The sequence below is a fragment of the Streptomyces sp. TOM-9 genome (genome assembly GCF_056858595.1).
This window is the reverse complement of sequence record NZ_JBXEQB010000001.1, coordinates 7976827-8033072: the sequence shown is the minus strand read 5'-3', so window position 1 is coordinate 8033072 and position 56246 is coordinate 7976827. Positions and strand designations below refer to the sequence as shown.

Here is a 56246-nt window from a genome sequence, read left to right as displayed (position 1 = left end):
CTGCGCGTCCTGCTCGGCAGCGCCCTGGCGGGGTGGGGATCGATGGCCCTGGGCGTGGACCGGCCGTACTGGGCCGTGGTGACCGCCGCGGCCGTCTTCGCCGCCAACACCACCCTGTCGTGGCACCGCGCGCTGCAGCGGGTGCTCGGCAACCTCCTGGGCGTGCTGCTGTTCACCGTCCTGGTGCCGTTCACGGCCACCGGGGCCGTGGCCCTCATCGTGACCGCGCTGGCCTGCAATTTCGCGGCCGAGGCGACCATCGCGCGCAACTACTGGATCGCCAGCGCCTTCGTGACGCCCATGGCCATGATCATGACCGAGTTCGCGGGCGCACAGCCCGCCGGCCGGCTGGTGGCCGACCGCTGGCTGGACACCCTCGTCGGCGCCGCCGCCGGGCTGCTCGCCTGCTTCGCCGTGCCGAACCGCCGGGCGGGCCACCGGGTGGGCGCCGCGCTGCGGCGCCTGGAGCACGAACTCGCCGCGCCCGTCGCCCGCGAGGCCCGGCTCGTGGCCGCCCTCCTGGAACTGCGCGAAGCCGCCGACACCGCCTCCGGCGAATGGTGGAGCCGGGCCCTGCCCGAGCGTCGGATCGCCGCCGCGGAGGACCGCGGCCACCTGATGCTGGCAGGTCGGCGCGGGGACGGCCGGTCCGTCACCGTGCCGTGACGACGCGTACGATCATGCGCACGCCGCCGGAGCCGCCGGCGTACGGAGGAAGGACAACCCGCGTGGAGGACGCCGTCGCGACGGTGCTGCGCCAGTGGCAGGACGTCTACCCGGACCTGGACTTCGGGCCGGTCGCCGTGATCGGCAGGCTGAACCGCTGCACCGCACTGCTGCAGCAGGTCACCGAGACGCCCCTGGGTCGCGAAGGCCTCACCCGCCCCGAGTACGACATCCTCATCGCCCTGCGCCGCGTCGGCGGGGAGCTGACCCCGGGCCGGCTGGCCCGGGAGACCTTCGCCTCGGGCGCCGCGGTCACCAAGCGGATCAAGCTGCTGGAGGAGCGCACCCTGGTCGCCCGCCGCCCGGACAGCCGCGACCGCCGGGTCTCCCACCTGCGGCTGACCGAGGAGGGCCGCGCGCTCGTCGACCGCGTCCTGCCCGAGCAGCTCGCCTACGAGACGGGGCTGCTGTCCGGGCTCCCGGAGGGCCGCCGCGAGGAGCTGGCGGGCATCCTCGGCGAGCTCCTGCTGCTGCTCGAAGGCCGCTTGGGAGCGCTTTCCGGGTGAAGCGGGCGGCCCGCGGACCCACGGCACCGGCACTTCAGCGAGCGCACATCTGCGCGCTCCGTCAAGGACACGCCAAGGCAAGGCCGCGACGGGACAGATAAGGGTGTCCCCGTCCCCCTGACCAGGGAATCGCGCCATGACCGCTTCGTACGAACTCGCTCCCGTCGTCGACACCCCGACCGACCGCCCCCGCTATTCGGTGAGCCTCGCCCAGGACGAGGCGGAGGTGCGGGCCGCACAGCGTCTGCGGCACCAGGTGTTCGCCGGGGAGATGGGGGCCCTGCTGGACACGCCCGAGCCGGGCCTGGACGTCGACGCCCTCGACGCCTTCTGCGACCACCTGCTGGTGAAGGACGACCGCACCGGCGAGGTCGTCGGCACCTACCGGCTGCTCACCCCCGCCAACGCCCGCCGCGCGGGCCGCAACTACTCCGAGTCCGAGTTCGACCTGACCCGGCTCGCGCCGATCCAGCACGACATGGTCGAGGTGGGCCGCTCGTGCGTGCACCCCGACCACCGTGACGGGGCCGTCGTCGCGCTGATGTGGGGCGGCATCACCCGCTACATGGCGACCACCGGCCACAACTGGGTCGCCGGCTGCTGCTCGGTGCCCCTCACCGACGGCGGCGCGCTGGCCGCGGGCGTGTGGGACCGGGTCTCCGCCAAGAACATGGCCCCCGAGGAGTACCTGGTCTCCCCGCACCGCCCCTGGGACCCGGCGGGCATCGTCCGCCCGGCCCGGACCACGCTGCCCGCGCTGCTCCGCGGCTACCTGCGGCTGGGCGCCTGGGTGTGCGGCGAGCCCGCCTACGACCCGGACTTCGGCGTCGCCGACCTGTTCATCCTGCTCTCGCTGGAGCGCACCGACGAGCGCTACCTGCGCCACTTCGGCGCCATCGGCTCGCTCGGATCGGTCTGAGATGGCCGCGGCGTGGTGGTCGCCGGTCGCCCCCTGCACCCCGCAGGCGTGCGTGACCGGCGACGGTCAGGTGGTGGGCCGGGTCCGGCGGCTGCTGCGGTACGCCGCCGCTCTGGTGGTGCTGTTCACCGGCGCCGTGCTCTCGGTACCGCTCGGCGCGCTGTGCGGCCCGGCCGGGCGCGAGCGGCTGATCCGGCACTGGACCCGCTCACTGGCGGCGGCCTTCGGCGTCCGGGTGCGGCTGCCCGAGCCTGCGCCACGGGAGCCGGGCCGCGGCCTGCTGGTGGTCTCCAACCACGTGTCGTGGCTGGACATCCCGCTGATCGCCGCGGTCTTCCCGGGCCGCAACGTCGCCAAGCGGGAGATCCGCGACTGGCCGGTGATCGGGCGGCTGTGCGTGCGCGGCCGCACGATCTTCATCGACCGGGAACGGATCCGCGCGCTGCCGGACACGGTGGCGGAGGTCGCGGCGGCGCTGCGCTCGGGCGCGACGGTGGTGGCCTTCCCGGAGGGCAGCACCTGGTGCGGCCGTGAGGAAGGCCGGTACCGCCGGGCGCTGTTCCAGGCCGCGCTGGACGCCGGCGCAGACGTGCAGCCGCTGCTCATCCGCTACCGGCACGCCGACGGGAGGCCCAGCACCGAGGCGGCGTTCCTCGGCGAGGACACCCTGATGGACTCGGTGCGCCGGGTGGTGGCGGCCCGCGGACTCACCGCGGAAGTGGCGGCGTTCCCCCGCATCGCGGCGGGCTCGCTCCCGGACCGGCGTGCGCTCGCGGCCGCCGCCCGCCACGCCTTGGTCGCCCCCGCGCCGCGCGCGGCCGTACCGGTCCAGGCCGGTCCCCACGAGCGCGGGACGGACGTCCGGATCGGCGCGCCCGCCCGCCGGGCGGGCGACCGGGTCGTGGGGCTCCCGGGCTGACGCCCCGTCACCGGACCGTGCCCGCCGGCAGCCGCCTCCGGCGCGCCGTCGGGCGCGGTCCGGCCGCATGGGGCCCTCTTGTGACCACCCTCTCGAGTTCACAACAATGTCCATGCCAAAACCGAAAGAACTTCGGTCTCGAGAGGACCCCCCACATGAAACGACCTCTCAGAGGAGTCTTCGCGGCTGCCCTTGCGGCCCTCGCCGCGGTCGCGTCCCTCGGGCTGTCCGCAGCCCCCGCCTCGGCGGCCGGCCGGGACACCGCGGCCGCACCGGACGCCAGGGCCGCCGTCACCGTCGACTTCGCCGGCACGGTGTCGCTCAGCAACTGCTCCGGGTCGCTCATCCGCTTCCCGGGCTCCGCGTCCACCGACCCCGCCCTGGTGCTCTCCAACGGGCACTGCCTGACCAGCGGCTTCCTCGACCCCGGCGAGGTGCTGGTCAACCAGACGTCGACACGCACCTTCGGCCTGCTCAACTCCTCGGGCCGCTCGGTCGCCACGCTGCGCGCCACCAAGCTGGCGTACGCGACCATGACCGACACCGACATCTCGGTGTACCAGCTGAACCGCACCTACGCGCAGATCCAGTCCTCCTACGGGATCTCCGCGCTGGAGGTCTCCGGTACGCACCCGGTGCAGGGCACGGCCATCAAGGTCGTCTCCGGCTACTGGAAGACCATCTACAGCTGCAGCATCGACGGCTTCGTCCACCTCCTCAAGGAGGGCGACTGGACCTGGAAGGACTCGGTCCGCTACACCTCCTCGTGCAACACCATCGGCGGCACCTCGGGTTCGCCCGTCATCGACACCGCGACCGGCAAGGTCGTCGCCATCAACAACACGGGGAACGAGGACGGCGGCCGCTGCACCCTCAACAACCCCTGCGAGGTGGCCGAGAACGGCACCGTCACCGTCCGCCAGGGCATCAACTACGCCGAGCAGACCTACGGGATCGGCACGTGCGTGACCACGGGCAACCGGTTCGACCTCACCCTGCCCGGATGCCTGCTCCCCAAGCCGTGACCACGGTTCAGCGCCGGTACATCGCGTCGATCTCGGCGGCGTAGGCCTCCTCGACCGCCCGGCGCCTGAGCTTGCGGGAGGGGGTGACCAGCCCCCGCTCCTCGGTGAACGAGGCGGCCAGCACGCGGAACGAACGGATCGACTCCGCCTTCGACACCCGCGTGTTGGCCGCCGACACCGCCCGCCGCACCTCGGTCTCCAGTTCCGGGTCGCGCACCAGCTCCTGCAGCCCGGCCTCGGCCTTGCCGCGCAACCGCAGCCACTGGGCCGTCGCCTCGGCGTCCAGGGTCACCAGGGCCGTCACGTAGGGCCGGTCGTTGCCGATGACCAGGCAGTGCTCGACCAGCGGATGCTCGCGGACGCGTTCCTCCAGGACGGCCGGGGAGAGGTTCTTGCCGCTGGTGGTGACGATGATCTCCTTCTTGCGGCCGGTGATCGTCAGGTAGCCGTGCTCGTCGAGGAAGCCGAGGTCGCCGGTGTGCAGCCAGCCGTCGCGCAGGGCCTGCGCCGTGGCCCCCGGGTCGCCGAGGTAACCGGAGAAGACGGCCGGGCCGCGGAGCAGGATCTCGCCCTCGTCCGAGATCCGCACGTCCGTGCCGGGCACGGGGAGGCCGACCGTGCCGTAGCGCACCCGCCCGGGCGGGTTGGCGGTGGCGGCCGAGGTGGACTCGGTGAGTCCGTAGCCCTCGTACACCGTGACCCCCGCGCCCTCCAGGAACAGCCCGAGCCGCCGCCCCATGGTGGAGCCGCCGCTCACCGCGTTGCGGACCCGGCCGCCCAGCGCCTCGCGGACCCTGGCGTACACCATCCGGTCGTAGACGCGGTGCAGCACGCGCAGCGCCGCGCTCGGTCCGGGGCCGGTGCCCAGCGCACGGCGCTCGCGGGCCTCGGCGAAGCGCACGGCCACGTCGACGGCCTTGTCGAACACACCGAGGTGGCCGGCCTCCTCCGCCTTGTCGCGCGCGGCGTTGAAGACCTTCTCGAAGACGTACGGCACGGCGAGCACGAACGTCGGCCGGAACAGCGCCAGGTCGGGCAGGAGCTCGGCGGCCGTCATCCCGGGCTGGTGGCCCAGGCGCACCCTCGCCCGTACGGCCGCCACCTGGATCATGCGGCCGAAGACGTGGGCCAGCGGCAGGAAGAGCAGCACGGACGGCTGCGCGGAGGTGCCGCTGTCGAAGACCGGCCGCCAGCCGGCGATGAGGTTGTCGGTCTGGCACATGAAGTTGCCGTGGGTCAGGACGCAGCCCCGGGGGCGTCCGGTGGTGCCCGAGGTGTAGATCACGGTGGCGACGGCGTCGGGCGTCACGGCGAGCCGGTGCCGGTGGACCACGTCCTCGGAGATCCGCTCCCCGTCGGCCACCAGCTGCTTCACCGCCCCGGAGTCCAGCTGCCAGACGCGGGTCACGGCGGGCAGCCGGTCGATCACCGAGCCCAGCGTCATGGCGTGGTCCTCGTGCTCCAGGACGCAGCCGACGGCGCCGGTGTCGTGGAGGATCCAGCGCAGCTGCTCGGCGGAGGAGGTCGGGTAGACGGGCACCGGCTGCGCCCCGATGGTCCACAGCGCGAAGTCGAAGAGCGTCCACTCGTACCGGGTGCGCGACATGATCCCCACCCGGTCCCCGAACCGCACCCCGTGCGCGAGCAGCCCCTTGGCCAGGGCCGTCACCTCGTCGCGGAACTCGGCCGTGGTCACGTCCCGCCAGCGGCCGTCCTCCTTGCGGCCCAGCCGCACCTCGTCCGGGGCCTGCGCCGCGGTCTCGAACACCACGTCGGCCAGGCCGCCGGCGAGGGTGGCCGGGACCAGCGCGGGCAGACTGAATTCGCGCACGCGGGCACCTCGTGGGGGGTTGGAGCGGGCGGAGAAGCGTAACGTAACGGATCTCTCACGCACTGTCGGCCCACGGCCGGGTCGCTGTCCGGGTTCTTCACCAAACCTCCCCCGGCGAGAGATCATGGATGCAGGAGGTGACCTCCATGACCACCAGGATCCGACTCCACGGCGGCCCCGGGGACGGTCTCACCCTCGGCATCGCACTGGGAGCCGGGGGGCAGCCCCCCGATGGCATCCTGTACGACCCGCTGGCCATCAGCGTGCAGGACGCGGGGGCGCACCAGGCGTGGCCGGACAGCGCCGCGTACTACAAGCGCCTCGAGCACATGGCCGACGAGCCGTGGGACTACGCGTACGAGAGCGAGGCCACCGCCCCCCTGGAGTGACCCGCCGGCACGCCGCGGACCGTACCGGGGCCGCCCCCGGGCCGCCGGCTGCGGCCGCCGGGGACGCACGGGCGAAAGCCGCCGTTTTGGCCGGGCGCCCCGGCCTCCGTAGAGTTCCGCAGGACACCAGTGGGAACACACGATCCAGGGAACGACGGCGGGCATGACGGCGACCGAGAACGAGCAGAGCACGGCAACGGCCTGGGAGGGCGTCCCCGGCATCGACCCGGCGCGCCTGGAGCTGTGCCTCAGCGTGCTCAGGGAGCTCGACGAGCTGCCGATCGACCACCCCGACGCGGTCACCGTGCGCAAGGCCACGGCCGGCATCTACCGGATGGTGAAGCAGCGCCGCCGGCAGGACCGGCGGGCCGCCAAGACCGCCCACGACAAGATGGTCACCGAGTCCACCGCGACCGGCTCCGCCGAGCGGATCGACGACGAGACCCAGGGGCTGCTGCCCTCCTCGTCGACGACCGGTGCGATCGCGGGCGTCCTGCGGCGACCGCGCTCCTGCTACGTGTGCAAGGGGCGCTACGTCGAGGTCGACGCCTTCTACCACCAGCTGTGCCGGGAGTGCGCGGCCGCCAACCGTGCCCGGCGCGACGCGCGCACCGACCTGACCGGCCGCCGCGCGCTGCTCACCGGCGGCCGGGCCAAGATCGGCATGTACATCGCGCACCGGCTGCTGCGCGACGGCGCCCACACCACCGTCACCACGCGCTTCCCCGCGGACGCCATCCGGCGCTTCAAGGCGATGCCGGACAGCGAGGAGTGGATCCACCGCCTCAAGATCGTCGGGATCGACCTCCGCGACCCCGCCCAGGTCGTCGCGCTCGCCGACTCGGTGGCCGCCGAGGGCCCCCTGGACATCCTGATCAACAACGCGGCGCAGACCGTGCGCCGCTCCCCCGCCGCCTACGCGGAACTGGTGGCCGCCGAGTCCGCCCCGCTCCCGGCCGGGGCGCTGCCCGTCTCGGAGGTCTTCGGGGCCTTCGGCAGCGGTGCCCAGCCCGCGCTGCCCGCCCCGCGCGCGGAGCTGTCGGCCCGGGCCCAGGAGGTCACGGACCTGGCGCTGGTGAGCGGTTCGGCCTCGCTCGCCCGGATCGAGGCCGGCACGGCGATCGACGCCGGCGGGCTGGTCCCCGACCTCGACGCGGCGAACAGCTGGAGCCGGGCCGTGGGCGAGGTCGACCCGGTCGAGATGCTCGAAGTGCAGCTGTGCAACGAGACCGCGCCGTTCATCCTGGTCAGCAGGTTGCGCCCGGCGATGGCGGCCGCCGCCGCCCGCCGCAAGTACGTGGTGAACGTCTCCGCGATGGAGGGCAAGTTCACCCGCGGCTACAAGGGCGCGGGCCATCCGCACACCAACATGGCGAAGGCCGCGCTCAACATGCTGACCCGTACCAGCGCGCGGGAGATGCTGGAGACCGACGGCATCCTGATGACCAGCGTCGACACCGGCTGGATCACCGACGAGCGGCCCCACCCGGACAAGATGCGCCTCGCCGAAGAGGGATTCCACGCCCCGCTGGACCTCATCGACGGCGCGGCCCGGGTGTACGACCCGATCGTCCGCGGCGAGCAGGGCGAGGACCTGCACGGGGTGTTCCTCAAGGACTACGCGCCGACCGAGTGGTGAGGGCCCCGGCACCGTCCCTCAGGGCCATGTGACGGCCCGTTGCGGGACAGGTGGGACAGGCGGGGCGGCCGGTCCGCGGCTACGATCGAAGCGTGGCCGAGCGAGGTTTCGCGCCCACCGCGCCCAAGCTCGTGCTCGAGACCGACGGGGACACCCGGATCCTGGTCCCGGGTCGGGAGTACCACGTCGGTCGCGACCCCGACGGTGACGTCGTCCTCGACGACCCCCGGGTGTCGTGGCACCACGCGGTGATCCGGCCCGCGGGCGACAGCTGGATGCTGCACGACCTGGGCAGCACCAACGGCACCTTCGTCAACGGCCGGCAGGTCCGGCAGTGGGGCGTCGGCCCGGGCAGCGTCATCCGCTTCGGGCACGCCGAGCAGGGGCCGTGCGCCCGGCTGAGCAGCGCCGAGGCGCCCACCGGGGTCTACCGGGCGCCGCCGATGGCCTCCCCCGCGGCGACCGGCACCTTCCGCCGCCCGACGTCGGTGCGGTCGCTGCCCGACCGCACGATCCACATCGGGCGCGCCTCCGACAACGACCTGGTCGTCTCGGACCTGCTGGTCTCACGGCACCACGCCGAACTGCGGTCGCTGCCGGACGGCGGCTACGAGATCGTCGACCTGCACAGCCACAACGGCACCTATCTGGACGGCCAGCGCGTCGAACGGGCGGTCGTGCACCAGGGCGACATCATCGACGTCGGCCACGCGGTCTTCCGGCTGGTCGGGGACAAGCTGCAGCAGTTCACCGACACCGGCGAGGTCTCGCTCAACGTCCGCGACCTGTCGGTGCGCGTGGACGACAGCGGCAAGGTGCTGCTGGACGACATCAGCTTCCCCGTCGGCGAGAAGTGCCTGCTGGCGGTGGTCGGGCCGAGCGGCTCCGGCAAGTCGACGCTGCTGAACGCCCTGACCGGCCTGCGCCCCGCAAACCACGGCACGGTGCTCTACGACGGGCGCGACCTGTACCGCGAGTACGCGGACCTGCGCCAGCGCATCGGCCTGGTCCCGCAGGACGACATCCTGCACCAGCAGCTCCCCGTCGGGCGCGCCCTGTCGTACGCCGCCGAACTCCGCTTCCCCGGCGACACCGCCAAGGAGGAACGGCAGGCCCGGGTGGACGAGGTGATCGCCGAACTCGGCCTGGAGGCCCGGGTGAAGCAGCCGGTCCACACCCTCTCCGGCGGCCAGCGCAAGCGCGTGAGCGTCGCCCTGGAACTGCTGACCAAGCCCTCGCTGCTCTTCCTGGACGAACCGACCTCCGGCCTGGACCCGGGGATGGACCGTTCGGTGATGACGATGCTGCGCGAGCTCGCCGACGACGGCCGCACGGTCATCGTGGTGACGCACAGCGTGCTCAGCCTGGAGGTCTGCGACCGGTTGCTGGTGATGGCCCCCGGCGGGCGCATGGCCTACTACGGGCCGCCCAGCAAGACCCTCCCCTTCTTCGGCTTCCGGCAGTGGCCGGAAGCCTTCGAGGCCTTCGAGAACGAGGAGAACCGCGACTGGGCGGGCCAGTACGAGGCCTCCCCGCTCTACGACGAGTACGTCGCGGCGGCGCTGGAACCCGCAGGACCGCAGCCCCCGGCGGAGCTCGAACCCCTGGAGCCGCCCAAGCCGCAGGGCTGGGGCGACCAGTTGTGGACGCTGGTGCGCCGCTACACGGCGTCGCTGGCCGCCGACCGCACCTTCCTGGCGATCATGGTGGCCCTGCCCTTCGTGATGGGCGGGATGGCGCGCGCACTGGCCGGCGGTGCGCTGGGCCGGAACAACGCGCTCAACGTGCTGCTGATCCTGTGCGTCGGCTCGGTGCTCACCGGGGCCGCCAACGCGGTCCGCGAACTCGTCAAGGAACGGGTCATCTACCAGCGGGAGCGGGCCGTGGGCCTGTCCCGCTCGGCCTACCTGGCGTCCAAGGTCGTGGTCCTGGGAGTGATCACCGTCGCGCAGGCGGTGGTCCTGACGATGGTCGCCCTCGTCGGCGTGCGTCTGAGACCCCAGGGCGGCAGCGGGGTCCTGATGCCACCGCTGCCGGAGATCACGCTGGCGGTGGCACTGCTGGCGTTCACCTCCATGATGCTCGGGCTGCTGATCTCGGCCCTGGTGCGCAAGGAGGAGGTGACCATGCCGCTGCTGGTACTGATCGCCATCGTGCAGGTCGTCTTCTGCGGCGCCCTGCTGCCCCTGCACGGGGTGCCGGGTCTGGAGCAGTTGTCCTGGCTGGTGCCCTCGCGCTGGGCGCTGGGGGCGATGGCCGCGACGCTGGACCTGCATGCCTTCACACCCAGCAACGTGACGTCGGACCCGCTCTTCCGGCCCGTGCCCTCGATGTGGCTGCTGAACATGGGCATGCTCGTGGTGCTGTCGGTGGCCTTCGGTCTCGTCGTGGTCAGGCTGCTGCGGCAGCACGAGCCGGCCGTCATGCGGAGGTAGGCCTGATGTACGAGCCGGAGTTCGTCCCCACCCATGTCGCCCCGGCGGGCGGACTGCCCACCTGGCGGGCGCCGGACGACTCCAGCCCCTCCGCGGGGCTGGACCCCCTGCTGCCGGTGCGGGTGACCGAGCACCGGGGCGACTGGGCGCGGGTCGTGTGCTCCAACGGCTGGTCCGCGTGGGTGGACGGACGGCTGCTGATCACGGTGCCGCAGGGCCCTCCGGCGGTGGGCGGCTCCCCGGCGCGCACGGCGGACGCCCGTCCGCTGCTGGACCGGCTGGTGGAGGCGCTCGGCTCCTACCGGACCATGGTGCAGGACCTCGCGGCCGGGACGATCGACCTGGAGACCTTCGACCGGGGAACGAGCGGGATGCGGATCGGCGCCGTCGTGGACGGCGACGCCGTCTGGCTCTTCGACGCCGAGCACGACCGCTGGTGCTACTGCGACGGCGCCCGCATGGCGACCTACGCCGCCGCCGACCCGCCCGCGATGCGGCCCGGCGAACCCCCGCCCCCGGCGGAGCCGCCGCTGCGCGACGACGCGTCCCCGACCGAGACCCACCCGATCACATGGGCGAGCGAATCCTGAGGCGGATACCAGGGCCGACGGCCGGTACTGCCCGGGCCACGCGCCGATGCCGATCGTCTGCCGCAGGCCCCAGGACACAGCCGTCGCCGCCGCGGCCCCCCGCACGACGGCGCCCGGACGGATCGCCACCCACAGAGCCCGGACCGGCCCCGGCCCGGCAGACCTCGCACCGGGCGACCCCGGGCACGGAGCCGCCCCATCACCCGGACGGGCAAACCTCCGCCTTGGGCGGGGCCGCCGCCGGGTCAGCCGTCAGCAGGACGGGCCGGTGTCAGGATGCGGGCGGCCATGCCGCCGAGCAGGTCTGCCGCCACGCCCGACAGCCCGGAATGCCGGCCCGCACGCGACGGCGCCGAGCTGCCACCGGCAGACCGGCCCCGGCCCGGCGGACCAGCCGCCGGGCGAACCTCGGCACGGACCCGCCCCATCACCCGGACGGACTAACCCCGAGGGCCGCCCGGCACGGCCTCAGGTGGCCCTGCGACCACGCGTTGACCGCGGTCCGCCGAGCAACCGTGCGCAGCCGCCGCGACGGCGCCCGGATCGCCACCCACAGAGCCCGAACCGGCCCCGGCCCGGCAGACCTCGCACCGGGCGACCCCGGGCACGGAGCCGTCCGATCACCCGGACGGGCAAACCTCCGCTCTGGTCGGGGCACCCGGTCAGCGGGCCGCAGCGTCCCGGCGGGCGGTGCGCCCGCGGGCGAGCAGGTGGACGGCCATGCTGCCGAGCAGGCCTGCCGCCACGCCCCACAGCGCGGCGATGCCGATCGCGGGGAGCAGGTTGGGGAGCAGCACGATCGAACCGCCGAGGCCGCCGGTGTCGGACGGGTCGCCGATGCCGAACAGCGACAGGCCGTAGTGCGCGTCGATCCGGGTGAGCACGCCGATCAGCAGCATGGCCGCCGCGGACGCCACCCCCAGGTGGACGGCGTTGCGCACGTGCCCCGTGCCGGGTCGCGCGCGCCAAGCGGTGGCCCAGCCGGCGCCCAGCATGGCGACGGCGGCCGCGACCACCAGCCACCACGCCCTGCCGTCGTGCTCGGAGAGCGACGCGAGGTCGAGGGTGGCCTCCCCGTCCCCGCTGCGCAGCACCGCGGCCAGCGCCTCCGGCATCGGCACACCCAGCGCCCCCTGCACGCTGCCGTGCCACGAGGCGCCCATGCCGAGACCGAGGGCGAGCCATGCCACGTTCGGCAGGCCGAGGAAGACGACGGCGAAGCTGTCCGCGGGCTCCGCGCGCGTGGAGGCGGTGACCACCGCGATCACGGCGCCGGCGACCACGTAGGCGAGCAGGACGCCCACCATGGCCCGGGCGGCCGGCCGGACGACGGTGTGCACGGGCACCAGCCGGGAGGGCAGGGGCGCCCGTCGTGACACGGCGAAGGCCAGGAGGAGGACGACGGCCAGCCAGAGCAGCCCGGCGACGACCGTGACCGGGACGTCGGCGCGGAAACCGACCGTGGGGGTGATGCCGAACAGGTCGCCGAGTTCGTTGAGGAACTCCTCGCCCGTGGAGATGGTGAAGGTGTGGCGTGCGCCGAGGGCGATCAGCAGCGTGACGAGGGCCCACAGCACACCCGTCCGGACGAAGAGCCACAGCAGCCGGTCCCCGGAGACCACCGCGTGCCGGCGCAGCGGCCGTACGACCACGTAGGCGGTGACGAGGGCTCCGGCCAGGGCGACGGAGAGCGGGAAGACGGTCACCGCCGCGTCCGACCGGGCGATGGTGCCCGCACCGCCCTCCAGGCCGACGCGGCCCCCGACGGCCATGACCACCGTAGCCGCGATGACGGGTAGGAAGGCGCCCTGCGGCAGCTCGGAGGCTCCGGCGAGCCACAGGCCCAGGGCCGCCACGACCACCATGACGGCGTACCCGGCCAGGACCGCGGCGAGTGCGTGCAGCCAGCCGTGGGTGGGCCCCGGGGCCGGGTGCGGGGCGGAGGGCGGATGCCGGGTCACGGTGTCAGGCTAAGCAGCCCGGCGGCAGCCCGCCCGTCCGGAATGTCCCGGCTTGCGGCCCGGCCGGAGGGTGGACGGAGAATGCGGGGTGACCTCACCCCCGCCCCAGGAGCCACCCGGCACCCCCGGCCCCGGCCACGACCCGCCAGCGCACGCACGCCGGCCGTGGTGGACGTCGAGCGCCGGGCTGTCGGCGCTCGCGGCACTGGGGGCCGCGGCGCTCGTCCTGGCGGTCTTCCTGGCCACACGGGGCGGCGACGGAGGCACGGCCGCACCCGGGCGGAGCCCGTCACCGACCCGGCCGCAGGTCGTGCTCCAGCCGGCGCGGGTGGCGGGCCTCGACTCCTTCACCGCGAGCACGGCCAAGGAGTCCCCGCCCCCGGACCCCCCCGCGCCCACCCTGACCCCGAAGCCCGCCGCCACGTACGGGGCGCCGAGCGTCTCCGGCGGTACGCGCGCCCTGTACGGCGGCACCAAGGGCGAGGCCGCCTGCGACGTCGCCGAGCAGACCGCGTCCCTGACCGCGGACCCCGGCAAGGCGGCCGCCTTCGCCCGGGTGGCGGGCATCGACGCCGACGGGATCGGGCGGTACCTGAAGTCGCTCACCCCCGCGCTGCTGCGCGCCGACACCAGGGTCACCGACCACGGCTTCGCGGACGGCTCCGCGACCTCCTTCGCGGCGGTCCTGGAGGCGGGCACGGCGGTGCTCGTCGACGACCGCGGTGTGCCCCGGGTGCGCTGCGCGGGCGGCAATCCGCTGGCGGCGCCGAAGGCGGTCAAGGGTGCCGGCCACACCGGGCAGGCGTGGCCCGGCTTCCGGGAGGCGGAGGTGGTCGCGGTGCGCCCCGCCCCGCAGGCGCACCGTTCGTTCGTCCTGTACGACGCGGGACGCGACGAGCTGTTCCGCCGCCCGGTCGGCACGAGGGGCGCCGACGACACCTGGGTGCGCTGACCCGGGCCACCGGGGCCCTTGGACTACGCCGCCGTGAACGCCGCCGTCAACGGCGGTGACCCGTCGCGGACTTCGCGGACGGGGAACGCTACCGGCAGTTGCCCCGCGTGCCGGCACGCGGCCGGATTCCGTCGGTCAGGAGTGCTCCTGGAGGCGCGGGCCGTACATGTCGAGCATCCTGGCCCGGGCCGAACCCAGCCGCTGGGCGATGGTCTGGGCGGCGGCCAGCACGATGGCCTGGCCCAGCACCGGGTTGTCCCGGCACAGGTCGCGGATCTCCGCCGCGCCGAACTCGTACGCGCCCACCGAGCCCAGCGCGTGGGCGCCGACCTGCCAGCGGTAGGGAGGGAACAGCCAGGACCAGCCGACGAGTTCGCCCGGACCCAGGGTCTCGACGGAGACGGCACCTCGGCCGGGCACGTCCATGTCGATGGAGACGGCACCCGATTCGACCACCCAGAACCGGTCGGCGAATCTGCCCTCGTCGCAGATGCGCCAGCTCTGCGGGAAGCTGACCTTCCTGGCGTGCTCCAGGAAGGCTCGGCGGTGGGCCGGCGGGAGTGAGTCCAGCATGGTCACCGTGCTGCTCATCGGCGCATCCTCCTGCTCCCTTCCACACCCCCTGACCTCAGGGTACGGTCACTCACCTGCCGTCGCAGGGAGGTGACCGGCCAACCAGTCACGGGCCAGGTGCGCCACCTCGTCGAGCGCTCCCGGCTCCTCGAACAGGTGGGTCGCGCCGGGCACCACGTGGAGCAGGCTGGGGCACTCGAGCGCCTCCTGGGCACGCTGGTTCAGCTCCAGGACCGTGACGTCCCGGCCGCCGACGATGAGCAGGGTGGGCGCCCTGACCTCGCCGAGCCGGGGCATGGCCAGATCAGGACGGCCGCCCCGGGACACCACCGAGGAGACATACGGGGCGGCCCGGGGGTCGGCCGCGGCCCACAGCGCGGCGGCCGCGCCGGTACTGGCACCGAAGTAGGCGAGCGGCAGGTTCTCCCCGCGGGCCCACGCGGTGACCTCGACCAGGCGGCCGGCGAGCAGTTCGACGTCGAAGACGTTGGCCCGGTCCGCCTCCTCGGCGGAGGTGAGCAGGTCGAACAGCAGGGTGCCGAGGCGGGCCTGGTTGAGGGCGGCGGCCACGGCCCGGTTGCGCGGGCTGTGCCGGCTGCTGCCGGTGCCGTGGGCGAAGAGCACCAGGGCCCGTGCGTCGGCGGGCATGGTCAGCGTCCCGGCGAGCCGCACCCCGGCCTCGCCACCTACGGCCAGGTCCGCCTCGGTGGTCCGCGGTCCCCGGGCGGCGGCCTGCTTGAGCAGCCCGGACACCTCGTCGTCAGCGGTCTGGGAGAAGTCGTGGTACCACTCCCCCACCGCGAAGAAGGCGCTCGGCGCCGCCAGGCACACCACGTCGTCGGCGGCGTGCCGCAGGGCGGGCAGCGACTGGGGCGAGGCCACGGGCACGGCGAGCACGACCCGGGCGGCGCCCTGGGAGCGGGCCACCTCGCAGGCGGCGAGGGCGGTGGCGCCGGTGGCGACGCCGTCGTCGACGAGGAGCACCGTGCGGCCGGCCAGCGGGGTGCGCGGGCGTCCCTCGCGGAAGCGGTGCGCCTGCCGGGCCAGCTCGGCCTCTTCCCGGTGCTCGACGGTGTCGATGTCGGCGCGGGAGACGTGGCTCATGCGGACGATGTCGTCGCTGAGCACCTTGGCGCCGCCCTCGCCGATGGCGCCGAAGCCCAGCTCCCGGTGGTACGGGACGCCGAGCTTGCGGACGACGATCACGTCCAGGGGTGCGTGCAGGGCCTGCGCCACCTCGTAGGCGACGACCACGCCGCCGCGCGGCAGGCCGAGCACGATGGGGTTGTCGAATTCCAGATGCCGCAGCCGCTCGGCGAGCTGCCGTCCGGCATCCGCGCGGTCTGTGAAGTGCATGGTTCCACCCCCGCGAGCGGGGAGATGCGGGACTCCTTACGACCTACCCTGAATAGGGAGCAGCAAGCAACCGGCAGGGACCGCGCGATGTCCGTGCTCGTGGGAACCTCGGGATGGCAGTACCGGGACTGGCGCGGCGTGCTGTACCCGCCCCAGGTGCCGCAGCGGCTGTGGCTGGAGGAGTACGCGCGCCGTTTCGGCACGGTCGAGAGCAACAACGCGTTCTACCGCCTGCCGTCCCGGGAGCTCTTCGCGAGCTGGCGCGAGCACACGCCCGAGGGCTTCGTGATGGCGGTCAAGGCCAGCCGCTACCTGACCCACATGAAGCGGCTGCGCGACCCGGAGGAGCCGGTGCGGCGGCTGCTGACGCACGCCGAGGGACTCGGCGACCGGCTGGGGCCGGTGCTGCTGCAGCTGCCGCCGAACCTGAGGGCCGACGCCCGGGTCCTGGAGGAGTGCCTGCACTGCTTCCCCGAGGGCGTGCGGGTGGCCGTCGAGCCGCGGCACGCCTCCTGGTGGACCCCCGAGATCCGGGCCCTGCTGAAGCGCCGCGGCGCCGCGCTGTGCTGGGCCGACCGGCGGGCGCGCCCTGCGACGCCGTTGTGGCGCACCGCGGACTGGGGGTACGTGCGCTTCCATGAGGGCATCGCCCGGCCGTGGCCCCGCTACGGCGCCCGGGCGCTGACCACCTGGGCACACCGCATCGCGGACACCTGGCCGGAGGGCTCCGACGTGTTTGTGTACTTCAACAACGACCCCGGCGGGGCGGCCGTCCTGGACGCCGACGCCTTCCGCGAGGCGGTCCGCCAGGTGCGGCCGTCGTGATCCGGCGGCGGGTCGTCGTGACGGGCGACGTCCAGGGGGTGTACTTCCGGGACACCTGCCGTATGACGGCGGACGAGAGCGGGGCCGCCGGCTGGGTCCGCAACCGGCCGGACGGCACGGTCGAGGCGGTCTTCGAGGGTCCGCCGGAGGCGGTGGAACGGATGGTGGCCTGGTCGCACGAGGGCTCGCCGCTGTCCATCGTGGACCGCGTGGAGGTCGTCGAGGAGGAGCCGGAGGGGCTCACCGGCTTCGAGATCCGTCCCACCCCCTGGCGCGGCTGAGGGCCCGCGCGAGGGCTTGAGGGGCGGGGTGCGCGACCGTCACCGGCCCTCGCGCCGCAGGGTTTCACGGTCGATCGGCGGCAGGTACTCGCGCACCAGGCTCCGCTCCCACCAGGCCCCGGTGGCCCGCAGGGTGCGCCGGTCGGTGAAGCGGTAGTGGTACAGGCGGGCCCGGACGTAGGTGGGCGGGGCGTGCGGGAAGGGGTTGCTGCGCAGCAGGCGCAGGGTGCGGGGGTCGTTCTCCAGGAGCTTGCCGACGAACGGGATGAACCAGCTCCACGCGTAGGCCGGGGAGATCCCGGCGAACCACATCAGCCAGTCCAGCCGCAGGTGGTACGGGGCGAACTGGCGGGGCAGCCGGTGCCGGTCGGTGGGCTTGCCCTTGAAGCCGTACTCCTTCCACACGGTGCCGGGGCCGGGTTCGGCGGCGTCGGTGCCCTCGACGACGACCTCCAGGCGCATCCGGTTGATGCTGCCGAAGGCGCCGTAGGAGTTGACCAGGTGCAGCCGGTTGAAGGAGACGTTCATCATCTGGCCGCGGGAGAGCAGGTTGCGGGCGGGCCAGTAGCTGAGGACGGCGACGAGGACGGTGGCGGCGATCACCAGGGCCGCGTACCAGGCGGGCGGGGGGACGGACGCCGCGGGCGGCGGCGCGGCCACGTACGAGCCGTCGAGCGCGGCGACGGCGAGGACGATGGTCAGCCAGTTCAGCCACGCGAAGTTGCCCGAGAGCACGAGCCACAGCTGGGTGGCGATGACGACGCAGGCGGCGATGCCCGCCACCGGTTGCGGGGTGAACAGGGCGACGGGCACGACCAGCTGGGCGAAGTGGTTGGCGGCGGTCTCGGCCCGGTGCACCCCGCGCGGCAGGTGGTGGAAGAACCAGCTGAGCGGGCCGGGCATGGGCTGCGTCTCGTGGTGGTAGTACAGGCAGGTCAGGTCGCGCCAGCAGGCGTCGCCCCGCATCTTGATCAGTCCGGCGCCGAACTCGACGCGGAAGAGCAGCCAGCGCATCAGCCACAGGATCAGCACGGGCGGCCCGGTCTCGTCGTTGCCGAGGAACACCGCCAGGAAGCCGGCCTCCAGCAGCAGGGACTCCCAGCCGAACGCGTACCAGGTCTGGCCGACGTTGACGATCGACAGGTAGAGCAGCCACAGCGCCGCCCAGACCAGCAGGGCGCCCCACAGCGGCACGAGGTCCGTCACGCCCGCGACGACGGCCGCGGACAGCGCGACGCCGCCCCACGCGACGGCGGCGAAGAGGCGGTCGGAGTAGCGGAGGTGGAACAGGCTCGGCGCATGGCGGAACGGCACGCGCCGCAGGAAGTCCGGGACGGGCAGCAGACCGTGCTCGCCGATGAGGGCGCGGAACTGGTTCGCGGCGGTGAGGAAGGCAACCAGGTAGAGCACGCCGAGGCCGCGCTGGACGACGACGCGGCTCAGCCAGTAGTCGGGTGCCGTGAACCACTCCATGGCCGCTTCTCCCGGCGGGCGGGCGGCGTGCTACTCGTGGTCGGCGACGAGGGAGAGCAGTCCGCCCTCCGGGTCGCGGATGCCCGCGACCCTGCCGTAGGCGCTGTCGAGGGGTTCGCCGGTCACCTCGCCGCCGAGGTCCTTGGCGCGCCGGACGGCCTCGTCGACGTCGGCGACGGTGAAGAAGACGTGCCACCGCGGCCGGACCTTGGGGTCGGCCGCGGCCTCGACGCCGCCGCCGCGGATGCCCGCGACGCTGTGCCCGTCGACGTAGAGGACGACGCGGTCGTTCTCCCACTCCACGACGTAGCGGGGCCCGCGCCGGTCCCAGTGGAAGACCTCGCCGTAGAACAGGGCCGCGGCGAAGGCGTCGCGGGTGCGCAGCTCGATCCAGGAGGGGGCGCCGTGCATCCGCAGCTTGCGGGCGGGTCCGTGCTCGCCCTCCCAGATGCCGAAGGAGGCGCCCATGGAGTCGGCCACCAGGGCCAGCCGCCCGGCGTCGAAGTCGAGCGGGCCCACGGCCACCGTGCCGCCGCGGTCGCGGATGTCGGAGGCGGTGGCGTCGGCGCTCTCCACCCCGAAGTACGTGGTCCAGGACACCGAGGTCTCCCAGTCCCGGGCGATGGCCCCGATGCCGGCGACCTCCGTGCCGTTCACCAGCGCGCGTTCGTACGGGCCCCAGCGGGAGGGACCGGGTTCGAACTCCCAGCCGAGCAGTGGTCCGTAGAACGCCTTCGCCACGTCCAGGTCGCGTGCCATCAGGCTGACCCAGCACGGGGCGCCCGCCACACAGCAGATCTTCGCGGTGGACACGTACCGGCCTCCTTGTCCTGCCCCGTTCCCAGAATGGCGGCAGCAGGTCCGGGAGGCATCTTCGGCGGTCCGTCGTACGTACCGGTGGGCGGGCGCCGCATGCGCCGGGTGGTGCGCTTCTGCTCCGGCGTACGTCTCAGTGGCCGAACAGGTGCATGCCCCGGCGGCGGGCGGACGCCGTGGGGGTCTTCGTGGTCGTGACCGTGTCGTCGGCGGTCCCGGTGGCGACGGTCGGGGTGGTGGGGGCGGTGGCGTCGGGCGCCGTCTCGGCGGCGCGGGCCCGGCGGCGCAGCCGGCGCAGCTCCGCGCGGCGGCTGCGCTCGCGTCCCGCGCCGGCCAGGGCGATGACCGAGGCCAGGCAGAACACCAGGGCGAGCGCGAGACCGGCGAGGAACGCGCCGAGGGTGTTGACGGTGGCGATGTCCGAGCCGAACAGCGTCACGGTGTAGTCGGGTCCTCCGCCGAGGTTCTCCGCGATCAGGAGTCCGGTGAAGGCGGCGGTGGCGCCCATGAGCACGAATCCCAGCAGCAGCATCGTGTCCTCCTCGATGTCGGGCGTGGTAGGGGCCCTCGCGCTGCGCCTACCCCGGGTACGGTCACGGATGCGTACGGCCGCCCTTGCGCAGGAAGCGCCGCAGCCGGGTGAGCGGCCAGGCGTTGACGACGTCGTCCTCGGTGAGCCAGCCCCGCTGGGCCGTGCCGACGCCGTAGCGCATGAAGTCCAGGTGGACGGTGGCGTGCGCGTCGCTGTCGACGGCGAACTTCACGCCGTGCCGGCGGGCCCGCAGGATCAGTTCGTCGCCGAGGTCGAGCCGGTCGGGCTGGGCGTTGACCTCCAGCGCCGTGCCGGTGCGGGCGCAGGCGGCGAAGACCTCGTCGAGGTCGGCGTCGACACCCGGGCGCCTGCCCAGCAGCCGGGTGGTGGGGTGGCCGATGATGTTGACGTACGGGTTCTCGGCCGCGCGCACCAGGCGCCGGGTGAGGGCGTCGCGGTCCTGGTGGAAGTGGGAGTGGATCGAGGCCACGCACAGGTCGAAGCCGGCCAGGAACGCGTCCGGCCAGTCCAGGCCCCCGTCGGGGCCGATGTTGAGTTCGGTGCCGTGCAGGACGCGCATGCCCGTGTGGGTCCGGTCCAGGCGGCGGACCTCCTCGCGCTGGGCGAGGATCTTCTCGTCCGTCATGCGCTGCATGGACAGGTCGGGCGCGTGGTCGGTGACCGCGTAGTAGGCGTAGCCGCGCGCGGACGCCGCTGCCACCATCTCCTCCAGGCCGGCGAGGCCGTCGGTGAGGTCGGTGTGGGTGTGCAGGTCACCGCGGACGGCGCGCAGCGCGAGCGGCTCGGGGAGCTCCCCGGCCAGCCCGGCCTGGATCTCGCCCCGGTCCTCGCGCAGGGTGGGCGGTATCCAGGGCAGCCCGAGCCGGGCGTAGACCTCCTCCTCGGTGCGGGAGACGACGCGCTCGCCGGTCGCGGTGTCGAAGAGCCCGTACTCGGAGAGCTTGAGGCCGTGGTGGACGGCCAGCTCGCGGGTGCGGATGTTGTGGGCCTTGGAGCCGGTGAAGTACTGCAGCGCCGCGCCCCAGGAGTCGGGCGGCACGACTCGCAGGTCGACCTGGAGGCCCTTGGTGGTCCGGATCGACGTCTTCTTCGCGCCCCGCACGATGACCTCGGCGGTGCCCGGCATCCGGGTGAACGCCTCCATGAAGGGCCCGGACCGCTCGGCGGCGACGAGGACGTCGACGTCGCCGACCGTTTCCCGCATTCGGCGCAGCGAGCCGGCGTACGTGCAGCGCTCGCAGCCGGGGAACGCGGAGAGCTCGGCGACGACCTCCTCGGCGACCGCCGTGGCGACGTTCAGCGGGACCCGGCCGGCCGAGGACCGCGTCAGGCCGATGCCGTGCAGGATGGTCTCCTCGGTGCGGGCGCCGAAGCCGGGCAGGTCGCGCAGGCGTTCGGCGCGGATGGCGTCGGCGAGTTCCTGCACCGAGGCGATGTGCAGCTCCTGGTAGAGCATCATGGCCCGCTTGGGGCCGAGCATCGGGATCGCGGTCATCTCCCGTACGCCGGCGGGGATGCGGGCGCGCAGTTCCTCGACGGCGGGGACGGTGCCGGTGCGCAGGTACTCGGTGACCTTCTCGGCCACGGACTTCCCCACGTCGGGTATCTTCCGCAGCCCCTTGTCGTCGAGCCGGGAGACGTCCTCGTGGTGGCCGCCGATGGCGCGGGCGGCCTTCTCGTAGGCGCGCGCCTTGAACGCGTCGCCGCCGGTGATCCGGATGAGGTCGGCGTACTCGCGGAGCAGGGCTTCGACCTCCTCGTTGGCCCTGGCCATGTGGAGCCCCTTCCCGGGCACGCCGTGGGCTAACGCCCGAGGCCGTGCTTCCCCTCGCGGCCCGCGGGGCGATGAGGCACCGTGGAGGGGCGGCGGAACCGCCCGTTCCCACCGATCAGGGAGGACCCATGACCGACCACACGTACCGGGTGACCGAGATCGTCGGCTCGTCCAGCGAGGGCCTGGACGCCGCCATCCGCAACGGGCTGAGCCGTGCCTCGGAGACCCTGCGCAACCTCGACTGGTTCGAGGTGACGCAGATCCGCGGTCACCTGGCGGACGGGCAGGTCGGGCACTTCCAGGTCGGGCTGAAGGTCGGTTTCAGGATCGAGGGGAGCGACTGAGCGGCTGACCCACTGTCGTACCCGTCGGGCAGCATGGGTCCCACCGGTGCCGGCACCGGGCGGGCCACTTCGACGGAGGCACACCATGGTCGCGTTCCAGCTCACGATCGACTGCAAGGATCCGGAGGCGCAGGCGCGCTTCTGGGCGGACGCGCTGCGCTACCGGCTGGAGGACGCCCCGGACGGCTTCCCCACCTGGCGGGAGTACTGGCTCTCCGTCGGCGTGCCGGAGGAGGAGCTCGGCGACGGGGAGTGCTGCGACGCCATCGTGGACCCGGAGGGTGACGGGCCCCGGATCTGGTTCCAGCAGGTGCCCGAGGGCAAGGTGGTCAAGAACCGGCTGCACCTCGACGTCAAGGTGGGCGGCAAGCGGGCCGAGGTGCCCCTGGAGACCCGCAGGGAGCGGGTCGAGGCCGAGGCCGGCCGGCTGGTCGCGGCGGGGGCCTCCCGGCTGCGCGTGCTCGCCCAACCGGGCGTGGACCACTACGGGGTGGTGATGCAGGACCCGGAGGGCAACGAGTTCTGCGTGGCGTAGCCGGTCCGGCGCGCCGGACCGCCTTGCCTGCCCCAAATGGCGCATTTAGGCTCGAACCGACGGGGTGCCACAGCGGTGTCGGCCGCCGCGACGAGCACTGAATCCCGCAGGGAAGAGGGCAGTGGCATGCCTGCGACCAAGAAGATCCTGGTCATCGTGACCAACGTCGACGAGTACGAGAAGGTCGGCATGCGCACCGGGCTGTGGCTCGGGGAACTGACGCATTTCTGGGACGTGGTCGAGCAGGACGGCTACGCCATGGACATCGCCAGTCCGGCCGGCGGCAAGGTCCCCCTCGACCCGGAGAGCCTCTCCCACGAGGTGCTGGGGGAGCTCGGCACCGGCAGGCACTACGCCGACCGCGAGTACATGGACCTCCTCGAGGACACGTTGCCGATCACCGACGTGAACCTCGACGACTACGACGCCATTTACCTCACCGGCGGCCACGGCGTGATGTTCGACTTCCCGCAGAGCCGGGAACTGGAGGACCTGATGGCCAGGTTCTACGAGTCGGGCCGGATCGTGTCCACGGTCTGCCACGGCGCGACGGGTCTGCTCAACGTGACGCTGAGCAGCGGCGAACCGCTGGTCCGGGGCAGGCGGGTGACCGGGTTCTCGTGGCCCGAGGAGGAACTGGCCCACCGGGCCGAGGCGGTGCCGTACAGCCTCCAGGAGGAGCTGACGAAGCTCGGCGCCGACTACTCCACGGCCAGGCGGCCGTTCGACACCTACGTCGTCGAGGACGGGCGGCTGATCACCGGTCAGAACCCCGGCAGCGCCCGCGCGGTCGCGGAGGCGGTCGTCCGGCAGCCGGAAGACGCTCAGCGTTAGGCGCGCGCCGGGGCGGCGATCCTCAGGAACGGGACGAGCGCCGCGGCTGCGACGAGCGCGAGGACCGTGAACACCAGCCGGGGGCCGCCGAGTTCGGCCAGCACGCCGGCCAGGGCGGCGCCGAGCGGCATGGCGCCCCAGCTGAACAGTCTGCTGACCGCGCTGTAGCGGCCCATCATGTGCTCCGGCACGATGTCCTGGGCGATCGTACGGGCGTTGACCGCCCACAGGGTGCCGCCCATGCCGCCGAGGAAGGCGCCGGCGGCCACCGGCCAGAAGGCGGTGGTCAGCGCGGGCAGCGCCATCATCGCGGCGGTGCCGGCGATGTCGGCGGACATCGCGCCGCGGCGGCCCAGCAGCCGGTTGATCCGGCCGACGGTGAGCGCGCCGGTCAGCCCGCCCACGCCGAGGGCGCTCAGCAGCAGCCCGTACCGCCCGGCGTCCAGGCCCATCGTGTGGGTCGCGTGCAGGGGCATCAGCGCCAGCCACGCACCCCAGCAGGAGCACAGGACGGTGAGGACCAGCGAGAGGGTGCGCAGCAGGTCGTGCCGCCACACGTGGCGCAGGCCCTCGGCGATCTGCGTGCGGACGGCGGCGGGGGCGCGGTCCCCCGCCGCACCCGTGCCGCGTGCCCCGGCCACCCGCCCGGCGAGCAGGAACAGGGCGAGGGAGGCGAGCGCGTACGCGACCCAGGTCGCGCCGAGCGCGAACCCGGTGCCCACGGCGATCAGCACCCCGCCGACCAGGGGGCCGCAGAACTCGTTGCACACCGTCTCGGCGCCGGTGATCCACGCGTTGGCGCGTTCACGCCCGGCCGGGGGCACCACGGACGGTACGAGCGCCGCCTCGGCCGTCAGCGCCACCACCTCAGCCACGCCGAGGACGGCACCGGCCGCGCAGAGCACCCCGATGCCGGGCCCGCCGCCGGCGGCCGCCGCGAGGAGGCAGGCCACGGCCGCCATCCGCACGCCGCCCGCGGCCCACAGCAGCCCCCGGCGGTCGCGGCGGTCCACCAGGACGCCCACGGGGAGGGCGACCAGCAGCCAGGGCAGGGTGAGCGTCAGGGACACCGCCGTGACCTGCAGCGGCGAGCCGGAGGCCCGCGCCGCGAGCAGGGGCAGCGCCATCTTGGTCACCCCGTCGGCGAGATTGGTGACCGCGGTGAAGCCGACCAGCACGGCCGTGTTGCGGGTGCCCCGGAGGACCGTCGGCGGCGCGGTCGCGGAGGCGGCCGCGGAGGCGGCCGCCGGGGCGGCGCCGTCCTTCATCGGTGTGACGCGGGCGTGGTCCCCCATGCGAACTCCCCCTGCACTAACCGGCTATCGGCTTCACCGGTCATTCTAACCGTCGTTCGTGATAGCCGGTAGACTTCGGCGGCAGGAGGTGCCCCGTGCTCGAACCCCCGCCCGCCGCCGTCCTGGTGGAGGCCTTCGCCAACACCGTCGACCTCGACCTCGGCACGGACGACCTGGCCGCATCGGACCGGTTGTCCGCCTTCCTCGCCTCCCGCGGCCTGCTCGACGACGGCACGCCGGTCACGCCCGGCGAGCACGACCGCGCCCTGCGCCTGCGGGCCGGCATCCGCGAGGTGCTGGGAGCCAACGTCGGCGACACCCCCGACCCCGGGGCCGTCGCGGCCGCCGACGAGGTGCTGCGGGGGCTGCCCGTCCACGTCGCGGTCGGCGGGGACCGGCCCGTACTGTCCCCCGCGCCGGGGCTGCCGCCCGTGGAAGGGGCGCTCGCCCGCATCGCCCTGGCCTGGAGCGCGCTGGTGACCACCGGCGACGCGGCGCGCCTCAAGCGCTGCGCCGAACACACCTGCGGCTGGGTCTTCTGGGACGTCTCGAAGAACCGCAGCCGCCGCTGGTGCTCGATGCGCGTGTGCGGCAACCGCAACAAGGCACGGGCGTACGCGGCCCGGCAGCGGTAGCCGATCCACGAGGACCCGGAGCCGGGGGCGCCCCGGCACGGCCCGGCGATCCGGTCCGCCCCGCGTGCCGCCGCGCGGGGGCATGATCCCGGTTGCGGGTCGTTGACGGGCGAAACAGCATGAAAGGGAGACCGATCTGGAGGTGGACCGGTGTCCTCACATGTCTCGGCGAACACCGCGGCGGAATCCGGCGTACTGCCGGAGCGCGGCCCGGAGCCCGTCCCGGTCACCCTGCACGTCAACGGGGAACGGCGGGCGGTGGACATCGAGCCCCGGGTGAGCCTGCTCGACGCGCTCCGCGAACACCTCAGGCTGACCGGCGCCAAGAAGGGCTGCGACCAGGGCACCTGTGGGGCCTGCACGGTGTTCGTGGACGGGCGGCGCGTACTGGGCTGCCTGACGCTCGCCATCGCGTGCGAGGGCCACGAGGTCACCACGATCGAGGGCCTCGCGCGAGAGGGCCGGCTCGACCCGATGCAGGAGGCTTTCATCGCGCAGGACGCCTTCCAGTGCGGCTACTGCACCCCGGGGCAGATCATGTCGGCGGTGGCGCTGCTGCGGGAGGGGCACGCCTCGGACGACGCGGAGATCAAGGAGTGGATGAGCGGCAACATCTGCCGCTGCGCCGCGTACCCCAACATCCGTGCGGCGATCCGCGCGGTGCGCGACGCGGACCCGGACACCGCTCCCGGAACCGGCAGCGGAGCGTGACACCGTGCGGCCCATCAGCTACACCCGCGCCACGGGAACGGCGGACGCCATCGCGGCCGTCACCGCCGACCCGCAGAGCCACTTCCTGGCCGGCGGCACCACGGAGGTCGACCTGCTGCGGCAGAACGTGCTCACGCCGCGACGGCTCGTCGACATCAACGACCTCCCCCTGACCGGGGTGGAGGGCATGCCCGACGGCTCGCTGCGGATCGGCGCGCTGGCCCGGATGAGCCAGGTCGCGCAGGCGCCCGTCGTACGGGAGCGCTTCCCGCTCGTCGCCCAGGCGCTGGAGCTCGGCGCCTCGGCGCAGTTGCGCAACATGGCCTCCATGGGCGGCAACATGATGCAGCGCGTGCGCTGCGGTTACTTCCGTGACTCCGCGTCACCCTGCAACAAGCGGGTGCCCGGCAGCGGTTGCTCGGCGATCGAGGGGACGAGCCGCGGGCACGCCGTCCTCGGCACGAGCGCGCACTGCATCGCCACCCACCCCTCGGACGTGGCCGTGGCCCTGGCGGCGCTGGGCGCGAGGATCCGGACCCAGGGGCCCGGCGGTGACCGCTCCTACTCCTTCGACGAGTTCTTCCTGCTGCCCGGCGACACCCCGGACCGGGAGCACCCGCTGGAGCACGGCGAGCTGATCACCGTGATCGAGGTGCCCTCGGTGCCGATCGCCCGTCGTTCCACCTACCTGAAGGTCAGGGACCGCGAGTCGTACGAGTTCGCCCTGGTCTCGGTGGCGGCCGCGCTGGCGCTGGCGGACGGGCTGGTGCTGGACGTCCGCCTCGCGCTCGGCGGGGTGGGCACCCGGCCCTGGCGGGCCGAACGCGCCGAGGAGTTCCTGCTCGGGGCGCCGGCGATCCCGGAGAACTTCCACGAGGCCGCGCGGGTCGAACTGGCCGCGGCGCGGCCCACGGCGATGAACGCGTTCAAGGTCGAACTCGCCTGCCGGGCCGTGGTCCGCGCGCTCGGGACCCTCGCCGGGAGCCCGTCATGAGCCCGGCCGTCGGGCAGCCCATGGACCGTGTCGACGGCCGCCCCAAGGTCACCGGCTCGGCACAGTACTCGGCGGAGATCCCGCTCCCCGGCATGGCGTACGCCGCGCTCGTCGGGGCCCACATCGCCTGCGGGCGGATCACCTCGATCGACGCGGGCGAGGCCGAGGCCGCCGAGGGCGTCCTCGCGGTCCTCACCCACGAGAACACCCCGCCCATCGCGGCGCAGCCGCCGCTGATCCCCTCCCTGGCGGGGACGGCGGCGCCCGGCCAGACCTTCTTCCCCCTGCAGGACGACGTCGTCCACTACGCGGGACAGCACATCGCCGTCGTCGTCGCCGACACGCACGAACGGGCCCAGCACGCGGCGAGCCTGCTGCACGTGCGGTACGCGGAGGAGCCCTCCCTCACCACCCTCGACCAGGGCCGGGACCGGGCCCACGTGCCCGAGGCGATCTTCGGCGGCTTCATACCGGGCCGCATGAGCCGGGGCGACCTGCGCAAGGGCATCGACGAGGCCGACGTACGGCTGGACCTCACCTTCACCTACGCCGCCAACAACCACAACCCCATCGAACCGCCGGCGACCACCGCGTCCTGGGAGGGCGACGGACTCACCCTCTGGGACGCCACGCAGGGCATCACCTCCACCCAGCAGACGGTCGCCGCGCTGCTCGGCCTGCCGGTCTCCCGGGTGCGGGTCATCGGGCACTACACGGGCGGCAGTTTCGGCGGCAAGGCCATGATCTGGCACCATCCGGCCCTCGCCGCGATCGCCGCCCGGCAGGTCGGCCGCCCGGTGAAACTGGCCCTGACCCGCGAGCAGATGTTCACCTCGATGGGACACCGCGAGGAGCAGGAGCAGACGATCATGCTCGCCGCGGCCGGGGACGGGCGGCTCACCGCGCTGCGCCACCACAAGCTCTCCCCCACCTCGCACTTCGACGACTGGGCCGAACCCTCCCTCGGCGTCGCCTCGCAGATCTACGGATGCCCCCACTACGAGGGCGAGTACCGGCTGTTCCGCGCGAACACCATGACGCCGACCTTCATGCGCGCCCCGGGCGAGGCCTCGGGCATGTTCGCCGTGGAGTGCGCGATGGACGAGCTCGCCGAGCGCCTCGGGATGGACCCGCTGGAGCTGCGGCTGCGCAACATCACGGCGACCGACCCCGGCACGGGCGACCCGTGGTCGAGCTGGGGGCTGGAGGAGTGCTACCGCCGCGGCGCGGAGCGTTTCGGCTGGGCGGACCGCGATCCGCGACCGCGCTCCCGGCGTGAAGGGCACTGGCTGATCGGCACCGGCATGGCCAGCGCCGGCTACCCCGTCGCCCAGCCCGTCACCCCGCAGCGCGCCCGCGCTCGCCTCTACGCCGACGGGACGGCCCTGGTGCAGGCGGCCACCCCCGACTTCGGCACCGGCGTGGCCACGGCCATGACGCAGGTCGCCGCCGACGCCCTCGGCCTGCCGGCCGGGCGGTGCCGCTTCGAGAACGGCGACACCGCCTTCCCCCAGATCGCCGCGGCCGTCGGCTCGGCCGGAGCGGGCATGATCAGCGCGGCCGTCCACACCGCCGCCACCGCCCTGCGCGACGCGCTCGTCGCGCGGGCGGTCGCGGACGCGGAGTCGCCGCTGCACGGCGCGGCCCCGGAGGCCGTCGAGGTCCAGGACGGCCGCATGGTGCTCCGGGACGACCCCGGCACCGGCGAGACCTACGCGGAGATGATGCACCGTCAGTTCCTACCCGACGTGGAGGCCCTGGGCTCCTGGACCCCGGACGCCGGCGCGAACGGGCACGCCCTGATGACCTTCGGCGCCCAGTTCGCCGAGGTCGCCGTCGACGCCGACCTGGGCCTCGTCCGGGTCCGCCGCATGGTCGGCGCCTTCGCCCCCGGGCGGGTCCTCAACCCCAAGACCACCCGCAGCCAGCTCACCGGCGGCATGATCTGGGGCCTGGGCCAGGCCCTCCTCGAGGCCAACCACATGGAGCCCCGCACCGGCCGCTGGGCGGCGTCCAGCCTCGGTGACTACCTGGTCGCCGTCAACGCGGACGTGCCGGACGTCGACGTCGAGCTCGTCGAGGTCGAGGACACCGTCGTCAACCCCCTCGGCGTCAAGGGCGTCGGCGAGATCGGCCAGGTCGGCGCCGGCGCCGCCATCGCCAACGCCGTCCACCACGCCACGGGCCGCCGCGTACGCAAGATGCCGATCACCATCGAGGACCTGCTGTAGCCCCCACCGGGGCCCCGGGCACCCCGCCCACGGGCGCGAAGGGCGCGAAGGGCGCGGGGCCGTGCCCCCACCCGCGACTGCACGCCACGCCGGACCCCGCCGCCCCTGTCCGAAGCCCTGGTCCAGGGCCGGACGTTGCCCGAAGGTGGAAGTACACAACGGCGAACCGGGCAGGGGACCATCGGCGATGAGCGACTGGCTGTACATCCTGAAGTCGACTGACACGACGATGAACGGGAAGCTCGCCACGCCGGGCGAGGTGCTCGACTGCGCGCGGACGCAACCACGGGGCGACTGGTGGCTCTCGCGGCGCCGCCACATGGTCGACGGTGACCGCATCTGGATCTACTTCACCAGCCCGTACAAGGTGATCGCCGCCATGGCCGACGTGGAGGACGAGCCCCGGGAGGTGGCCGACCCGGTCTACCCCTGGCGGTTCTCGGCGGTGCTGGACCTCGCGGCGACGCGCGCCCTGCATGACCGTCCCGTTCCGCTGGCCGCCTTGAGCAACAGGCACCCGCAGGGGGTCGTCCGCGTACCGGAGCCGGATCTGGCGACGCTGATGGCGCGCGCCGGGCTGTGAGGGCCCGCCTCAGGGGCCGGCGTCGCGGCGGCGGGTGCGGCGGCGGCGGATGTGGCGGGCGGTCAGGGCGGCGGCGAGGAGGGCCACGGCGATCAGGGCGTAGAGCTGGAAGCGGGTGAGCCAGGCGTAGAGGGGGCCGAGGCGGGTGCCGGCGGCGTAGGCGAGGGCGGCCCAGACGCCGACCCAGAGGATCGCGCCGAGGGTGTTGCAGAGCAGGAAGCGCCACCAGGGCATGCCGGCGGTGCCGGCGATGATGCCGTTGGTCTGGCGCAGGACGTCGACGAACCGGGCGAGGAGGACGACGAGGTCGCCGCGGCGGGCGAAGAACTCCTCGCCGCGCACGAAGCGCTCCGGGGTGAGCAGGACGTAGCGGCCCCATCGGTGGACGAAGGCGCGGCCGCCGATGCGGCCGATGAGGTAGCCGAGGCAGTCGCCCGCGACGGCCGCGGCGACGGCGACCGCGACGACGCCGGCGATGTCCATCCGGCCGGTGCCCGCGTAGGCGGCCGCGACGACGAGGACGGTCTGCCCGGGCACGGGGATGCCGCAGTTGTCGAGCAGGACGAGGACGCCGACCGCCAGGTAGCCCCAGTCGTCGAGGAGCGGGGCGAGGTGCGCGAGGGGGCCGGGCAGCGGCGGCGGGACGGTGGCCGGGGCCATGCGCTCACCCCGCGGTCGTGTCGCCGGGGGATCCGGGGAGCGTGAGGTTGTCGCCGGTGGCCGGGTCGAAGACCTGGGCCTGTGCGGTGTCCAGCCACAGCCGCAGGCGTTCGCCGTCGCGGGCCCGGGTCCTGGCGGAGAGCCGGGCGACGACCTCGGGGCCGCCGGCGCCGGTGTCGGCGAGCCCGGAGTCGGCCGCGAGTTCGGCCAGTTGCTCCGCGGCGGCTGCGGCGGCCGCGCCGCCCTCCTGGGCGACGTGGACGTAGACGTCCGAGCCGAGGGACTCGCGGACGTCGACGGTGACGGTGACCGTGGCGCCGCCACGGCCGGGGTCGACGAGCGCGGCGTCCTCGAAGTGCTCGGGCCGGAAGCCCGCGATGACCTCGCGCGGTGCGTCGTGGCGTGCCAGGGCGGTGCGGAGGCGGTCGTCGAGCGGCAGGTCGCCGAGGGGGGTGCGCAGCCGGTCCTCCTCCACGGTGGCGGGCAGGAAGTTCATCGCGGGCGAGCCGATGAACCCGGCGACGAAGAGGTTGCGCGGCCGGTCGTACAGTTCCTGCGGCGAGCCGGTCTGCTGGACGACTCCGCCGCGCATCACGACGACACGGTCGCCGAGCGTCATGGCCTCGGTCTGGTCGTGCGTGACGTACACCGTGGTGGTGCCCAGGCGCCGCTGCAGCCGGGCGATCTGGGTGCGCATCTGGACCCGCAGCTTGGCGTCGAGGTTGGAGAGCGGCTCGTCCATCAGGAAGGCCTTGGGCTCGCGGACGATGGCCCGGCCCATGGCGACGCGCTGGCGCTGCCCTCCGGAGAGGTGGGCGGGCTTGCGGTCGAGGTGGCCGGTGAGGTCCAGGACCCGGGCGGCCTCCTCGACCTTCTCCTTGATGACCGCCTTGTCCACGCGGGCCAGCCGCAGGGCGAAGCCCATGTTCTGGCGGACGGTCATGTGGGGGTAGAGGGCGTAGCTCTGGAAGACCATGGCGATGTCGCGGTCCTTGGGGGCCTTGTCGTTGACGACCTGCCCGCCGATGCGCAGGGTGCCCTCGGTGATGTCCTCCAGCCCGGCGATCATGTTCAGGGTCGTGGACTTGCCGCAGCCTGACGGCCCCACGAGGATGACGAACTCGCCGTCCCCGATGGCGAGGCTGACGTCGCGGACGGCGACCGCGCCGTCGGGGTAGCGCTTGGTGACGCCGTCGAGGGTGATCTCGGCCATGTGCGGTCCTTCAGCCCTTCACTGCGCCGGAGGTCAGTCCGGCCACGATGCGCCGCTGGAACAGCAGCACGAAGACGACGATCGGGACGGTGATGACCACGGCGGCCGCGGCGATCGAGCCGGTGGGCTGCTGGAACTGGGAGCTGCCGGTGAAGAACGCGATCGCCGCCGGCACGGTGCGCGCGGTGGTGGTGGAGGTGAGGGAGATCGCGAACAGGAAGTCGTTCCAGCAGAAGATGAAGACCAGGATCGCCGTGGTGAACACCCCGGGCGCCGCGAGCGGTGCGATGACCAGCCGGAAGGCCTGGGCCGGCGTCGCCCCGTCGACCTTGGCCGCCTTCTCCAGGTCCCAGGGGATCTCACGGAAGAACGCCGACAGCGTGTAGACCGCCAGCGGCAGCGAGAAGGTCATGTACGGGATGATCAGCCCGGCCCAGGTGTCGAACAGCCCGAGGAGGCGTTCGATGTCGAACAGCGGCGACACCAGGGAGATCGGCGGGAACATCGCGATCAGCAGCGAGGTGCCGATCAGCAGCCCCTTGCCGGGGAAGCGCAGCCGGGCCACGGCGTAGGCGGCCATGGTGCCCAGCGTGACGGCGACGACGGTGGAGATCAGGGCGATCCCGACGGAGTTGACCAGCGCGCGGGTGAACTCGGAGGTCGCGAAGATGCCCCGGTAGTTCTCCAGCGTCCACGTACGGGGGACGAAGCTGCCGTCGGAGAGGGTGGCGGGGTCCTTGAAGGACAGGGCGACGATCCACCACACCGGGAACAGCGCGTACAGCACCACGACGGTGTTGACGACGCTCCAGCGGGCGATCCGCCGCCGCTGCGCCGGGCTCGTGCTCATCGTCCGGTGTCCTCCGATCCGGGGGCGGCCGTGCCGAACAGCCGGATGAACGCGAAGGCGATGACCGCCACGCACAGGAAGATCAGCACCGAGATCGCCGAGCCGATGCCGAGGTTCAGCGCCGTGAAGAGGTTGTCGTAGCCGAGGATCGACACCGAGCCCGTGCCGTTGGAGCCCTGCGTGAGCACGTAGATGTTGTCGAAGATCCGGAACGCGTCGAGGGTGCGGAACAGCAGCGCCACCAGGATGGCGGGCTTCATCAGCGGCAGCGTGACCAGCCGGAAGCGCTGCCAGCGGCCGGCGCCGTCGACCATGGCCGCGCGCAGGGTCTCCTCGGGCACCAGGGCCAGCCCGGCGAGCAGCAGCAGCGCCATGAAGGGCGTGGTCTTCCAGACCTCGGCCAGGATGATCAGTCCGATGGCCTTCCAGTGGTCGGTCAGCGGGGCCTGTCCCGACGCGTCGACGAGGTAGCCGATGCCGGGGGTCCAGGCGTACTGCCAGGAGAAGGCGGCGACGACGGTCACGATGCCGTACGGCAGCAGGATCGCGGTGCGCACCGCGGAGCGGCCGAGGATCGCCCGGTGCATGACGACGGCCAGGCCCATGCCGAGGGCCAGTTCCACCGCCACGGACACCACCGTGATCAGGCAGGTCACCCAGAGGGCCTCCCACCAGAACCCGGAGCTCAGGACCGCGGCGTAGTTGTCCAGGCCCACGAAACGGGCCAGCTGGGGGAAGCGCAGGTCGTAGCGGTGCAGTGACAGGTAGACGGCGTAGAACACGGGGTAGGCCGTCACGACGAGCATGACGACCACGGCGGGGGCGCAGAGCAGCCAGCCCAGCCGCCGCTCCTGGCGGGCGCCCTCCGAGAGCCGCGTCACGGGACCAGCCCCTTGGACTGCAGGGCGTCCTCGATCTGCCCCCGCAGGTCCCGGACGGACTCGGCCGGCCGGATCGCGGCGGGTGGTGACAGGGTGTGGGCCACCGCGATGGACACGTTCTGGTAGGCGGGGGTCTGCGGCCGCAGGGCGGCGTTCTCCAGCTCGGCGAGGATGTCCTGCGCGAAGGGGTAGCTGGCTTTGATCCGGGGATCGTCGTAGAGGCCGCGCAGGGTCGGCGGCAGGCCGCCCAGCAGCGCGGCGGTCCGCTGGTTGTCGCGGTCGCGCAGGCACAGCGCCGCCTCGAAGGCGAGGGCGGGCCGGCGGCTGTAGGCGCCGACGGCGAGGTCGATCCCGCCGATGGTGACCCGCGCGGGGCGGCCGGCGTCGACCCGCGGGTAGCGTGCCCATCTCAAGTGCGGGAACAGCTCCGGGTTGTCGGCCTTCATCGCCGGATACACGAAGGGGTAGTTCAGCTGGAAGGCGGCGGTGCCGGACTCCATGGCCAGCCGGTTCTGGTCCTCCGTCTGGTTGGGCAGCGACGGGTCGGCGGCGGGCGAGACCGCCAGGTCGCGCATGATGCCCGCGGCCCGCACCGCGGGCGCGCCGAGCGAGGGCGCGGTCGCGTCGGCGTTGAGGATCGACCCGCCGGCGCTGGCGACGAGCGTGTTGAACCAGACGGTGAGCCCCTCGTACTGGGCGCCCTGGACCTCGATCCGGTGGGGCTTGCCGGCCTTCGCCAGGGCGCGGGCCGCATCGAGCATCCCGGCCCAGGTCGTGGGCGGCTCCGGCACGAGGTCCGACCGGTACCACAGCAGCTGGACGTTGGTGTTGTACGGGACGGCGTAGAGGCGGCCCTTCCACGTGGCCGTCTGCAGCGGCGCGGCAAGGGTGTCCCGGACGGCCTCGGCACGCCGGTCGCCCGTCCACGGGCGGATCCAGCCGGCCTCGGCGAATTCCGGGGCCCAGGTGACGTCCAGGCCGAGGACGTCGAGCGCGGGGTCGTGTGCGGCCAGCCGGCGTACGAGTTGCTGCCGCTGGCCGTCCGCCGTCCGGGGGAGCTTGTTGTAGCGGATGACGTAGCGTCCGCCGGAGGCACGGCTGCAGCGGTCGGCGGCCTGCTGGAGCGCCCCGGAGTCGTCGGGGAAGTTGTACCAGTCGAGCGTCGCCCGTCCGGACGTCCGCGACGCGCCGCCGCACGCGACCGCGGCGGCCGCGAGGACGACCACCGCGGCAAGGGCCCGGGAGCGCCGTACCGCGCACGCCATAGGCACCTCGCTCCCCTGCTCGGACACACTCGGCCCGGACCATGAAGCCCCCGCCGCGGCCGCCGACGGTGCCTCAGGGGCGTGTCGGGGCCGGGTATTCACGCGGTCGGCGCAACCCGTGCCGCCGACCGGTGCCGACGTCCCGCGCGTGGGGAGACTGGCAGGGTGCCCGGCGTCCTCCCCGCCCCGCTCGCCGACCTCCTGCGGCGCAACAACGACCCGATCGTCGTGCAGACGGTGCGCTCCACCGTGGCCGCGGTGCTGTCGTACGCCGTGGCCGTCTGGCTGCTGCCCAACCCCGCGCCGCTGACGGCTCCGCTGACGGCCCTGCTCGTGGTACAGGTGACGCTCTACACGACGGTGACCACGGGCATCCGACGGGTGGTCAGCGTGGTGGCGGGCGTCCTCATCGCGGTCGGCTTCGCGGAGCTGATCGGGCTGACGTGGTGGAGCCTCGGGCTGATCATCCTGGCGTCGCTGGTGATCGGTCACTTCATCCGCGTGGACGAGTTCGTGGCCGAGGTGGCGATCAGCGCGATGCTCATCCTGGCCGTCCCCGCCCCCTCCGGCGAGGCGCTGGACCGCATCCTGGAGACCCTGGTCGGGGCGATCGTCGGGGTGCTGCTGAACGTCGTCGTGCCGCCCCCCGCCTTCGTGGAGCCGGCCGGTGACGCGGTGCGGGAGCTGGCCGAGCACATGCGGGCGCTGATGCTCCGTATGGGGCGGGAGGTGCGCGACGGCGCCACCGCCGGGCAGGCCCGCTCCTGGCTGATGGACGCACGCCGGCTGGACAACGAGATCGCACGGTTCGACGCCTCGCTGCGCAGGGCGGAGGAGGGGACCCGGCTCAACCCGCGGGTGAAACCGGCGGAGGGCGCGATGGCCCGGCTCCTCCTGCGCAGCGGGCTGGACACCCTGGAGGTGTCGACCGTGCTGCTGCGGACGCTGTGCCGCTCGCTGACGGAGCTGGACCGCGAGCGCGGCGCGCGGGAGCCACTGTTCACCGGCGAGCTCGCCGCCGGCATCGACGAGTTGTTCGCCGACATGGCCGACGCCGTCGACAGCTACGGCCGGCTGATCGCCGCCCAGGTCACGGAGGGCGCGGACCAGGCGGAGGCCCGGCTGGAGGACGCGCTGCGGCGCGGCCGGGAGGAACGGGACCGGATCGCGGCGCTGCTGCGGGCGGAGACGGAACGGCGCTGGGAGAGCTGGGACCTGTACGGGGCGCTGCTGGCCAACATCGACCGGCTGCTGGACGAGCTGGACCTGGAGAAGCGCTCGCTGTGGCTGTCGGAGCAGCTCGTCGCCGCCGCGCCGCACTCGACGACGCTGCCGGGCCGGATGCGCCGTCAGGCCCGCTCCGCCGCCGCCCGGCTGCGCCTGAGGTCCCCCGGGGGGACCGGTTCAGGGCGGGAAGGACGGTGATCATGCCTCATGCTGGTGGGATGGACCTGCTGAACGTGTGCGTCGCCGGGGCGACCGGCTGGACCGGGGAGGCGGTCGCGCGCGCCGTCCTGGACTCCGGGGACCTGCGGCTGCGGACGGCGGTGGCGCGGTCGGCGGCCGGCGCGGACCTCGGGGCGGTGTGGGGCGGTCCGGAACTCGGGGTGCCGGTCTTCAGCACGGTCGACGACGCGCTGGACGGCGTGGACGTGCTGATCGACTACACCTCGCACACCGCTGTCGGGCGTCATGTGCGCACCGCCGTGGTCCGCGGAGTCAACGTCGTGGTCGGCTCGTCGGGCCTGTCCGGCGCGGACTACGAGGAGATCGCCGCGCTGGCCGAGGAGCACGGGGTCGGCGTGGTGGCCTCGGGGAACTTCTCGCTGACCGCCGCCATGGCGCAGGCCGCCGCCCGGCTGGCCGCCCGTCACCTGCCGCACTGGGAGATCATCGACTACGCGTCCGCGACCAAGCCGGACGCCCCCAGCGGCACCGCGCGCGAACTCGCCGAACAGCTGGGCGCCGTACGGCGGCCCGAGTACGCCGTGGACCCGGAACGCACGGCGGGGCACCCCGAGGCCCGCGGCGCGTCGATCGCGGGCACGCAGGTCCACTCGCTGCGACTGCCGGGCTACACCCTCGCCGTGGAGGTGCAGTTCGGGCTGCCGGACGAGCGTCTGGTGATCCGTCACGAGGCGGGCACCTCCCCCGCGCCCTACGTCGCGGGGACCCTGCTCGCCGCTCGCGCGGCCGCGACACGCCGGGGTCTGGTACGCGGTCTCGACACGCTGTTGCTCAGCGGGGACTGACGTTCCGTACCTCGTGGCACTGCGTCACTTCCTTGGCCACGCTGTCGCCCGGACGCTCCGCTCGACGGGCGGCCGTTGACCGCGCGACGTACGACTGGATCGCAGGGGCGGCGTCGACCGCCGCCCGCAACGCGTCCGAAGGAAGGACACTCATGCGAACCAGTCTGATGCGCCGCACCGCTCTCGGCGTCGCGACCGGACTTCTTGCCACCGGCCTCTTGGCCGCCTCGACCGGCAGCGCCGTCGCCACGGCGAGCAGCGACGACGGCGGGAACGGCTCCTACAGCAAGGGCAGCGACGACTACGGCGACGACGACAACGGATACGGCGACAACGGCGGGGACAACGGGAACAACGGCTACGGCGACAGCGACAGTGGCCGCGGAGGCGGCGGAGGCAACGGCCGCGGCGGCGGAGGGGGCGGTGGAGGCCGGGGCAACGGCGACGACGACGGCGGCTACGGCGACAACGGCCGCGGCGGCGGCGGTGGCGGTGGCGGCGGTGGCGGTGGCGGTCGGGGCAACGGCGACGACGACGGCGGCTACGGCGACAACGGCCGCGGCGGCGGCGGTGGCGGCGGTGGCGGTGGCGGTGGCGGTCGTTCCGACTGGAACGACGACGGCGCCAGCGGTCGCGGCGGCGACGACAACGGCGACGACGATGACGACAACGGCAACGACAACGGCAACGGCAACGGTGGAGGCAAGGGCGGCAAGGGAGGCGGTAAGGGCGGCAACGGTAACAACAGCGACAACGGCGACAACGCGACGTACAAGGACAAGGACGACAACAACGGGAAGGGCAGCAGTAAGGGCAGCAAGGGCAGCAAGGGCAAGAGCGGAAAGGACAGCAAGGGCAACAAGGGCGGAAAGGGCCACGACAAGGGCCACCACAAGAAGTACAAGAAGCACCACAAGAAGCAGTGCAACAAGCACGGCTACCGGTTCAGCTTCAGCTACAAGTACAGCGTGAGCTATGGCTATGGCGTTGGGTTCGGCAAGGGCGTCCACGCCCTCGGTCTCGGCAAGGGCCTCAACGACTTCGACTACGGGTTCGGTGACAAGTCCGGCCGCGGCTACGGCGGTCTGTACAGCTCGGGTTCGCTGAACGTGCTCATCTGACGCGGGGCTGCCGCCGGGTACGACGAGGGCCGGGAGGAACGTTGTGTTCCTCCCGGCCCCGCGTACGTGCGCTTCGCGTCAGCCGAGGTCGGACGCGTTGATGTAGCCGCTCTTGACCAGCAGCTTCTGGTAGTTGCCCTTGTCGACGCCGACCGGGGAGATCAGGTACGACGGCACGATCTTGTTGCCGTTGTCGTACGTGTCCTTGTCGTTGATCTCGGGCTGCCGGCCGCCGAGGATGTCCTGGGCCATCTGGACCGCGCGGGCCGCGAGCTTGCGGGTGTCCTTGTAGACCGTCATGGACTGATCGCCCTTGATGATCTCCTTCACCGAGTCGACCTCGGCGTCCTGGCCGGTGATGACCGGCATCGGCTTGGCCGTGGTGCCGTAGCCCCCGGTCTTCAGCGCCTGGATGACGCCGCGGGCGATGCCGTCGTTGGGGGCGAGGACGGCGTCCACGGTGGAGCTGCCCTTGTAGTGGTTCCTCAGCCGGGTCGCCATCGTCTCGGTGGCGATCGCCGCGTCCCAGTGGAACGTCGCCACCTGACTCAGGCGGGTCTGGTCGCTCTTCACGACCAGCTGACCCTTGTCGATGTACTTCTGCAGGACGTCCATCGCGCCCTTGAAGAAGAACGAGGCGTTGTTGTCGTCGGGGTCGCCGGCGAAGACCTCGAGGTTGTACGGCCCGTTGCCGGACTTCAACCCGAGCTTCCGCTCGATGTACTCGCCCTGGATCGTGCCGACCTGGGCGTTGTTGAAGCTCGCGTAGTAGTCGACGTTGCTGGAGCCCAGCAGGAGGCGGTCGTAGGCGATGACCTTGACGCCCGCCCTCGACGCCTTCTGGAGGGCGTCGCCGAGCTCGAATCCGTCGACCGCTCCGATGATCAGGAGCTTGTCGCCCCGGTCGATCATCGCCTCGACCTGGTCGACCTGCGTGTTGACCTTGTCGTCGGCGTACTGCAGGTCGGTCTTGTACCCCTGGGCCTTGAACAGCTTGGACATGTTGTCGCCGTCGGCGATCCAGCGGGTCTGCTTCTTGGTGGGAAGGGCGATGCCCACCGTGACTTCGCCGCCCTGCCCGCCCGAATCGCCGCCGCAGCCGGTGGCCGCTGCCGTCAGGGAGAAGGTGAGGACCACCAGGGACACGGTACGCAGCCTGGCAGTTCTGCCAGCGTGCATGGGACTCAGTTCCTTTCGGGCCGAACAAAAGTGTGCTCTCATCGCCCACCCCCGAGAGCGACAGTGTCCGGGCCCGTCACGGAGATCCGTGGCAGCCCAGCGATCCGCCGGAGCCCGGTGAACTGCTGATGCGTCAGGCCCGAGGAATGCTGTGGGAGGACGACGGCAGCACGCCGCGCTCCCGGTCCCGGCGAGGCCCGTGACCACCGGACCCCACCTGGACGGATACCTCGAAGTTGGATCCGGACAATAGCACAGCCACTCGTACGGACGTTCAGCCGACCGGCACCGCGTTCGGGCTCGCCTGGGTTCCGCTCCCGGGGACCGGCTCGGAGGCGTCGGCGCCCAGCGCGACGATCCGGTTGTCCGCGTCGACGTGCACCACCCGCGGCCGCAGCGCACGGGCCTCCGCGTCGTCGACCTGCGCGTAGCTGATGAGGATGACCAGGTCCCCGGGGTGCACCAGATGCGCGGCGGCACCGTTGATGCCGATCACCCCGGAGCCGCGGCGGCCCTCGATGACGTAGGTCTCCAGTCGGGCGCCGTTGGTGATGTCCACGATGTGGACCAGCTCGCCGGGCAACAGGTCGGCGGCGTCCATCAGATCGGCGTCGACGGTGACGGAGCCGACGTAGTGCAGGTCGGCCTCGGTCACGGTGGCACGGTGGACCTTGGACTTGAACATGGTGCGCAGCACGGCTCACACTCCTGATGCGGACGGTCGCGTCCCGGTCGGGGTACGCGCCTGATAAGGCCATGGTAGTCGGCGCGAACCACCGGCCCCGAGGTACCCGTTCGCGTCAGTGACTGCCGCTTCCGCCCCACCTCTAGGCAAGTGGACCAATAGCCGGATATCTTCCCTGCCTGCCGCCTCGCCGCGGCGTGGCACAGGCTCGGGGAAGGGGCGCCGTGCGCGAGTTCAGCCTTCCGCCCCGGGCGGAGCAACTGCGGTCGGGGGGACTCGCCGACTCGGTGTACGACGCGGCCGACAGGCGCCCGGACGCGGCCGTCCTGGCCCGGCGCGAGGGGCACGAGGGCGACCGCTGGCAGGAGGTCGGCGCCGCGGCCTTCCGCGACGAGGTGGCCGAACTGGCCCGCGGTCTGGTGGCGGACGGTGTCCGCTTCGGCGAGCCGGTGGCGGTGATGGCCCGCACCCGGTACGAGTGGACGCTGTTCTCCTACGCGCTGTGGTCGGTGGGCGCCCGGATCGTCCCCGTCTATCCCACCTCCTCGGCCGAGCAGGTCCGCTGGATCCTCGCCGACTCCGGGGCGGTCGCGGTCGTCGTCGAGCACGAGGACCACGCCATGACGGTGGGCGCCGTCTGCGACACGCTGCCCGCGCTGCGCCGGATCTGGCAGCTGGACGCAGGGTGCGTCCCGTGGCTGGCGGCGCTGGGCCGGCAGGTCCATCCGGTGATGCTGGACCAGTTGCGCTGGGCGGTCGAGCCGCAGTCGGTGGCGGTGATCGCCTACACCTCGGGCACCACGGGGCCGCCCAGGGGCTGCCTGATCACCCACGCCAACCTCGCCGCCGAGTGCGACACGCTGCTGGCCGGGTACGGTTCGATCTTCGCCCCGCCGGGGGTGCGGCCGTCGGTGCTGGCGTTCCTGCCCATGTCGCACATCTACGGGCTGATGGTGACCACCTGTGCGGTGCGCGGCGGCGTGCTGCTCGGTCACCAGCCCGACCTGACCCCCGGCGAACTCCTCCCGGCGTTCCGTTCCTTCCGGCCGACCATCCTGCTCGCCGTCCCGTACGTCTACGAGAAGATCATCCAGGGCGCGCGGAACACCGCCGCCCGCGGCGGCAAGGCCCATGTCTTCGACCGGGCGGCGAACGTGGCGGTGCGCTACGCCGAGGCCGTGGAGCGGCACGCACTGGGCTCGGGTCCGGGGCCGGGACCGCTGCTGCGGGCGGCGCACTCGGCGTTCGACCGGATGGTCTACGGGCGGATCCGGGACGTGCTGGGCGGGCGCGTGCACTACACCGTCTCGGGCGGGTCCCCGCTCAGCCGGGAGCTGGCGCTGCTGTTCGCGGGTGCCGGGCTCACCATCTACGACGGGTACGGGCTGACCGAGACCACGGCCGCGGTGACCGCGCAGCCGCTGGGGAAGGTGCGCTTCGGCACCGTGGGCCGGCCGCTGCCGGGCAGCGCGGTGCGGATCGCACCGGACGGCGAGGTGCTGGTGCGGGGGACGACGGTCTTCGCCGGCTACCACGCCGACCCGGTCGCGAACCACGAGGTGTGGCGCCGCGGCGGCTGGATGGCCACCGGCGACATGGGCTCTCTCGACCCGGACGGGTACCTGACGATCACCGGGCGGAAGAAGGACATCATCATCACCAGCGGCGGCAAGAGCGTGGCGCCGCTGGTGCTGGAGGAGCGGCTGCGGGCGCACCCGCTGGTCTCGCAGTGCATCGTGGTCGGCGACAACAGGCCCTTCGTCGCGGCGCTGATCACCCTGGACCGGGAGGCCGTCCAGCTGCGGACCGCGATGGCCGAGCCGGACGTGCACGCCGAGGTCCAGCGCGCGGTGTCGATGGCCAACGCGGCGGTCTCGCGGGCCGAGTCGATCCGGGCGTTCCGCATCCTGCCGCACGAGTTCTCGGTGGAGAACGGGATGCTGACGCCCTCGCTGAAGCTCCGCAGAAACACGATCGTCAGCGAGTACGCGGCGCAGATCGAGTCGATCTACGCCTCTCCGGCCCCCTGACCGGCTCCGCCGGCGCCGCCCCCGTCCAGCAGCCGGCGCAGCCGGTCGAGGAACGTCCGCTGGGCGGAGAGGATCTTCCCGTGGGCGGCCGGGCCGAGCGGGAACCACGCGGCCCGGTCGACCTCGGGGAACTCCCGGACCCGGCCCGAGCCCCGGGGCCACTCCATGGAGAAGGTCCCGGGCACCACGAGGCCGGTGTCGAGGTCGCCCTCCAGCGCCCAGACGGTCACGACCTTCCCGCCCGGCTGCAGGTTCTCGCCGAGCGGCAGCAGCTCGCCCTGCGGCACGGGCAGGCCCAGTTCCTCCAGGAACTCGCGCCGGGCGGCCGCCTCGGCGGTCTCGTCGGGCTCGTACTCGCCCTTGGGGATGGTCCAGGCCCCGGCGTCCTTGGAGGACCAGAACGGGCCGCCCATGTGGGCCAGCAGCACCTCGGGCGCGCCGCGCGGGGTGCCGCGGAAGAGCAGGATCCCCGCGCTGCGCTTGACCGCCTTGTCCGCCATCCGACCAGTGTGGCCGGTCAGCCGCGGGCCAGCCACAGGTCGGGGCCGAAGACCTCGTAGTGCACGTCCGCGGCGGGCACGCCGCGTTCGATGAGCTGGCTGCGCACGGCGCGCATGAAGGGCAGCGGGCCGCACAGGTAGGCCCGCAGGCCGTCCGGCAGGTCGACGCCGGACAGGTCGACCCGGCCGGTGCGGTCGCCGGGGACGGCGTCGGTGCCCGGGTCCTCGTACCAGAAGTGGGCGCTGCCCCCGGGGAGCTTCTCGGTCAGGGCGCGGTGGTCGGCGGCGTGGGCGTGGTGCCCCGGCGTACGGTCGCCGTGGACGACGGTCACGGGGGCGCCGTAGCCGTCGCCGGCGAGCCGGTGCAGCATGGCGAGCATCGGGGTGCAGCCGATGCCGGCGGAGGCGAGCAGTAGGGGCCCGCCGTCGTCGTGGAGGACGATGTCGCCGTAGGGGGCCGACAGCTCGACGAGGGCGCCCTCGCCCACGTGGTCGTGGAGGTGGCCGGAGACCTCGCCGGCCGGGTCCCCGGCGACGCCGCGCTCGCGCTTGACGGTGATCTGCCGGGTGGTGTCGCCGGGCGCGCCGGAGAGGCTGTACTGCCGGATCTGCCGGGCGCCGTCGGGGAGTTCGACGCGCACCGAGACGTACTGGCCGGGGCCGAAGTCGGGCAGCGGCAGGCCGTCCGCGGGACGGAGCCGGAGGGAGACGACGTCCTCGGTCTCCTGCACCTTCGCGGCGACCTCCCAGGGGCGCCAGGTGTCCCCGGCGAGGACGCCGTGCTCGGCGTAGAGCCGCTGCTCGATGGCGATGAGGGCGTTGGCCATCAGCCAGTAGACCTCGTCCCAGGCGGCGGCGACCTCCTCGGTGACGGCGTCGCCCAGCACTTCGGCGATGGCGGCGAAGAGGTGCTCCTGCACGATGTGGTACTGGCCGGGGGTGATGCCGAGCGACGCGTGCTTGTGGGCGATGCGGGAGAGCATCGCGTCGGGGCGCTGTCCGGGGTGCTCGACCAGGACGGTGGCGAAGTGCGCGATGGCTCCGGCGAGCGCCTCGCGCTGCGTGCCGGCCGCCTGGTTGCCGCGGTTGAACAGGTCCCTCAGCAACTCGGGGTGGGCGGCGAAGAGCCGGTCGTAGAAGAGCGCGGTGATCTCGGAGATCGCGCCGCCGACGGCGGGCAGGGTGGCGCGGACGGTCGCTGCGGACTTCTCGCTGAGCATGGACGGCTCCCTAATTGGTATCTGATATTCGCATTAAAGGGCGTGCAGAGACCCGCCCTCGGCGGGCGGTCGGTTCGGATGGGCCGGATCAGCCCCGCGGACCGGGCGGGCCGGAGCCGACCAGCCCCACCAGGACGGGTCCGGTGGGCGCGGCGGTCAGATCGGCGACGGTGAGCGGGTCCAGGGAGGCGTAGAAGGCCTCCTGCGCCCGGCGCAGCGCGCCGCGCAGCCGGCAGGCGCCGGCGAGCGGACAGGGTGTCTCGCCCTCGCAGTCCACGACGTCGCCGACACCCTCCAGCTCCCGCACCAGGCGGCCGACCGAGGCCGCCCGCCCGGCGGCGGTGAGCTCCAGGCCACCGCCGCGCCCCCGGCGGGTCTCGACGACCCCCAGGTGCTGCAGCCGGGCCACCACCTTGGCCAGGTGCGAGTACGGGACCCGCATCGCCTCGGCCACGTCCCGGGCGGTGGACGGCTCGTCCTTGACGGACAGGGCCATCACCGCGCGGAGCGCGAGGTCGGTGGACTTCGTCAGGCGCATGCCTTGAGGCTAAATAATGCGCATCAGGGATTCAAGTTAAGAGGGGGTCGTGCGGCCCACGTCACACGTACTCCGTGGCGGCGTCCAGCAGCCAGTCGGCCAGGTAGCCGGCGAAGGAGGAGCGGACCAGCACCCAGAAGCCCGCCCGCACCTCCTCCCTGGCCACCAGCACCACCTGGGCGCGGGCCAGCGCGGTCTGCGCGCAGCGGCCGGGGGTGAACACCCGCGGGTGCAGGTCGAGCGAGCAGCCGTGGGCCAGCAGGTCGCGGGCGCGGGGGCCGGAAACCAGCAGGGTGGTGCGCTGGGCGGAGACGTCGGTGACGGAGACGTGCGCCTCGCCCGCGGCCTTGCGCAGACGGGCCTCCAGGTCCTCCTGGGCGCCGGGCGGCCCGACGACCAGCCACTGGTCGGGGCCGAGCCACAGGACCGCCAGGTCCCCGGTGCGGACGGCCGTGCACGGCTCCAGGGGCAGCGGTGCGCCCAGGGCGAGCCCGGCGGCCTCTGCGGCCGGGCCCCCGGGGTCCAGGCGCAGGTCGATCTGCGTGAGGAAGGGCAGTTCGGCCAGGCGCAGGGCGCCTCCCGAGGCGCGGGTCGTGGCGGCGAGCCGGCCGGCCGCGGCCGACAGCGGACTGAGCCGGGCGACGGTGTCAGCCATCACGGCGGGCCCCCTCGGGGTCGTAGAGGACGGGGGAGGCGACGGTCACGGGCACCAGACGGTCGCCGACGGGCGCGTACAGCCGCTCCCCCACCCGCTGCCGGCCGCCCTTGACCAGGGCGAGCGCGAAGGTTCGGCCCAGGGCGGCACTGCGGTAGCTGGAACTGACGTGGCCGAGCGCCGGAACGGGCGGTCCGGGCGGCACCGGGTCCGCGACGAGGTGGGTGCCCTCCGGGAGCAGCAGGCCCGGGTCCTCGGGCAGCAGGCCGACGAGGTGCTTGCGGTCGGGGCGTGCGGTGTCGGTGCGGGCGTGCGACCGCTTGCCGATGAAGTCGCGCTTCCTCTTCGACACGACCCAGCCCATGCCGAGGTCCTGCGGGGTGACCGTGCCGTCGGTGTCCTGGCCGACGATCGGATAGCCCTTCTCGGCGCGCAGCACGTGCATCGTCTCGGTGCCGTACGGGGTGGCGCCCGCGGCCCGCACCGCCTCCCACAGGGCCGTCGCCCGCCAGGGCGGGACGTTGATCTCGTACGCGAGCTCCCCGGAGAAGCTGATCCGGCACACCCTCGCCGGCAGCCCCGCCACCGTCGCGTCGCGCCAGGCCATGAAGGGGAAGTCGGCGTTGTCCACGGCCAGTCCGGGGGCGAGCGCGCCCAGCACCTCGCGCGAGCGCGGGCCCACGAGGGCGACGGTGGCCCACTGCTCGGTCACCGAGGTGCAGTGGGCGCGCAGTTCCGGCCACTCGGTCTGCAGCCACTCCTCCATCCAGTCCAGGACGGCGGCGGCGTTGCCCGTGGTCGTCGTGACCAGGAAGCGGTCCTCCGCGAGCCGGATGACCGTGCCGTCGTCGAAGACCATGCCGTCCTGGCGGCACATGACGCCGTAGCGGATCATCCCCGTGCGCAGGGTGGACATCAGGTTGGTGTAGAGCCCGTCCAGGAACTCCGCCGCGTCCGGGCCCTGGACGTCGATCTTGCCGAGGGTCGAGGCGTCCATGAAGGCCACGTCCTCGCGGGCGGCCCGGCACTCGCGCAGGACGGCCGCCGCCATGTCCTCGCCGGGGCGCGGGTAGTACCGGGGGCGTTTCCACTGCCCCACGTCCTCGAAGACCGCGCCGCCGGCGAGGTGGAGGTCGTGCAGCGCGGTCACCCGGACCGGGTCGTGGAGCGCGCCCCGGTCGCGGCCCGCGAGCGCGGCGAAGGACACCGGCGCGTACGGGGGGCGGTATGTCGTCGTGCCGAGCGCGGACACCTCCACGCCGAGCAGGCCCGCGACGACGCCCGAGGCCAGGACGCCGGAGGTCTTCCCCTGGTCGTTCGCGGTGCCCGCGGTGGTGTACCGCTTGGTGTGCTCCACCGAGCGCATCCCCGTACCGGCCGCACGCGCCAGGTCGGCCACGGTGACGTCGCGCTGCAGGTCGACGAAGCGCGGGCCGGGGGCCGGGACGGGGACGTCGAAGAGGACGGTCGGCGGGCGCCCGGGTCCCGGCTCAGCCGGCGGGACGAGGGGCCGCGCCGGCGTGAAGCCCTCGGCCGCGAGCGCCCGGGCGGCGGCCGCCACGCCCTCCGCGGGCGTGGCGGCGAACTCCACGGCCTGGTGCGTCGATCCTGGCACCGGGACGAAGGTGCCGAGGGCCCCGTCGTACCGCAGGGCGCCGCCCGCCTGGCTGTAGAGGTGGCCCACGGGGTTCCAGCCGCCCGAGACCAGCAGCAGGTCGGCCTCGATCCGCCGGTCGCCCACCAGGACGGCCGTCAGCCGGTCCGTCCCATCGGTGCCGGTGACGTACGCGCCGTCACGGGCGTCGACCACCGCCGCGATCTCCACGCCGGCGGCGGCCAGGTCGCGCACGACGTCGCCGGTGCTGTCGTTGGTGGTGAACACGACGGCCCTGCGCCCGGGTACGACGCCGTAGCGGCGGACGTAGGCGCGGGCCGCGCCGGCCAGCATGACGCCGGGACGGTCGTTGTCGGGGAAGGCCAGCGAACGCTCGTGCGCGCCGGTGGCGAGCACGACCCGGCGGGCGCGGACGCGGTGGACGCGTTCGCGGGACACGTGGACGGGGGCGGCGGCGCCGAGGTGGTTCGTGCGGCGCTCGACGGCGAGGACGTGGTTGTCGTCGTAGTGGCCGAAAACCGTCGTACGGCGCAGGACGCGGATCCCGGGTTCGGCGGCGAGGAGGGCCTCGGTCTCCGCGGCCCAGTCCAGGTGCCGTCCGCTGCCGAGGAGGCTGCCGCCCGGTTCCGGCTGGTCGTCGGCGAGGATCACCCGCGCCCCGCTGCCGGCCGCCACGGCCGCCGCCGCCAGCCCGGTGGGGCCCGCGCCGACGACCAGCAGGTCGCAGTGGGCGTGGACGGCGTCGTAGCGGGCCGGGTCGGGCTCGGTGGCGAGCCGGCCCCGACCGGGCAGGCCGGTCGCCACGAGGCCGTCGTACAGCTCGACGGTCGTCGCGGGCAGCATCGGTTCCGGGAACGGGAACTCGATCTGCACCAGGGCGTTGGGCTCCTCCACCCCGGCGGAGAAGATGCCGCGCGGACGCCCCAGCCTGATGCCGGTACCGGTGGCGACGACCCCGTGGGCGAGCAGCGCGGAGGCGAGGGTGTCCCCGCGGTAGCCGGTGTACGTGGTGCCGTCGAAGGTGAACGTCAGGGGCGTGGCGCGGTCGATCCGGCCGCCCTCGGCGAGCCGGAAGGGCTGTGCCGGGTCACGCGCCGGCCGCAGGGCGGGGGCCGGGGCGGCCGGCGCGCGCGACGCCGCCGGGCCGACGGCCGTTGACGGGCCGGGGTCCGGGGCGGACGCGCCGTTGACGAAGCGGTTCGTCGCCGTGTCGCGCACCGCGTCGAACCAGCGGCGGCAGCCCGCGGCGTGCATCCAGCGTTCGGCGAAGGGACCCTTGGGGTTGTCGCGGAAGAAGAGGTGGCGGGCCCACTCCTCGTCCGTCAGGGCCGCCGGGTCCCGCGGGTAGGCGAGGTGCGCCTGACCGCCGTAGTGGAACTCGGCCTCGTCGCGGGGCCCGCACCAGGGGCAGGGGATGAGCAGCATCGATCGGGCTCCTCAGTGGGCGACCGCGGCCGCGCCGTGCTCGTCGACGAGCGCGCCGGTGGTGAATCGTTCGAGCGAGAAGGGCGCGGCCAGGGCGTGCGGGCTGTCGTGGGCGATGGTGTCCGCGTAGACCCAGCCCACCCCGGGGGTGGCCTTGAAACCGCCGGTGCCCCAGCCGCAGTTGAGGTAGAGGCCGTGGACCGGGGTGAGGCCGACGATCGGCGAGGCGTCCGGGCTGACGTCGACGATGCCGCCCCAGGTGCGCAGCAGGTGGGCGCGGGCGAAGACCGGGAAGAGTTCCAGTGCGGCGGCCATCTGCCGCTCGATGACGTGGAACGCGCCGCGCTGGGTGTAGGAGTTGTAGGCGTCGATGCCCGCGCCCATGACCAGTTCGCCCTTGTGGGCCTGGCTGACGTACACGTGCACCGCGTTGGACATGACGACCGTGGGGTGCACGGGCTCCAGCAGCTCGCTCACCAGCGCCTGCAGCGGGTGGCTCTGCAGCGGCAGGTCGAAACCGGCCATCCGCGCCAGCACCGAGGTGTGGCCGGCCGCGCAGAGCGCCACCTTGCCCGCGGCGATGGGCCCGAGGTTCGTCCGTACGCCGGTGACCCGGCCGTCGTGGACGTCGATGCCGGTCACCTCGCAGTTCTGGACGAGGTCGACACCGGCCGCGTCGGCCGAGCGGGCCAGGCCCCAGGCCACGTGGTCGTGCTTGGCGATCCCCGCGCGGGGCTGGTAGGTCCCGCCCATCACCGGGTACCGCACGTCCGGCGAGGTGTTGACGATCGGGCAGACCTCCTTCACCTGCGCGGGGTCGAGCCACTGGGCGTCGACTCCGTTCAGCCGGTTGGCCTCGACCCGGCGGACGCCGTCTCGTACGTCCTGGAGGCTGTGGGCGAGGTTGAGGACCCCGCGCTGGGAGAACAGGATCGGGTAGTCCAGTTCCTCCTCCAGGCCCTCCCACAGCTTCAGGGCGTGCTCGTAGATGCCCGCGCTCTCGTCCCAGAGGTAGTTGGAGCGGATGATCGTGGTGTTGCGGGCCATGTTGCCGCCCGCGAGCCAGCCCCTCTCCAGCACGGCCACGTCGGTGATGCCGTGGTTGCGCGCCAGGTAGTGCGCGGTGGCCAGGCCGTGCCCGCCGCCGCCGACGACGACCACGTCGTAGGAGCGCTTGGGTTCGGGCGTGCGCCAGAGGAACTCCGGGTGGTCGGGGAGGTCGGCACCCGGGGTGCGCGGGGTCATCGGGCGTCGTCTCCGTCCTGCGGCAGGTGCGGGTAGAGCGGGTGCGCGGCGGCGAGCGCCTCGGTGCGGGCCCGCAGGGCGGGCAGGTCGGGCGCGGGGCTCAGGGCGAGCGCCATGACGTCGGCGACCTCGGCGAAGTCGTCCTCGGTGAAACCGCGGGTGGCCAGGGCGGGCGTGCCGATGCGCAGCCCCGAGGTGACCATGGGCGGGCGCGGGTCGAAGGGGACGGCGTTGCGGTTGACGGTGACGCCGATCGAGTGCAGCAGGTCCTCGGCCTGACGGCCGTCGAGGGCGCAGGCGCGCAGGTCGACGAGGACGAGGTGCACGTCGGTGCCTCCGGTGAGCACCGACACGCCCGCCCGCGCGGCGTCGTCCCGCGTCAGGCGCTCGGCCAGGATGCGGGCACCGGCCAGGGTGCGGGCCTGGCGTTCCCTGAACTCCTCCCCGGCGGCGACCTTGAAGGAGACCGCCTTCGCGGCGATCACGTGCTCCAGAGGGCCGCCCTGCATACCGGGGAAGACCGCCGAGTTCAGCTTCTTGGCGAGATCGGCGTCGTCGGTCAGGATCACTCCCCCGCGCGGTCCGCCGAGCGTCTTGTGGGTGGTCGTGGTGGTGACGTGGGCGTACGGGACGGGGTTCGGGTGGAGCCCTGCGGCGACCAGGCCCGCGAAGTGCGCCATGTCGACCAGGAGCAGCGCCCCGACCTCGTCGGCGATGCGGCGGAAGGCGGCGAAGTCCAGCTGCCGGGGATACGCCGACCAGCCCGCGATGATCATCTTCGGGCGGTGTTCCTTGGCGAGCCGCTCGACCTCGTCCATGTCGACCCGGTGGTCGGTCGCGGAGACGTGGTACGGGACGACGTCGAGCATCTTCCCGGAGTAGTTGAGCCGCATCCCGTGCGTGAGGTGGCCGCCGTGCGCGAGGTCCAGCCCGAGCACGGTGTCGCCGGGCCGCAGCAGGGCGAAGAGCACGGCGGTGTTGGCCTGCGCCCCGGAGTGCGGCTGGACGTTGGCGTGGGCGGCGCCGAAGAGGGCCTTGACGCGCTCGACGGCGAGCCGCTCGGTGACGTCGACGTGCTCGCAGCCGCCGTAGTACCGGCGGCCGGGGTAGCCCTCTGCGTACTTGTTGGTCAGCACCGAGCCCTGGGCCTCCATGACGGCGGCGGGCGCGAAGTTCTCCGAGGCGATCATCTCCAGGGTGGACCGCTGACGGGCCAGTTCGGCGCGCAGCGCGGCGTGCACCTCGGGGTCGAGTTCGGACAGGCGGGCGGTCAGCGGGTTCATGCGCGGGGCTTCCTCTCAGCGGCGGCGTCGGAGGTCTCGCGGTGGTGCCGTCCGCGGGATGTCAGCCGCGGAGGCGGGACATGGCCGGGTCGAACAGCGGCTCCGCGGCGACCCGCGCCGCCACGCGCCGGTCGAAGTAGGCGATGTCGAGGGCGCGCCCCGGCACGGCGAGCTCCGCCGGCAGCCAGGCGTAGGCGATGCCCTTGCCGACCGTGTAGCCGTAGGCGGCGCTGGTGACGTAGCCGACGGGCCGGTCGCCGTCGTACACCGGTTCCTTGCCCATCACCACGGAGCCCGGGTCGTCGACGGTCAGGCAGGTGAGCCTGCGCCGCGCTTGGTCCCGGCGCCGGGCGAGCGCGGCCTTGCCGGTGAAGTCGTCCTTGTCCTCCCTGACGGCGAAGGCGAGGCCGGCCTCGTAGGGGTCGTGCTCGAAGGTCATGTCGGTGCCGAAGGAGCGGTACCCCTTCTCCAGACGCAGGCTGTTGAAGGCCCCGCGCCCGGCGGGGATGCCGCCCAGCGGCCGGGCGGCGGCCAGCAGGGTGTCCCAGAGCTTCAGACCCAGGTCCGCCGTGGTGTACAGCTCCCAGCCCAGTTCGCCGACGTAGGACAGCCGCATCGCCGTGACGGGCACGGCCCCGACGTGCGCCCGCTTGGCGCGGAAGTACTTCAGTCCGGCGTCGGAGAAGTCCGCGTCGGCGAGCGGCTGCAGGACCTCGCGGGCGAGCGGTCCCCACAGGCCGATGCAGCAGGTGCCCGCGGTGATGTCGCGGACCGCGACGGTGCCGTCGCCGGGGAGGTGCCGGGTGAGCCAGTCCAGGTCCAGGTTGCCGTTGACGCCGACCTGGAAGAGGTCGCGGCCGAGCCGGGCCACCGTGATGTCGCTGCGGATGCCGCCGTCGTGGTCCAGGAGCAGGGTGTAGGTCACCGACCCGACCGATTTGTCGACGTTGCCGGTGGTGAGCCGCTGCAGGAAGGCGGCGGCGCCGCGTCCGGTGACCTCCAGGCGCTTGAGCGCGGTCATGTCGTACAGGGCGACGGTCTCCCGGGTGACCTGGGCCTCGGCACCGACGACCGGCGACCAGTAGCGGGCCGCCCAGTCGCCCGGGACGGGGAGGGAACGGCCCTCCACCAGGCCGGCGTTGCTCTCGTACCACTGCGGCCGCTCCCAGCCGTTCGCCTCCAGGAAGAAGGCCCCGAGCTCCTCCTGGCGGGGGTGGAAGGGGCTGGTGCGGATCGGGCGCGGGGCGCCCGTGGGCTGGAGCGGGTGGATGATGTCGTAGACCTCGACGAAGTTGCGGCAGTCGCGGGCGAGCACGTAGTCGGGCGCGAGCTGGTGCGGCTCGAAGCGGTTGACGTCGCATTCGTGGAGGTCGAAGGACGAGCAGTGGCCGTCCACCAGCCATTCGGCCATCGCCCGGCCGACGCCGGCCGAGTGCGTGACCCAGACGGCCTCGGCGACCCAGAACCCCTTCACCTGTGGCGACTCGCCGAGCAGCGGCATGCCGTCGGTGGTGAAGGAGAACAGTCCGTTGATGCCCTCCTCGACCTTGGCGTCGCGGGTGGCGGGCAGCAGGGACCGGGTCTCGGTCCAGGCGTCGGCGAAGTCGTCCTCGGTGAACTCCAGGACGGACGGCATCCCGTCCGCGGCGTCGAACGAGGCGATGTCGTCGACGGGGACCGGCATGGGGCGGTGGCCGTAGGAGCCGATGCCGATGCGGTCGTGGTGGTCGCGGTAGTAGAGGTCGGCGTCCTGGTGGCGCAGGATCGGGCGGACGGCCTCGGCGGCCTGGCCCGCCAGGGCGGGGACCGGGCCGGTCCAGGCGAGCTGGTGGGCGAGCGGGGTGAGCGGCAGCTCCATGCCCGCCATCCGGGCCACCTTGGGGCCCCAGATGCCGGCGCAGCAGACGACGACGTCGGCCGCGAGCGCACCGCCGCGGTCGGTGACGACCCCGGTGACGCGGCCGTCGTCCTGGGTGACGGCGAGGACTTCGTGACGTTCGAGGAAGCGAACGCCGCGCGCGGCGGCGCGCCGGGTCTGCGCCTCGACGGCGAGGACGGCCTTGGCGAGGCCGTCGGTGGGGACGAACAGTCCGCCCAGGACGCGTGAGCGGTCCAGCAGCGGGTGGAGCGCGGCGCATTCTTCGGGTCCGACGACCCGGGCCCCGACGCCCCACGAGGTCACCCAGCCGTGCCGCCGGTGCAGTTCGGCCAGGCGCTCGGGGGTGGTGGCCACCTCCAGGCCGCCGACCTGGAGGAAGCAGGGCTGCCCGTCGACGTCGAGGGAGCGGAGCTTGTCCACGGTGTAGCGGGCGAGTTCGGTCATGGTCTTGGAGGGGTTGGTCTGGAACACCAGGCCCGGGGCGTGGGACGAGGAGCCCCCGGTGGCGGGAAGCGGCCCCTGGTCGACGACCGTGACGTCGGTCCAGCCGGCGGAGGACAGTTCGTCGGCCAGCGCCGCCCCCACGACGCCCGCTCCGATGATGACCACGCGGGGTCCCGTCATCGCCAAACCTCCCAGTTGCTGTCAGCGCAACATGATTCAGGTTGCGCAACTCAATGTGCCGGGCGCCGGAGAGGGTGTCAAGAGGCCCGCCAGGGGCGGGAGAAGGCCGCCGGGAGGCGGCTGGAGCGGCCCCGGGACGGCCTGGTGACGGCCCGGGGAACGACGGTGCCCGGCGGGCTGTCGGAACAGCCCGCCGGGCACGGGAACGGCGCGTTGCGCCCCGGTGGCGCGGGGCGGGGTTACTTGACCCAGGCGTCCACCTTGCCGGGGTTCGCCTTCACCCACTTCTCGGCGGCGGCTTCGGGGCTCATCTTGTCGACGGCGATGTACTTGGCGACGAGGTTCTGGTCCTCGTTCGTCCAGTTGAAGTTCTTCACCAGGTCGTAGGCCGGGCTGCCGGAGCCGGCGAACTTCTTGCTGACGATCTTGTCCAGGTCGTAGACGGGGTAGTCGCAGGCGACCTTCTCCGCGTCGGCGTCGCAGCCGGCCTCGTACGGCGGCAGCTCGACCTTGGCGAGCGGGACCTCCGACAGGAACCACTGGGGCTCGTAGAAGTAGCCGAGCAGCCACTGCTTCTTGGCCTCGGCCTGCCGGAAGGCCTGGATCAGCGCGGTCTCGCTGCCCGCGTACACCACCTTGAAGTCCAGCTCGAGGTTCTTCACCAGGGCGGCGTCGTTGGTGACGTACGACGGGTCGCCGTCCAGAAGCTGGCCCTTGCCGCCGGACTCGGAGGTGCGGAACTCGTCGGCGTACTTGTCGAGGTTCTTCCAGTCCGTGATGTCCGGGTGCTCCTTCGCCAGCCACGGCGGCACGTACCAGCCGATCACGCCCTTGTTGCCGGTCGGGCCCGCCTCGACGGCGGTCTTCTGCTGCTCGACGTACTTCTTCTTCAGGTCGTCGTGGCCCCAGTTCTCCAGGATCGCGTCGACCTCGCCGGTGCCGAAGCCCTGCCAGGCGATCTCCTCCTTGAGGTCCTTCTTCTTGACCGTGCAGCCCAGCTTCTCCTCGGCGACGTACGCCACGACCGCCGCGTCCGCCTCGTAGCCGACCCAGGGGTTGACCGCCAGGTTGAAGGTGCCGCACTTGCCGGAGGAGCCCCCGGAACCGGCGTCCGACCCACCGACCTTGGCGCCGCCGCAGCCGGTGAGGACGAGCCCCAGTGCCGCGGCCCCGGCCGCCCCGGCACGCCATCGCGCCGACCGGCCGGCCGCCGTCAGGTGTGTTGCCATGTGTCTACCGCCTCCTGCCCTAGCGCCCGCCGGGCACCCTCGTGGTGCGCCCGGCCGCGGCCTGAGTGATCCGGTCGAACATCACGCCGAGCAAGACGATGGCGAGTCCCGCCGCCAGCCCCTTGCCGTACAGCTCGCCCTGCGAGAAGCCGGCCACGACGTCGTAGCCGAGGGCGCCCGCACCGACCAGGCCGCCCACCACGACCATCGACAGCACGTAGATCAGGCCCTGGTTGGTCGCGAGCACCAGGGCGCCGCGCGACATCGGCAGCTGGACCTTGGTGACGAGCTGCCAGGTGCTGGACCCGGCCGCCGCCGCGGCCTCCACCGTCGTCCCCGGCACGCCCCGGACGCCGTCGGCGACGATCTTCACCGTCACGGGCGCGGCGTACACGACGGCGGCGACGATCGCGGTGAAGCGGCTCGCGCCGAACAGCGCGAGGAACGGTACGAGGTAGACGAAGGGCGGCATGGTCTGCGCCGCGTCCAGGCCGGGCCGGACGATCCGGTCGGCGAGCGCGCTGCGGCCCATCCACACGCCCACCGTGACCCCGAGCAGCATCACCAGCAGCGTCGCCACGACGGTCGAGGCGAGCGTGGTCATCGCGTCCTGCCACACCCCGGTGCCCACCAGCAGCGCCACGCACACCGCGGCGGTGCCGCCGGCGCCGAGGCCGCCGAGGACCGTTCCCAGGGCCACCAGCACGAGGCCGGTGAGCCACCACGGGGACTCGGTGAGCAGGGTCTGGAAGGGGTTGAGGAGCGCGTTGGTGAGCACGTCGCGAAGGGCGCCCGTGACCCCGGACAGGTGCTCCTGCGCCCAGGTGGTCACGGTGTCGGCGGCACTCGCCAGGGAGCGCCCCGCTCCGCCCTCGCCGGGGAACTCCGCGGCCCAGACGTAGGTGTGGGACAGCCAGGCGGCGACCGCCGCGGCGACGGCGCCCGCGGCGAGCAGCGGCCCGCGCCGGCGCCGCAGGCGCCCGCCGGAGCCCTGCCCCCGCTCCGTCCTGACGGCGGCCGCGGTGGTGACCCGGTCCAGGACGATGGCCATGACGACGATGGCGAGGCCGGCGTTGAAGGCGGTGCCGACGTCGAGCGACTGCAGGGCCTGGACGACGGTCTTGCCGAGGCCGGGGGCGTCGATGAGGGCCGCGATGGTCACCATGGACAGGGCCGCCATGATGCTCTGGTTGACGCCCATCACCACGGTGCGCCGCGACATCGGCAGCAGCACCTTGGTGAGGGTCTGCACCCTGGTCGAACCGAGCGACTCCGCCGCCTCCACCGTGGTCGCGGGTACCGAGCGGATGGCGTGCGCGGTGATGCGGACGGCGGGCGGCGCCGCGTAGATCAGGGTGGCGATGGTGGCGGAGGCCGGCCCGATGAGGAAGAAGAGGGTGAGCGGCGCCAGGTAGACGAAGGTCGGCATCGTCTGCATGAAGTCCAGCACGGGTGTCAGGACGCGGTTCACCCGCGGCGACAGCCCGGCCCACACGCCCAGCGGGATGCCGAACAGCAGCGCCACCAGCACCGCCGACACGGTGAGCGCCAGGGTGTCCATGCTCTCCTGCCACAGGCCCTGCAGCCCGAAGAAGGTGAAGCCCGCGACGGCCAGCAGCGCCACGCGCCAGTTGCCCAGCGCCCAGGAGAGGTAGCCGGCGATCGCGACCACGCCGAGCCATCCGATCTGCGGCACCGGGCGGCCGTCGGGCGGCTGCGAGATCAGCGTCTGGACGAAGGTCACCAGGGTGTCGATGACCAGCCGGATCTCGTTGAAGAAGTAGAGGAAGAGCGGGTTGCTGTTGCGGTCCGCGCCGATGGTGTCGTTGACGTCGTTGAACCAGCGGTGCAGCGAGGTCAGGTCGGCCGCCGCGAGGGTGAGCGTCTGCCGGCCGCGCAGGAGCGCGAAGAGCACCAGCCACAGCACGACGATGCCCGCCACGACGGCCCGGCGGCGCAGCCGTACGGGCGCGAGCCGTTCGCGTGCCCCGGAGGCGGCGACCGCCATCACGCGCCGCCTTCCCGGCCTGCGACGACGGCGAGGATCTCCTCGTCGCCGACGACGCCGAGCAGCCGCCCGTCCTCGACGACCCTGACCGGCTTCTCGGCGGCGAGCACGGCCCGTGTCGCCTCGCGGACGACGGTGCCGGGTCCGAGTTCGGGGCCGTCGAGGGCGTCGTCGGGCCGCGGGT

General features: G+C 73.3%; 52 protein-coding genes (2 of these 52 only partly in view). 24 read left to right on the top strand and 28 right to left on the bottom strand.

The annotated features are described in order from the left end of the window. The 5 genes from AC1VWI_RS36965 to AC1VWI_RS36945 form a co-directional block, all read left to right on the top strand. On the top strand, window positions 1-666 hold the final stretch of the coding sequence (locus tag AC1VWI_RS36965; protein WP_499515385.1) for an FUSC family protein. It extends 876 nt beyond the left edge of the window; 666 of the gene's 1542 nt are visible here — the last part of the coding sequence; its start codon lies off the left edge, out of view; its stop codon occupies window positions 664-666. Window positions 667-680: 14 nt separating this feature from the next. Next, on the top strand, window positions 681-1232 hold the full coding sequence (locus tag AC1VWI_RS36960) for a MarR family winged helix-turn-helix transcriptional regulator (RefSeq protein ID WP_499517000.1): 552 nt from the start codon (window positions 681-683) through the stop codon (window positions 1230-1232). A 136-nt stretch (window positions 1233-1368) separates the two neighbouring features. Continuing rightward, window positions 1369-2151 (top strand): GNAT family N-acetyltransferase, encoded by a 783-nt coding sequence (locus tag AC1VWI_RS36955; protein ID WP_499515384.1) that lies wholly within the window; start codon window positions 1369-1371, stop codon window positions 2149-2151. A 1-nt stretch (window position 2152) separates the two neighbouring features. Beyond that, entirely contained in the window at window positions 2153-3070 is a 918-nt protein-coding gene (locus tag AC1VWI_RS36950) for a lysophospholipid acyltransferase family protein (protein ID WP_499515383.1), read from the top strand. A 155-nt stretch (window positions 3071-3225) separates the two neighbouring features. Next, entirely contained in the window at window positions 3226-4095 is an 870-nt protein-coding gene (locus AC1VWI_RS36945; RefSeq protein WP_499515382.1) for a S1 family peptidase, read from the top strand. Window positions 4096-4102: 7 nt separating this feature from the next. Here AC1VWI_RS36945 and AC1VWI_RS36940 read toward each other — a convergent pair whose 3' ends face one another. Beyond that, on the bottom strand, window positions 4103-5926 hold the full coding sequence (locus AC1VWI_RS36940) for an AMP-dependent synthetase/ligase (RefSeq protein WP_499515381.1): 1824 nt from the start codon (window positions 5924-5926) through the stop codon (window positions 4103-4105). 146 nt (window positions 5927-6072) lie between these two features. Here AC1VWI_RS36940 and AC1VWI_RS36935 point away from each other — a divergent pair, with 146 nt between their 5' ends. The 4 genes from AC1VWI_RS36935 to AC1VWI_RS36920 all read left to right on the top strand — a co-directional run bounded on the left by AC1VWI_RS36935 (window position 6073) and on the right by AC1VWI_RS36920 (window position 10979). Next, the gene (locus AC1VWI_RS36935) at window positions 6073-6315 is read left to right on the top strand and encodes a hypothetical protein (protein WP_499515380.1); all 243 of its coding nucleotides are present in this window, start codon (window positions 6073-6075) and stop codon (window positions 6313-6315) included. Between the two features lie 163 nt (window positions 6316-6478). Beyond that, window positions 6479-7954, top strand: a complete 1476-nt coding sequence (locus AC1VWI_RS36930) for an SDR family NAD(P)-dependent oxidoreductase (protein ID WP_499515379.1) — start codon at window positions 6479-6481, stop codon at window positions 7952-7954. Between the two features lie 92 nt (window positions 7955-8046). Next, window positions 8047-10389 (top strand): FHA domain-containing protein, encoded by a 2343-nt coding sequence (locus tag AC1VWI_RS36925; protein ID WP_499515378.1) that lies wholly within the window; start codon window positions 8047-8049, stop codon window positions 10387-10389. 5 nt (window positions 10390-10394) lie between these two features. Then, a complete protein-coding gene (locus tag AC1VWI_RS36920) occupies window positions 10395-10979 on the top strand; it encodes an SH3 domain-containing protein (protein ID WP_499515377.1) in 585 nt (194 codons plus the stop codon). 662 nt (window positions 10980-11641) lie between these two features. On the opposite strand, the gene AC1VWI_RS36915 is transcribed toward AC1VWI_RS36920, so the two are convergent. Further along, complete coding sequence (locus AC1VWI_RS36915) at window positions 11642-12940, bottom strand: streptophobe family protein (protein ID WP_499515376.1); 1299 nt, start codon at window positions 12938-12940, stop codon at window positions 11642-11644. 88 nt (window positions 12941-13028) lie between these two features. On the opposite strand from AC1VWI_RS36915, the gene AC1VWI_RS36910 reads away from it, so the two are divergent. Further along, entirely contained in the window at window positions 13029-13892 is an 864-nt protein-coding gene (locus AC1VWI_RS36910) for a DUF6777 domain-containing protein (protein WP_499515375.1), read from the top strand. 135 nt (window positions 13893-14027) lie between these two features. On the opposite strand, the gene AC1VWI_RS36905 is transcribed toward AC1VWI_RS36910, so the two are convergent. Then, entirely contained in the window at window positions 14028-14483 is a 456-nt protein-coding gene (locus tag AC1VWI_RS36905; protein ID WP_499515374.1) for a Crp/Fnr family transcriptional regulator, read from the bottom strand. 48 nt (window positions 14484-14531) lie between these two features. After that, window positions 14532-15821 carry a phosphoribosyltransferase family protein gene (locus tag AC1VWI_RS36900; RefSeq protein ID WP_499515373.1) on the bottom strand — a complete coding sequence of 430 codons (1290 nt, stop codon included), beginning with the start codon at window positions 15819-15821 and terminating at the stop codon, window positions 14532-14534. 87 nt (window positions 15822-15908) lie between these two features. Here AC1VWI_RS36900 and AC1VWI_RS36895 point away from each other — a divergent pair, with 87 nt between their 5' ends. Further along, entirely contained in the window at window positions 15909-16646 is a 738-nt protein-coding gene (locus AC1VWI_RS36895; RefSeq protein ID WP_499515372.1) for a DUF72 domain-containing protein, read from the top strand. Next, window positions 16643-16927, top strand: a complete 285-nt coding sequence (locus tag AC1VWI_RS36890; RefSeq protein ID WP_499515371.1) for an acylphosphatase — start codon at window positions 16643-16645, stop codon at window positions 16925-16927. The genes AC1VWI_RS36895 and AC1VWI_RS36890 overlap by 4 nt, the downstream gene beginning before the upstream one ends. A 39-nt stretch (window positions 16928-16966) precedes the next feature. On the opposite strand, the gene AC1VWI_RS36885 is transcribed toward AC1VWI_RS36890, so the two are convergent. The 4 genes from AC1VWI_RS36885 to polX all read right to left on the bottom strand — a co-directional run bounded on the left by AC1VWI_RS36885 (window position 16967) and on the right by polX (window position 21543). Beyond that, a complete protein-coding gene (locus AC1VWI_RS36885; RefSeq protein ID WP_499515370.1) occupies window positions 16967-18400 on the bottom strand; it encodes a lipase maturation factor family protein in 1434 nt (477 codons plus the stop codon). A gap of 30 nt (window positions 18401-18430) precedes the next feature. Continuing rightward, entirely contained in the window at window positions 18431-19213 is a 783-nt protein-coding gene (locus AC1VWI_RS36880) for a VOC family protein (RefSeq protein WP_499515369.1), read from the bottom strand. Between the two features lie 136 nt (window positions 19214-19349). Next, entirely contained in the window at window positions 19350-19748 is a 399-nt protein-coding gene (locus AC1VWI_RS36875) for a hypothetical protein (protein ID WP_499515368.1), read from the bottom strand. 61 nt (window positions 19749-19809) lie between these two features. Then, on the bottom strand, window positions 19810-21543 hold the full coding sequence (gene polX / locus AC1VWI_RS36870; RefSeq protein ID WP_499515367.1) for a DNA polymerase/3'-5' exonuclease PolX: 1734 nt from the start codon (window positions 21541-21543) through the stop codon (window positions 19810-19812). 128 nt (window positions 21544-21671) lie between these two features. Between polX and AC1VWI_RS36865 the strand changes: the two genes are divergently transcribed. The 3 genes from AC1VWI_RS36865 (at window position 21672) to AC1VWI_RS36855 (ending at window position 23256) form a co-directional block, all read left to right on the top strand. Further along, window positions 21672-21887: a dodecin gene (locus AC1VWI_RS36865; protein WP_499515366.1), complete on the top strand. Its 216-nt coding sequence runs from the start codon at window positions 21672-21674 to the stop codon at window positions 21885-21887. An 85-nt stretch (window positions 21888-21972) separates the two neighbouring features. Beyond that, window positions 21973-22422: a VOC family protein gene (locus AC1VWI_RS36860; RefSeq protein ID WP_499515365.1), complete on the top strand. Its 450-nt coding sequence runs from the start codon at window positions 21973-21975 to the stop codon at window positions 22420-22422. Window positions 22423-22548: 126 nt separating this feature from the next. Further along, the gene (locus AC1VWI_RS36855) at window positions 22549-23256 is read left to right on the top strand and encodes a type 1 glutamine amidotransferase domain-containing protein (protein ID WP_499515364.1); all 708 of its coding nucleotides are present in this window, start codon (window positions 22549-22551) and stop codon (window positions 23254-23256) included. On the opposite strand, the gene AC1VWI_RS36850 is transcribed toward AC1VWI_RS36855, so the two are convergent. Beyond that, window positions 23253-24551: an MFS transporter gene (locus tag AC1VWI_RS36850; RefSeq protein WP_499515363.1), complete on the bottom strand. Its 1299-nt coding sequence runs from the start codon at window positions 24549-24551 to the stop codon at window positions 23253-23255. The genes AC1VWI_RS36855 and AC1VWI_RS36850 overlap by 4 nt on opposite strands. A 95-nt stretch (window positions 24552-24646) precedes the next feature. Here AC1VWI_RS36850 and AC1VWI_RS36845 point away from each other — a divergent pair, with 95 nt between their 5' ends. From AC1VWI_RS36845 to AC1VWI_RS36825, 5 genes are all read left to right on the top strand, one after another. Further along, window positions 24647-25186: a CGNR zinc finger domain-containing protein gene (locus tag AC1VWI_RS36845; RefSeq protein WP_499515362.1), complete on the top strand. Its 540-nt coding sequence runs from the start codon at window positions 24647-24649 to the stop codon at window positions 25184-25186. 150 nt (window positions 25187-25336) lie between these two features. After that, a complete protein-coding gene (locus AC1VWI_RS36840; protein WP_499515361.1) occupies window positions 25337-25897 on the top strand; it encodes a (2Fe-2S)-binding protein in 561 nt (186 codons plus the stop codon). Between the two features lie 4 nt (window positions 25898-25901). Beyond that, window positions 25902-26891, top strand: a complete 990-nt coding sequence (locus AC1VWI_RS36835; protein ID WP_499515360.1) for an FAD binding domain-containing protein — start codon at window positions 25902-25904, stop codon at window positions 26889-26891. Then, a complete protein-coding gene (locus AC1VWI_RS36830) occupies window positions 26888-29122 on the top strand; it encodes a xanthine dehydrogenase family protein molybdopterin-binding subunit (RefSeq protein WP_499515359.1) in 2235 nt (744 codons plus the stop codon). Before AC1VWI_RS36835 ends, AC1VWI_RS36830 begins: the two co-directional genes overlap by 4 nt. A gap of 187 nt (window positions 29123-29309) precedes the next feature. Continuing rightward, window positions 29310-29705 carry a hypothetical protein gene (locus AC1VWI_RS36825; RefSeq protein ID WP_499515358.1) on the top strand — a complete coding sequence of 132 codons (396 nt, stop codon included), beginning with the start codon at window positions 29310-29312 and terminating at the stop codon, window positions 29703-29705. A 9-nt stretch (window positions 29706-29714) separates the two neighbouring features. On the opposite strand, the gene AC1VWI_RS36820 is transcribed toward AC1VWI_RS36825, so the two are convergent. Genes AC1VWI_RS36820 through AC1VWI_RS36800 form a run of 5 tightly spaced genes read right to left on the bottom strand, consistent with a single transcriptional unit; the run spans window position 29715 to window position 34574 of the window. Continuing rightward, window positions 29715-30365 (bottom strand): DedA family protein, encoded by a 651-nt coding sequence (locus tag AC1VWI_RS36820; protein ID WP_499515357.1) that lies wholly within the window; start codon window positions 30363-30365, stop codon window positions 29715-29717. A gap of 4 nt (window positions 30366-30369) precedes the next feature. Next, window positions 30370-31578, bottom strand: coding sequence for an ABC transporter ATP-binding protein (locus AC1VWI_RS36815; protein WP_499515356.1), 1209 nt, complete (start codon window positions 31576-31578; stop codon window positions 30370-30372). A gap of 10 nt (window positions 31579-31588) precedes the next feature. Continuing rightward, window positions 31589-32428, bottom strand: a complete 840-nt coding sequence (locus tag AC1VWI_RS36810; protein ID WP_499515355.1) for a carbohydrate ABC transporter permease — start codon at window positions 32426-32428, stop codon at window positions 31589-31591. Further along, window positions 32425-33309, bottom strand: a complete 885-nt coding sequence (locus AC1VWI_RS36805; protein ID WP_499515354.1) for a carbohydrate ABC transporter permease — start codon at window positions 33307-33309, stop codon at window positions 32425-32427. The genes AC1VWI_RS36810 and AC1VWI_RS36805 overlap by 4 nt, the downstream gene beginning before the upstream one ends. Further along, the gene (locus AC1VWI_RS36800) at window positions 33306-34574 is read right to left on the bottom strand and encodes an ABC transporter substrate-binding protein (protein ID WP_499515353.1); all 1269 of its coding nucleotides are present in this window, start codon (window positions 34572-34574) and stop codon (window positions 33306-33308) included. The genes AC1VWI_RS36805 and AC1VWI_RS36800 overlap by 4 nt, the downstream gene beginning before the upstream one ends. A 165-nt stretch (window positions 34575-34739) precedes the next feature. Here AC1VWI_RS36800 and AC1VWI_RS36795 point away from each other — a divergent pair, with 165 nt between their 5' ends. Next, a complete protein-coding gene (locus tag AC1VWI_RS36795; protein WP_499515352.1) occupies window positions 34740-35999 on the top strand; it encodes an FUSC family protein in 1260 nt (419 codons plus the stop codon). Between the two features lie 20 nt (window positions 36000-36019). Next, window positions 36020-36826 carry a 4-hydroxy-tetrahydrodipicolinate reductase gene (dapB, locus tag AC1VWI_RS36790; protein WP_499515351.1) on the top strand — a complete coding sequence of 269 codons (807 nt, stop codon included), beginning with the start codon at window positions 36020-36022 and terminating at the stop codon, window positions 36824-36826. Here the strand turns inward: dapB and AC1VWI_RS36785 are convergent. After that, complete coding sequence (locus tag AC1VWI_RS36785) at window positions 36813-36980, bottom strand: hypothetical protein (protein WP_499515350.1); 168 nt, start codon at window positions 36978-36980, stop codon at window positions 36813-36815. The genes dapB and AC1VWI_RS36785 overlap by 14 nt on opposite strands. Between AC1VWI_RS36785 and AC1VWI_RS36780 the strand changes: the two genes are divergently transcribed. Continuing rightward, window positions 36979-37947: a hypothetical protein gene (locus tag AC1VWI_RS36780; RefSeq protein WP_499515349.1), complete on the top strand. Its 969-nt coding sequence runs from the start codon at window positions 36979-36981 to the stop codon at window positions 37945-37947. The genes AC1VWI_RS36785 and AC1VWI_RS36780 overlap by 2 nt on opposite strands. Window positions 37948-38025: 78 nt before the next feature. On the opposite strand, the gene chvE is transcribed toward AC1VWI_RS36780, so the two are convergent. Next, window positions 38026-39126 (bottom strand): multiple monosaccharide ABC transporter substrate-binding protein, encoded by a 1101-nt coding sequence (gene chvE, locus AC1VWI_RS36775; RefSeq protein ID WP_499515348.1) that lies wholly within the window; start codon window positions 39124-39126, stop codon window positions 38026-38028. 274 nt (window positions 39127-39400) lie between these two features. Continuing rightward, window positions 39401-39823, bottom strand: a complete 423-nt coding sequence (gene panD, locus AC1VWI_RS36770) for an aspartate 1-decarboxylase (RefSeq protein WP_499515347.1) — start codon at window positions 39821-39823, stop codon at window positions 39401-39403. A gap of 212 nt (window positions 39824-40035) precedes the next feature. On the opposite strand from panD, the gene AC1VWI_RS36765 reads away from it, so the two are divergent. After that, window positions 40036-41841: an AMP-dependent synthetase/ligase gene (locus AC1VWI_RS36765; RefSeq protein WP_499515346.1), complete on the top strand. Its 1806-nt coding sequence runs from the start codon at window positions 40036-40038 to the stop codon at window positions 41839-41841. Here AC1VWI_RS36765 and AC1VWI_RS36760 read toward each other — a convergent pair. The 11 genes from AC1VWI_RS36760 to AC1VWI_RS36710 all read right to left on the bottom strand — a co-directional run. Next, window positions 41820-42341, bottom strand: a complete 522-nt coding sequence (locus AC1VWI_RS36760) for an NUDIX hydrolase (protein ID WP_499515345.1) — start codon at window positions 42339-42341, stop codon at window positions 41820-41822. The two genes, AC1VWI_RS36765 and AC1VWI_RS36760, sit on opposite strands and share 22 nt — an antisense overlap. 17 nt (window positions 42342-42358) lie before the next feature. Then, on the bottom strand, window positions 42359-43561 hold the full coding sequence (locus AC1VWI_RS36755; protein ID WP_499515344.1) for a globin domain-containing protein: 1203 nt from the start codon (window positions 43559-43561) through the stop codon (window positions 42359-42361). Window positions 43562-43649: 88 nt separating this feature from the next. Further along, window positions 43650-44099, bottom strand: coding sequence for an RrF2 family transcriptional regulator (locus tag AC1VWI_RS36750; protein ID WP_499515343.1), 450 nt, complete (start codon window positions 44097-44099; stop codon window positions 43650-43652). Between the two features lie 61 nt (window positions 44100-44160). Then, complete coding sequence (locus AC1VWI_RS36745) at window positions 44161-44754, bottom strand: sarcosine oxidase subunit gamma (protein WP_499515342.1); 594 nt, start codon at window positions 44752-44754, stop codon at window positions 44161-44163. Then, the gene (locus AC1VWI_RS36740; RefSeq protein ID WP_499515341.1) at window positions 44747-47794 is read right to left on the bottom strand and encodes a sarcosine oxidase subunit delta; all 3048 of its coding nucleotides are present in this window, start codon (window positions 47792-47794) and stop codon (window positions 44747-44749) included. Before AC1VWI_RS36740 ends, AC1VWI_RS36745 begins: the two co-directional genes overlap by 8 nt. Window positions 47795-47806: 12 nt before the next feature. Further along, window positions 47807-49039: a sarcosine oxidase subunit beta family protein gene (locus AC1VWI_RS36735; RefSeq protein ID WP_499515340.1), complete on the bottom strand. Its 1233-nt coding sequence runs from the start codon at window positions 49037-49039 to the stop codon at window positions 47807-47809. Then, window positions 49036-50322 (bottom strand): serine hydroxymethyltransferase, encoded by a 1287-nt coding sequence (glyA, locus tag AC1VWI_RS36730; RefSeq protein ID WP_499515339.1) that lies wholly within the window; start codon window positions 50320-50322, stop codon window positions 49036-49038. Before glyA ends, AC1VWI_RS36735 begins: the two co-directional genes overlap by 4 nt. 61 nt (window positions 50323-50383) lie before the next feature. Then, window positions 50384-52825, bottom strand: coding sequence for a GcvT family protein (locus tag AC1VWI_RS36725; RefSeq protein ID WP_499515338.1), 2442 nt, complete (start codon window positions 52823-52825; stop codon window positions 50384-50386). Between the two features lie 239 nt (window positions 52826-53064). Beyond that, window positions 53065-54054, bottom strand: a complete 990-nt coding sequence (locus AC1VWI_RS36720; RefSeq protein WP_499515337.1) for an ABC transporter substrate-binding protein — start codon at window positions 54052-54054, stop codon at window positions 53065-53067. A 19-nt stretch (window positions 54055-54073) separates the two neighbouring features. After that, on the bottom strand, window positions 54074-56062 hold the full coding sequence (locus AC1VWI_RS36715) for an ABC transporter permease (protein WP_499515336.1): 1989 nt from the start codon (window positions 56060-56062) through the stop codon (window positions 54074-54076). After that, on the bottom strand, window positions 56062-56246 hold the 3' end of the coding sequence (locus AC1VWI_RS36710; protein ID WP_499515335.1) for a quaternary amine ABC transporter ATP-binding protein. It continues 916 nt past the right edge of the window; the window shows 185 of its 1101 coding nt (coding positions 917-1101); its start codon lies off the right edge, out of view — the gene reads right to left on this strand; it ends in the stop codon at window positions 56062-56064. Before AC1VWI_RS36710 ends, AC1VWI_RS36715 begins: the two co-directional genes overlap by 1 nt.

Coding starts and splice junctions, on each gene's coding strand:
- AC1VWI_RS36960 (WP_499517000.1), top strand. CDS start 681: ATGCGCACGCCGCCGGAGCCGCCGGCGTACGGAGGAAGGACAACCCGC.
- AC1VWI_RS36955 (WP_499515384.1), top strand. CDS start 1,369: ATGACCGCTTCGTACGAACTCGCTCCCGTCGTCGACACCCCGACCGAC.
- AC1VWI_RS36950 (WP_499515383.1), top strand. CDS start 2,153: ATGGCCGCGGCGTGGTGGTCGCCGGTCGCCCCCTGCACCCCGCAGGCG.
- AC1VWI_RS36945 (WP_499515382.1), top strand. CDS start 3,226: ATGAAACGACCTCTCAGAGGAGTCTTCGCGGCTGCCCTTGCGGCCCTC.
- AC1VWI_RS36935 (WP_499515380.1), top strand. CDS start 6,073: ATGACCACCAGGATCCGACTCCACGGCGGCCCCGGGGACGGTCTCACC.
- AC1VWI_RS36930 (WP_499515379.1), top strand. CDS start 6,479: ATGACGGCGACCGAGAACGAGCAGAGCACGGCAACGGCCTGGGAGGGC.
- AC1VWI_RS36920 (WP_499515377.1), top strand. CDS start 10,395: ATGTACGAGCCGGAGTTCGTCCCCACCCATGTCGCCCCGGCGGGCGGA.
- AC1VWI_RS36905 (WP_499515374.1), bottom strand. CDS start 14,483: ATGAGCAGCACGGTGACCATGCTGGACTCACTCCCGCCGGCCCACCGC.
- AC1VWI_RS36900 (WP_499515373.1), bottom strand. CDS start 15,821: ATGCACTTCACAGACCGCGCGGATGCCGGACGGCAGCTCGCCGAGCGG.
- AC1VWI_RS36895 (WP_499515372.1), top strand. CDS start 15,909: ATGTCCGTGCTCGTGGGAACCTCGGGATGGCAGTACCGGGACTGGCGC.
- AC1VWI_RS36885 (WP_499515370.1), bottom strand. CDS start 18,400: ATGGAGTGGTTCACGGCACCCGACTACTGGCTGAGCCGCGTCGTCGTC.
- AC1VWI_RS36875 (WP_499515368.1), bottom strand. CDS start 19,748: ATGCTGCTGCTGGGATTCGTGCTCATGGGCGCCACCGCCGCCTTCACC.
- polX (WP_499515367.1), bottom strand. CDS start 21,543: ATGGCCAGGGCCAACGAGGAGGTCGAAGCCCTGCTCCGCGAGTACGCC.
- AC1VWI_RS36865 (WP_499515366.1), top strand. CDS start 21,672: ATGACCGACCACACGTACCGGGTGACCGAGATCGTCGGCTCGTCCAGC.
- AC1VWI_RS36860 (WP_499515365.1), top strand. CDS start 21,973: ATGGTCGCGTTCCAGCTCACGATCGACTGCAAGGATCCGGAGGCGCAG.
- AC1VWI_RS36855 (WP_499515364.1), top strand. CDS start 22,549: ATGCCTGCGACCAAGAAGATCCTGGTCATCGTGACCAACGTCGACGAG.
- AC1VWI_RS36850 (WP_499515363.1), bottom strand. CDS start 24,551: ATGGGGGACCACGCCCGCGTCACACCGATGAAGGACGGCGCCGCCCCG.
- AC1VWI_RS36830 (WP_499515359.1), top strand. CDS start 26,888: ATGAGCCCGGCCGTCGGGCAGCCCATGGACCGTGTCGACGGCCGCCCC.
- AC1VWI_RS36825 (WP_499515358.1), top strand. CDS start 29,310: ATGAGCGACTGGCTGTACATCCTGAAGTCGACTGACACGACGATGAAC.
- AC1VWI_RS36820 (WP_499515357.1), bottom strand. CDS start 30,365: ATGGCCCCGGCCACCGTCCCGCCGCCGCTGCCCGGCCCCCTCGCGCAC.
- AC1VWI_RS36815 (WP_499515356.1), bottom strand. CDS start 31,578: ATGGCCGAGATCACCCTCGACGGCGTCACCAAGCGCTACCCCGACGGC.
- AC1VWI_RS36810 (WP_499515355.1), bottom strand. CDS start 32,428: ATGAGCACGAGCCCGGCGCAGCGGCGGCGGATCGCCCGCTGGAGCGTC.
- AC1VWI_RS36800 (WP_499515353.1), bottom strand. CDS start 34,574: ATGGCGTGCGCGGTACGGCGCTCCCGGGCCCTTGCCGCGGTGGTCGTC.
- dapB (WP_499515351.1), top strand. CDS start 36,020: ATGGACCTGCTGAACGTGTGCGTCGCCGGGGCGACCGGCTGGACCGGG.
- AC1VWI_RS36780 (WP_499515349.1), top strand. CDS start 36,979: ATGCGAACCAGTCTGATGCGCCGCACCGCTCTCGGCGTCGCGACCGGA.
- AC1VWI_RS36785 (WP_499515350.1), bottom strand. CDS start 36,980: ATGAGTGTCCTTCCTTCGGACGCGTTGCGGGCGGCGGTCGACGCCGCC.
- chvE (WP_499515348.1), bottom strand. CDS start 39,126: ATGCACGCTGGCAGAACTGCCAGGCTGCGTACCGTGTCCCTGGTGGTC.
- AC1VWI_RS36760 (WP_499515345.1), bottom strand. CDS start 42,341: ATGGCGGACAAGGCGGTCAAGCGCAGCGCGGGGATCCTGCTCTTCCGC.
- AC1VWI_RS36755 (WP_499515344.1), bottom strand. CDS start 43,561: ATGCTCAGCGAGAAGTCCGCAGCGACCGTCCGCGCCACCCTGCCCGCC.
- AC1VWI_RS36750 (WP_499515343.1), bottom strand. CDS start 44,099: ATGCGCCTGACGAAGTCCACCGACCTCGCGCTCCGCGCGGTGATGGCC.
- AC1VWI_RS36745 (WP_499515342.1), bottom strand. CDS start 44,754: ATGGCTGACACCGTCGCCCGGCTCAGTCCGCTGTCGGCCGCGGCCGGC.
- AC1VWI_RS36740 (WP_499515341.1), bottom strand. CDS start 47,794: ATGCTGCTCATCCCCTGCCCCTGGTGCGGGCCCCGCGACGAGGCCGAG.
- AC1VWI_RS36735 (WP_499515340.1), bottom strand. CDS start 49,039: ATGACCCCGCGCACCCCGGGTGCCGACCTCCCCGACCACCCGGAGTTC.
- glyA (WP_499515339.1), bottom strand. CDS start 50,322: ATGAACCCGCTGACCGCCCGCCTGTCCGAACTCGACCCCGAGGTGCAC.
- AC1VWI_RS36725 (WP_499515338.1), bottom strand. CDS start 52,825: ATGACGGGACCCCGCGTGGTCATCATCGGAGCGGGCGTCGTGGGGGCG.
- AC1VWI_RS36720 (WP_499515337.1), bottom strand. CDS start 54,054: ATGGCAACACACCTGACGGCGGCCGGCCGGTCGGCGCGATGGCGTGCC.
- AC1VWI_RS36715 (WP_499515336.1), bottom strand. CDS start 56,062: ATGGCGGTCGCCGCCTCCGGGGCACGCGAACGGCTCGCGCCCGTACGG.